This is a genomic window from Streptomyces eurocidicus, from assembly GCF_002891295.1.
Lineage (GTDB): Bacteria > Actinomycetota > Actinomycetes > Streptomycetales > Streptomycetaceae > Streptomyces > Streptomyces eurocidicus.
Map to the genome: position 1 here is coordinate 403,701 of NZ_LGUI01000004.1, position 56,482 is coordinate 460,182.

General features: G+C 72.7%; 51 protein-coding genes and 2 pseudogenes (1 of these 53 running past the window's edge). 13 read left to right on the forward strand and 40 right to left on the reverse strand.

Features of this window, described 5'->3' with window-relative positions:
* Positions 1–79: 79 nt before the first annotated feature.
* Positions 80–2,794, reverse strand: coding sequence for an aconitate hydratase AcnA (acnA, locus tag AF335_RS15855; RefSeq protein WP_102919031.1), 2,715 nt, complete (start codon positions 2,792–2,794; stop codon positions 80–82).
* A 494-nt stretch (positions 2,795–3,288) separates the two neighbouring features.
* On the opposite strand from acnA, the gene AF335_RS15860 reads away from it, so the two are divergent.
* A complete protein-coding gene (locus tag AF335_RS15860) occupies positions 3,289–3,840 on the forward strand; it encodes a Uma2 family endonuclease (protein ID WP_102919032.1) in 552 nt (183 codons plus the stop codon).
* A gap of 34 nt (positions 3,841–3,874) precedes the next feature.
* On the opposite strand, the gene AF335_RS15865 is transcribed toward AF335_RS15860, so the two are convergent.
* Entirely contained in the window at positions 3,875–4,237 is a 363-nt protein-coding gene (locus AF335_RS15865) for a GntR family transcriptional regulator (protein WP_102919033.1), read from the reverse strand.
* A 4-nt stretch (positions 4,238–4,241) separates the two neighbouring features.
* Complete coding sequence (locus AF335_RS15870; protein WP_102919034.1) at positions 4,242–5,261, reverse strand: DUF1648 domain-containing protein; 1,020 nt, start codon at positions 5,259–5,261, stop codon at positions 4,242–4,244.
* Positions 5,262–5,339: 78 nt separating this feature from the next.
* On the opposite strand from AF335_RS15870, the gene AF335_RS15875 reads away from it, so the two are divergent.
* Entirely contained in the window at positions 5,340–6,869 is a 1,530-nt protein-coding gene (locus AF335_RS15875) for a helix-turn-helix domain-containing protein (protein ID WP_102919035.1), read from the forward strand.
* Positions 6,870–7,025: 156 nt separating this feature from the next.
* Here the strand turns inward: AF335_RS15875 and AF335_RS15880 are convergent, their stop codons facing one another.
* From AF335_RS15880 to AF335_RS35620, 5 genes and pseudogenes are all read right to left on the reverse strand, one after another.
* Complete coding sequence (locus AF335_RS15880) at positions 7,026–7,505, reverse strand: ester cyclase (RefSeq protein WP_244927035.1); 480 nt, start codon at positions 7,503–7,505, stop codon at positions 7,026–7,028.
* An 82-nt stretch (positions 7,506–7,587) separates the two neighbouring features.
* Complete coding sequence (locus AF335_RS15885; RefSeq protein ID WP_184743303.1) at positions 7,588–8,703, reverse strand: 3-oxoacyl-ACP synthase III family protein; 1,116 nt, start codon at positions 8,701–8,703, stop codon at positions 7,588–7,590.
* Between the two features lie 2 nt (positions 8,704–8,705).
* Positions 8,706–9,257 carry a beta-ketoacyl-[acyl-carrier-protein] synthase family protein gene (locus AF335_RS35610; protein WP_228772861.1) on the reverse strand — a complete coding sequence of 184 codons (552 nt, stop codon included), beginning with the start codon at positions 9,255–9,257 and terminating at the stop codon, positions 8,706–8,708.
* Positions 9,220–10,011, reverse strand: a complete 792-nt coding sequence (locus AF335_RS35615) for a beta-ketoacyl synthase N-terminal-like domain-containing protein (protein WP_244927036.1) — start codon at positions 10,009–10,011, stop codon at positions 9,220–9,222. The genes AF335_RS35610 and AF335_RS35615 overlap by 38 nt, the downstream gene beginning before the upstream one ends.
* A gap of 61 nt (positions 10,012–10,072) precedes the next feature.
* A pseudogene (locus tag AF335_RS35620) lies at positions 10,073–11,152 on the reverse strand (beta-ketoacyl-[acyl-carrier-protein] synthase family protein); the annotation flags it as partial.
* Between the two features lie 64 nt (positions 11,153–11,216).
* Between AF335_RS35620 and AF335_RS15895 the strand changes: the two are divergent.
* Entirely contained in the window at positions 11,217–11,525 is a 309-nt protein-coding gene (locus AF335_RS15895; protein WP_184743300.1) for a hypothetical protein, read from the forward strand.
* A gap of 196 nt (positions 11,526–11,721) precedes the next feature.
* Here the strand turns inward: AF335_RS15895 and AF335_RS15900 are convergent, their stop codons facing one another.
* The 12 genes from AF335_RS15900 to AF335_RS15955 form a co-directional block, all read right to left on the reverse strand.
* On the reverse strand, positions 11,722–12,195 hold the full coding sequence (locus tag AF335_RS15900) for a DUF1772 domain-containing protein (protein WP_087925750.1): 474 nt from the start codon (positions 12,193–12,195) through the stop codon (positions 11,722–11,724).
* 154 nt (positions 12,196–12,349) lie between these two features.
* On the reverse strand, positions 12,350–12,793 hold the full coding sequence (locus AF335_RS15905; protein ID WP_170127708.1) for an enediyne antibiotic chromoprotein: 444 nt from the start codon (positions 12,791–12,793) through the stop codon (positions 12,350–12,352).
* A 171-nt stretch (positions 12,794–12,964) separates the two neighbouring features.
* Positions 12,965–13,720: a DsbA family oxidoreductase gene (locus AF335_RS15910; protein WP_102919038.1), complete on the reverse strand. Its 756-nt coding sequence runs from the start codon at positions 13,718–13,720 to the stop codon at positions 12,965–12,967.
* Positions 13,717–17,505 (reverse strand): multicopper oxidase domain-containing protein, encoded by a 3,789-nt coding sequence (locus AF335_RS15915; RefSeq protein WP_102919039.1) that lies wholly within the window; start codon positions 17,503–17,505, stop codon positions 13,717–13,719. The genes AF335_RS15910 and AF335_RS15915 overlap by 4 nt, the downstream gene beginning before the upstream one ends.
* 87 nt (positions 17,506–17,592) lie before the next feature.
* Positions 17,593–18,666 carry an L-histidine N(alpha)-methyltransferase gene (locus AF335_RS15920; protein WP_102919040.1) on the reverse strand — a complete coding sequence of 358 codons (1,074 nt, stop codon included), beginning with the start codon at positions 18,664–18,666 and terminating at the stop codon, positions 17,593–17,595.
* Positions 18,663–18,953 carry a Rieske (2Fe-2S) protein gene (locus tag AF335_RS15925; protein ID WP_102919041.1) on the reverse strand — a complete coding sequence of 97 codons (291 nt, stop codon included), beginning with the start codon at positions 18,951–18,953 and terminating at the stop codon, positions 18,663–18,665. The genes AF335_RS15920 and AF335_RS15925 overlap by 4 nt, the downstream gene beginning before the upstream one ends.
* The gene (locus AF335_RS15930; RefSeq protein WP_244927037.1) at positions 18,950–19,783 is read right to left on the reverse strand and encodes an iron-containing redox enzyme family protein; all 834 of its coding nucleotides are present in this window, start codon (positions 19,781–19,783) and stop codon (positions 18,950–18,952) included. The genes AF335_RS15925 and AF335_RS15930 overlap by 4 nt, the downstream gene beginning before the upstream one ends.
* Positions 19,780–20,589, reverse strand: coding sequence for a dihydrodipicolinate synthase family protein (locus AF335_RS15935; RefSeq protein ID WP_102919043.1), 810 nt, complete (start codon positions 20,587–20,589; stop codon positions 19,780–19,782). Before AF335_RS15935 ends, AF335_RS15930 begins: the two co-directional genes overlap by 4 nt.
* A gap of 29 nt (positions 20,590–20,618) precedes the next feature.
* On the reverse strand, positions 20,619–21,152 hold the full coding sequence (locus AF335_RS15940) for a DUF6190 family protein (protein ID WP_102919044.1): 534 nt from the start codon (positions 21,150–21,152) through the stop codon (positions 20,619–20,621).
* Positions 21,145–22,341, reverse strand: a complete 1,197-nt coding sequence (locus AF335_RS15945; protein ID WP_102919045.1) for a pyridoxal phosphate-dependent aminotransferase — start codon at positions 22,339–22,341, stop codon at positions 21,145–21,147. The genes AF335_RS15940 and AF335_RS15945 overlap by 8 nt, the downstream gene beginning before the upstream one ends.
* 1,198 nt (positions 22,342–23,539) lie before the next feature.
* Positions 23,540–24,115 (reverse strand): YceI family protein, encoded by a 576-nt coding sequence (locus AF335_RS15950; RefSeq protein ID WP_102919046.1) that lies wholly within the window; start codon positions 24,113–24,115, stop codon positions 23,540–23,542.
* Positions 24,116–24,154: 39 nt separating this feature from the next.
* Entirely contained in the window at positions 24,155–24,484 is a 330-nt protein-coding gene (locus AF335_RS15955; RefSeq protein ID WP_102919047.1) for a rhodanese-like domain-containing protein, read from the reverse strand.
* A gap of 91 nt (positions 24,485–24,575) precedes the next feature.
* On the opposite strand from AF335_RS15955, the gene AF335_RS15960 reads away from it, so the two are divergent.
* The 3 genes from AF335_RS15960 (at position 24,576) to AF335_RS34650 (ending at position 25,778) form a co-directional block, all read left to right on the forward strand.
* Positions 24,576–25,034, forward strand: a complete 459-nt coding sequence (locus AF335_RS15960) for a MarR family winged helix-turn-helix transcriptional regulator (RefSeq protein ID WP_244927039.1) — start codon at positions 24,576–24,578, stop codon at positions 25,032–25,034.
* Between the two features lie 82 nt (positions 25,035–25,116).
* Positions 25,117–25,548, forward strand: coding sequence for a hypothetical protein (locus AF335_RS15965; protein WP_146045536.1), 432 nt, complete (start codon positions 25,117–25,119; stop codon positions 25,546–25,548).
* A 59-nt stretch (positions 25,549–25,607) separates the two neighbouring features.
* The gene (locus AF335_RS34650; protein WP_170127709.1) at positions 25,608–25,778 is read left to right on the forward strand and encodes an Rmf/CrpP fold protein; all 171 of its coding nucleotides are present in this window, start codon (positions 25,608–25,610) and stop codon (positions 25,776–25,778) included.
* A 151-nt stretch (positions 25,779–25,929) separates the two neighbouring features.
* On the opposite strand, the gene AF335_RS15970 is transcribed toward AF335_RS34650, so the two are convergent.
* Both AF335_RS15970 and AF335_RS15975 read right to left on the reverse strand, forming a co-directional pair.
* Positions 25,930–26,328: a RidA family protein gene (locus AF335_RS15970; RefSeq protein WP_102919050.1), complete on the reverse strand. Its 399-nt coding sequence runs from the start codon at positions 26,326–26,328 to the stop codon at positions 25,930–25,932.
* The gene (locus tag AF335_RS15975; protein ID WP_102919051.1) at positions 26,325–27,449 is read right to left on the reverse strand and encodes an acyl-CoA dehydrogenase family protein; all 1,125 of its coding nucleotides are present in this window, start codon (positions 27,447–27,449) and stop codon (positions 26,325–26,327) included. Before AF335_RS15975 ends, AF335_RS15970 begins: the two co-directional genes overlap by 4 nt.
* A gap of 780 nt (positions 27,450–28,229) precedes the next feature.
* Between AF335_RS15975 and AF335_RS15980 the strand changes: the two genes are divergently transcribed.
* Both AF335_RS15980 and AF335_RS15985 read left to right on the forward strand, forming a co-directional pair.
* Positions 28,230–29,870, forward strand: coding sequence for an AMP-binding protein (locus AF335_RS15980; RefSeq protein WP_102919052.1), 1,641 nt, complete (start codon positions 28,230–28,232; stop codon positions 29,868–29,870).
* Positions 29,863–30,714: a PaaX family transcriptional regulator gene (locus AF335_RS15985; RefSeq protein ID WP_102919053.1), complete on the forward strand. Its 852-nt coding sequence runs from the start codon at positions 29,863–29,865 to the stop codon at positions 30,712–30,714. The genes AF335_RS15980 and AF335_RS15985 overlap by 8 nt, the downstream gene beginning before the upstream one ends.
* Positions 30,715–30,747: 33 nt before the next feature.
* Here the strand turns inward: AF335_RS15985 and AF335_RS15990 are convergent, their stop codons facing one another.
* From AF335_RS15990 to AF335_RS16025, 8 genes are all read right to left on the reverse strand, one after another.
* A complete protein-coding gene (locus AF335_RS15990) occupies positions 30,748–33,132 on the reverse strand; it encodes a bifunctional salicylyl-CoA 5-hydroxylase/oxidoreductase (protein ID WP_102919256.1) in 2,385 nt (794 codons plus the stop codon).
* Positions 33,133–33,164: 32 nt separating this feature from the next.
* Positions 33,165–33,998, reverse strand: a complete 834-nt coding sequence (locus tag AF335_RS15995; RefSeq protein WP_102919054.1) for an enoyl-CoA hydratase family protein — start codon at positions 33,996–33,998, stop codon at positions 33,165–33,167.
* 227 nt (positions 33,999–34,225) lie between these two features.
* Positions 34,226–35,230 carry an ornithine carbamoyltransferase gene (gene argF / locus AF335_RS16000; RefSeq protein WP_102919055.1) on the reverse strand — a complete coding sequence of 335 codons (1,005 nt, stop codon included), beginning with the start codon at positions 35,228–35,230 and terminating at the stop codon, positions 34,226–34,228.
* A gap of 60 nt (positions 35,231–35,290) precedes the next feature.
* On the reverse strand, positions 35,291–36,583 hold the full coding sequence (locus AF335_RS16005; protein ID WP_228772864.1) for an arginine deiminase: 1,293 nt from the start codon (positions 36,581–36,583) through the stop codon (positions 35,291–35,293).
* Positions 36,584–36,712: 129 nt separating this feature from the next.
* On the reverse strand, positions 36,713–39,445 hold the full coding sequence (locus tag AF335_RS16010) for a polynucleotide kinase-phosphatase (RefSeq protein ID WP_102919056.1): 2,733 nt from the start codon (positions 39,443–39,445) through the stop codon (positions 36,713–36,715).
* Complete coding sequence (locus AF335_RS16015; RefSeq protein ID WP_102919057.1) at positions 39,442–40,929, reverse strand: 3' terminal RNA ribose 2'-O-methyltransferase Hen1; 1,488 nt, start codon at positions 40,927–40,929, stop codon at positions 39,442–39,444. Before AF335_RS16015 ends, AF335_RS16010 begins: the two co-directional genes overlap by 4 nt.
* A gap of 104 nt (positions 40,930–41,033) precedes the next feature.
* Positions 41,034–41,942 carry a homocysteine S-methyltransferase gene (mmuM, locus tag AF335_RS16020; RefSeq protein WP_102919058.1) on the reverse strand — a complete coding sequence of 303 codons (909 nt, stop codon included), beginning with the start codon at positions 41,940–41,942 and terminating at the stop codon, positions 41,034–41,036.
* Between the two features lie 55 nt (positions 41,943–41,997).
* Entirely contained in the window at positions 41,998–42,921 is a 924-nt protein-coding gene (locus AF335_RS16025) for an LLM class F420-dependent oxidoreductase (protein ID WP_102919059.1), read from the reverse strand.
* 247 nt (positions 42,922–43,168) lie between these two features.
* Between AF335_RS16025 and AF335_RS16030 the strand changes: the two genes are divergently transcribed.
* Positions 43,169–43,363, forward strand: coding sequence for a hypothetical protein (locus AF335_RS16030; RefSeq protein WP_102919060.1), 195 nt, complete (start codon positions 43,169–43,171; stop codon positions 43,361–43,363).
* Positions 43,364–43,374: 11 nt separating this feature from the next.
* Here the strand turns inward: AF335_RS16030 and AF335_RS16035 are convergent, their stop codons facing one another.
* From AF335_RS16035 to AF335_RS16055, 5 genes are all read right to left on the reverse strand, one after another.
* Positions 43,375–43,833, reverse strand: coding sequence for a DUF6099 family protein (locus tag AF335_RS16035; protein WP_102919061.1), 459 nt, complete (start codon positions 43,831–43,833; stop codon positions 43,375–43,377).
* Positions 43,834–44,028: 195 nt separating this feature from the next.
* Positions 44,029–44,412, reverse strand: coding sequence for a nucleotide pyrophosphohydrolase (locus AF335_RS16040; protein WP_102919062.1), 384 nt, complete (start codon positions 44,410–44,412; stop codon positions 44,029–44,031).
* A 45-nt stretch (positions 44,413–44,457) separates the two neighbouring features.
* Positions 44,458–45,648, reverse strand: a complete 1,191-nt coding sequence (locus AF335_RS16045) for an ATP-binding protein (RefSeq protein WP_244927041.1) — start codon at positions 45,646–45,648, stop codon at positions 44,458–44,460.
* Positions 45,649–45,672: 24 nt separating this feature from the next.
* Positions 45,673–46,077 (reverse strand): cell division protein SepF, encoded by a 405-nt coding sequence (locus AF335_RS16050; RefSeq protein WP_102919063.1) that lies wholly within the window; start codon positions 46,075–46,077, stop codon positions 45,673–45,675.
* Between the two features lie 128 nt (positions 46,078–46,205).
* Positions 46,206–46,814 carry a TetR/AcrR family transcriptional regulator gene (locus tag AF335_RS16055; RefSeq protein WP_102919064.1) on the reverse strand — a complete coding sequence of 203 codons (609 nt, stop codon included), beginning with the start codon at positions 46,812–46,814 and terminating at the stop codon, positions 46,206–46,208.
* 122 nt (positions 46,815–46,936) lie between these two features.
* Here AF335_RS16055 and AF335_RS16060 point away from each other — a divergent pair, with 122 nt between their 5' ends.
* Complete coding sequence (locus AF335_RS16060; RefSeq protein ID WP_102919065.1) at positions 46,937–47,122, forward strand: DUF6243 family protein; 186 nt, start codon at positions 46,937–46,939, stop codon at positions 47,120–47,122.
* 74 nt (positions 47,123–47,196) lie between these two features.
* Here the strand turns inward: AF335_RS16060 and erm are convergent, their stop codons facing one another.
* The gene (erm, locus tag AF335_RS16065) at positions 47,197–48,150 is read right to left on the reverse strand and encodes a 23S ribosomal RNA methyltransferase Erm (RefSeq protein WP_170127710.1); all 954 of its coding nucleotides are present in this window, start codon (positions 48,148–48,150) and stop codon (positions 47,197–47,199) included.
* Positions 48,151–48,668: 518 nt separating this feature from the next.
* Between erm and car(A) the strand changes: the two genes are divergently transcribed.
* From car(A) to AF335_RS16080, 3 genes are all read left to right on the forward strand, one after another.
* Complete coding sequence (car(A), locus tag AF335_RS16070; protein WP_102919067.1) at positions 48,669–50,324, forward strand: ABC-F type ribosomal protection protein Car(A); 1,656 nt, start codon at positions 48,669–48,671, stop codon at positions 50,322–50,324.
* 177 nt (positions 50,325–50,501) lie between these two features.
* A complete protein-coding gene (locus AF335_RS16075) occupies positions 50,502–51,698 on the forward strand; it encodes an acyltransferase family protein (protein WP_102919068.1) in 1,197 nt (398 codons plus the stop codon).
* Positions 51,699–51,740: 42 nt separating this feature from the next.
* Positions 51,741–52,406 (forward strand): O-methyltransferase, encoded by a 666-nt coding sequence (locus tag AF335_RS16080; RefSeq protein ID WP_102919069.1) that lies wholly within the window; start codon positions 51,741–51,743, stop codon positions 52,404–52,406.
* 66 nt (positions 52,407–52,472) lie between these two features.
* On the opposite strand, the gene AF335_RS16085 is transcribed toward AF335_RS16080, so the two are convergent.
* The 4 genes and pseudogenes from AF335_RS16085 to AF335_RS16100 form a co-directional block, all read right to left on the reverse strand.
* Positions 52,473–53,747: an activator-dependent family glycosyltransferase gene (locus tag AF335_RS16085; RefSeq protein ID WP_102919070.1), complete on the reverse strand. Its 1,275-nt coding sequence runs from the start codon at positions 53,745–53,747 to the stop codon at positions 52,473–52,475.
* Positions 53,748–53,962: 215 nt separating this feature from the next.
* Positions 53,963–55,192: a cytochrome P450 family protein gene (locus tag AF335_RS16090; protein WP_102919071.1), complete on the reverse strand. Its 1,230-nt coding sequence runs from the start codon at positions 55,190–55,192 to the stop codon at positions 53,963–53,965.
* Positions 55,193–55,360: 168 nt separating this feature from the next.
* Entirely contained in the window at positions 55,361–56,074 is a 714-nt protein-coding gene (locus tag AF335_RS16095; protein ID WP_102919072.1) for a class I SAM-dependent DNA methyltransferase, read from the reverse strand.
* Positions 56,074–56,482: pseudogene (locus AF335_RS16100) on the reverse strand (type I polyketide synthase); its annotated part runs 5,132 nt beyond the window's last position; the annotation flags it as partial. The pseudogene AF335_RS16100 and the gene AF335_RS16095, both read right to left, overlap by 1 nt.

A 56,482-nucleotide genomic window follows, 5' to 3' on the forward strand; every position in this document is an offset into this window, starting at 1 on the left:
GTCCCCGAACGCGGCAGGGCCGCACCCCGTACGAGACGGGGTGCGGCCCTGAACCGCTCGGCTGTGGCGCCGGAACCGCTTACTTGCGGATCAGCGAGCGCAGCACGTACTGCATGATGCCGCCGTTGCGGTAGTAGTCCGCCTCACCGGGGGTGTCGATGCGGACGACCGCGTCGAACTCGACGCCGGTGTCGGTGGTGACCTTGACCGTGCGGGGCGTACGGCCCTCGTTGAGCTCGGTCACACCGGTGAAGGTGAAGGTCTCCTCGCCGGTCAGGCCCAGGGACTCCGCCGAGGCGCCCTCGGGGAACTGGAGCGGCAGGACGCCCATGCCGATGAGGTTGGAGCGGTGGATGCGCTCGTAGGACTCGGCGATGACGGCCTTGACGCCGAGCAGCGCGGTGCCCTTGGCGGCCCAGTCGCGGGACGAGCCGGAGCCGTACTCCTTGCCGGCCAGGACGACCAGCGGGATGCCCTGGTCGATGTAGTTGCGCGAGGCGTCGTAGATGAACGACACCGGGGCGCCGTCGACGGTGAAGTCGCGGGTGAAGCCGCCCTCCGTGCCCGGCGCGATCTGGTTGCGCAGGCGGATGTTGGCGAACGTACCGCGGATCATGACCTCGTGGTTGCCGCGGCGGGAGCCGTAGCTGTTGAAGTCACGACGCTCGACACCGTGCTCGGTGAGGTACTTGCCGGCCGGGGTGTCGGCCTTGATGGCGCCGGCCGGGGAGATGTGGTCGGTGGTGACCGAGTCGCCCAGCTTCGCCAGGACGCGGGCGCCGGCGATGTCGGAGACCGGGGTGGTCTCCATCGTCATGCCCTCGAAGTAAGGGGGCTTACGGACGTAGGTGGACTCGGTGTCCCACTCGAAGGTGTTGCCGGTCGGGATCGGCAGCGCCTGCCACTGGGCGTCGCCCGCGAAGACGTCCTCGTAGGACTTGTTGAACATGTCCTCGCCGATGGCGTTGGCCACGACGTCGTTGACCTCGGCCTCGGAGGGCCAGATGTCCTTGAGGAAGACCGGGTTGCCGTCGGTGTCGGTGCCCAGGGCGTCCTTGGTGATGTCCACCTTCATGGAGCCCGCGATGGCGTACGCGACGACCAGCGGCGGGGAGGCCAGGTAGTTCATCTTGACGTCGGGGTTGATGCGACCCTCGAAGTTGCGGTTGCCCGAGAGGACGGACGTGACCGCGAGGTCGTGCTCGTTGACGGCCTTGGAGACCTCCTCCGGCAGCGGGCCGGAGTTACCGATGCAGGTGGTGCAGCCGTAGCCGACGAGGTTGAAGCCGACCTTGTCGAGGTAGGGGGTCAGGCCCGCCTTGTCGAAGTAGTCGGTGACGACCTTGGAGCCCGGGGCGAGGGTGGTCTTGACCCACGGCTTGCGGGTCAGGCCCTTCTCGACCGCCTTCTTGGCCACGAGCGCCGCGGCGACCATGACGTAGGGGTTCGAGGTGTTGGTGCAGGAGGTGATCGCGGCGACGGTGACGGCGCCGTGGTCGATCTCGTAGGTGCTGCCGTCGGGGGCCGTGACCGTGGTCGGGCGGGACGGAACGCCGTTGGTGGAGGCCGGGGAGTCGGAGGCCGGGAAGGACTCCTTGCCCGCCTCGTCGTCGTCCTCGACGTAGTTACGGACGTCCAGCGCGAACTGCTGGGCGGCGTTGGCCAGGACGATGCGGTCCTGCGGGCGCTTCGGGCCGGCGATGGAGGGGACGACCGTGGAGAGGTCGAGCTCCAGCTTCTCGGAGAAGTCCGGCTCGGCGGCCGGGTCCAGCCAGAGGCCCTGCTCCTTGGCGTACGCCTCGACGAGCGCGACCTGCTGCTCGGAGCGGCCGGTGAGCTTCAGGTACTTCAGGGTCTCGCCGTCGATCGGGAACATCGCGGCGGTGGAGCCGAACTCCGGCGACATGTTGCCGATGGTGGCGCGGTTGGCGAGGCTGGTGGCGGCCACGCCCTCGCCGTAGAACTCGACGAACTTGCCGACGACGCCGTGCTTGCGCAGCATCTCGGTGATCGTGAGGACGAGGTCGGTGGCGGTGGTGCCGGCCGGGAGCTCACCGGTCAGCTTGAAGCCGACGACGCGCGGGATGAGCATGGAGACCGGCTGGCCGAGCATCGCGGCCTCGGCCTCGATGCCGCCGACGCCCCAGCCGAGCACGCCGAGGCCGTTGACCATGGTGGTGTGCGAGTCGGTGCCGACGAGGGTGTCGGGGTACGCCTGGCCGTTGCGGACCATGACCGTACGGGCCAGGTGCTCGATGTTCACCTGGTGGACGATGCCGGTGCCCGGGGGGACGACCTTGAACTCGTCGAAGGCGGTCTGGCCCCAGCGCAGGAACTGGTAGCGCTCCTTGTTGCGGCCGTACTCCAGCTCGACGTTCTGGCCGAAGGCGTCCTTGGTGCCGAACTTGTCGGCGATGACGGAGTGGTCGATGACCAGCTCGGCCGGGGCCAGCGGGTTGATCTTCGCCGGGTCGCCGCCGAGCTCCTTGACGGCCTCGCGCATGGTGGCGAGATCCACGACGCAGGGGACGCCGGTGAAGTCCTGCATGATCACGCGGGCCGGCGTGAACTGGATCTCCTGGCTGGGCTGGGCCTGCGAGTCCCAGCCACCGATGGCACGGATGTGGTCGGCGGTGATGTTCGCGCCGTCCTCCGTGCGGAGCAGGTTCTCCAGCAGCACCTTCAGGCTGTAGGGAAGGCGCGCGGCGCCCTCGACCTTGTCCAGCCGGAAGATCTCGTACGACTCGTCGCCCACCTGCAGCGTGCTACGGGCGTCGAAGCTGTTCGCCGACACGACAGTCTCCTTCATGCATGAATTCGCGTACTACGGCAATCCTGCCGTCACGTGATCGCGCTCATCCGCTAAGGTGTGCCTTAGTTAGGCAAGCCTTACTGGCGCGACAGCGGTACGCCTCTCGTCAGATATCTCGATGTCGAGATAACTCTAGTACATCGACGTGGAACGGTCATGCCCGGATGCGCCACGGCCGCGATCATCCGATCGCGGCGTTTGATGGCGAATACGGACGTTTCAACCGCGAAACAGGTCCGATGGGCCGGACGGCCCGCCGGACCCGCACCCGTGCCGGGGGGAAGTTCGACCGGGTGGGTGCACCCGGACGCGTACTGCGGGTGGGCGTGGGGCTGTGGGCGCCGGGGGTTCGAGGAACACCGGGATCGTTCCCCTGTTCGAGTGAACGGCCTGCGGGCAGGCCCCTGGCGGGTGGTGATTGCTATAGACACAAGGCAGTCGTCATGCTGCTGTCACGATGTCCGCGGGAGGACCGAATGAGCGCACAGCCCCACATGTACGCGGCCGACGACCCCGAAACCGCGCTGAAGTATGCGATCCAGCACATCAAGGGCGACCGAGTGCAGATCGTGGAGGGGGTCATTGAACCGATGTCACCGACCTGGGGTCATGAAAAGGCGGTTACCAAAGTCCGTCGGCAGATCGAGCCGACAGCGGACAAGTTGGGCTGTGTGATCGGATCGGGGAACGTCGATCTTCCAGGCACCCCGAACTGGTACGTCCCCGACCTGGCCGTCGTCCCGGACCAGTTCGAGAACGCCGAAGCGGTGACCCCCGACCAAACCCTGCTCGTCATGGAAGTCACCTCCGACTCCAACGGCGATACGGACCGGATCGTCAAGCGCCGCCGCTACGCCGAGTACGGCGCTCCGCTCTACTTCCTCGTGGACCGCCAGGAACGTAGCTGCACCCTCTTCTCCAAGCCGGGCGAGCTCGGCTATACGAATTCGGACGGACCCCACCCTTTCGGAACTCCCATCCACCTCCCCGACCCCTTCGGCCTCGACCTGGACACCTCGGAGTTCTGACCCGGCCCACCACCGGCCCGCCCCCCCCGGTGCCTCAGCGGTCCGCCAGCCCCGTCCGTACGAGCGCGACGACCTGTTCCTCCGAGAGGCCGAGGGCGCGGGATTCGGTGACCAGGCGGCGGACGCCTTCCATGAGGCGGGCGCGGCCGGGGGCCGTGTCGCCCGCCGTGACCACCGCGCCGCGGCCCCGGCGCAGTTCGATGAGGCCCTCCTCGCGCAGGCGCTGGTAGCCGCGGAGCACCGTGTGGACGTTGACGGCCAGGGAGTCGGCGAGGGCGCGGGCGGCGGGGAGGCGTTCGCCGGGGCCGATGGAGCCGTCGGCGATGGCGCCGCGCACGGCGGCCGCGATCTGGTCGCCGAGCGGCAGCGGGGAGGCGGGGTCGAGGCGGAGCAGCACGGGGTCAGCCTCCCTGGCCGGTGGGGGCGTTCTCGCGGTCGCGGGCTATCAGCGCGTTGAGCAGTGCGGCGGCGGTGGCCGAGTCGTCGACCGTGACGGTGAATTCGCTGCCGGTGGTCAGGTGGGCGACGAGCGCCTCCCCGGAGCGCAGGACGAGCCCGCTGCTGCCGGGGTGCACACGGTAGCCCCAGCCGCCGAAGTCCGCGAGCGCGCGGACGTCCCGGCTGCTCGCCCGCTCGACGCGGGCGAGGGGTATCCGGATCCGGGGCAGGCCACCCCAGGGCAGGCCGGCGGAGAGGCCGTGCCGGTCGACGGTGACGCGCAGCCGGCAGCAGAGCAGGAACATGACGCCGGGGATGAGGAACGAGAGGGACCAGCCCCATCCGGCGGCCACGGCGACGACGGCGCCGAGCGCCAGGAGCGCCGCTCCGGTGACGGCGAGGGCCCGGGAGCCGGTGGTGCGCGTCCACGCCGCGCTCTCGCGGGGGCCGAGTTCCAGGCCGGGGGCGAGGGGGCCGGGTCCGGTGCTCCTCGGGGGCGCCGGGGCGTCCTTGCCCGCGAGCAGCAGGCCGAGGCCGGCGGACACGGCGGCGGCCGCGAGGGCCTCGGCGAGTGTCATGAGGGACAGCCGGACGTCCTCGGCCGCGTCGGCGCGGGCGTTGCCGACGACGAGCGCGAGGAAGGGGACGACGACGAACCCGGCCAGACCGTAGGCCAGCGTGACCAGGGGGCGCATCGGAAGGGACTTGGCTCCGGCGCGTTCGGCGCCGAACGCGCCGACGCACGCGGCGAGCACGACGCCCGGTATCAGCAGGAGCGCGACCGCCACGTACGGAAGCGCGGCCAGGCTCGTGAACCCGTCGGCGCGCCCCGCGGTGCCGAAGTGTGTGGCCACCGGGTCCGGCAGCCGGCTGCGCAGGGAACCGAACACGGCGAGGAAGACCGCGGAAAAGACCAGGTAGGGCGCCAGAACCACGACGACGCGGCGCCGGACGGACGAGGGTTGTGCGGACACGTTCACCATGACCTCCAAGTTGTTCGCATAGTAATAGAACAACTCCCCACGAGGAAGGAATCTCATATCTGAGATACCGTCTGACTCATGACAGACGCTTACCTCGCCCGTATCGGCAAGCTCATCCGCGATGCGCGACAGCACCGCGGTTGGACTCAGTCGCAGCTGGCGGACGCCCTCGGCACCAGCCAGAGCGCCGTCAATCGCATCGAGCGCGGAAATCAGAACATCAGCCTTGATATGATCGCCCGCATCGGTGAGGCGCTGGACAGCGAGATCGTCTCCCTGGGGTACGCCGGGCCCATGCATCTGCGTGTGGTCGGCGGCCGCCGCCTCTCCGGCTCGATCGACGTCAAGACCAGCAAGAACGCTTGCGTGGCGCTGCTTTGCGCGACCCTCCTCAACGCCGGCCGGACGACCCTGCGCCGGGTCGCGCGGATCGAGGAGGTCTACCGGATCCTCGAAGTCCTCGGCAGCATCGGCGTCAAGGCCCGCTGGATCAACGACGGCAACGACCTGGAGATCGTGCCGCCCGCCGAGCTGGACCTCGCCGCGATGGACACCGAGGCCGCCCGCCGCACCCGAAGTGTGATCATGTTCCTGGGTCCGCTGCTGCACCGGATGGACCACTTCAAGATCCCGTACGCGGGTGGCTGCGACCTCGGCACCCGGACCGTACAGCCGCACATGACGGCCCTTCGCCACTTCGGCCTGGAGGTCACCGCCACCGACGGCACGTACCACGCCCAGGTCGACCGTTCGGTCGCGCCCACCCGGGCGATCGTGCTGACCGAGCGCGGGGACACCGTCACCGAGAACGCCCTCCTCGCGGCGGCCCGGCACGACGGCGTCACGGTCATCCGCAACGCCAGCTCCAACTACATGGTCCAGGACCTCTGCTTCTTCCTGGAGGAGCTGGGCGTCAAGGTCGAGGGCATCGGCACCACGACCCTGACCGTGCACGGCGTCGCCACCATCGACCGCGACGTGGACTACGCGCCGTCCGAGGACCCGGTCGAGGCCATGAGCCTGCTCGCCGCCGCCGTGGTCACCGAGTCCGAGCTGACGATCCGCCGGGTCCCGATCGAGTTCATGGAGATCGAGCTCGCCGTCCTGGAGGAGATGGGCCTCGACCACGAGCGCAGCCCCGAGTACCCCGCGGACAACGGCCGCACCCGGCTGCTGGACCTGACCGTCCGCCCCTCCAAGCTGCGGGCGCCGATCGACAAGATCCACCCGATGCCGTTCCCGGGCCTCAACATCGACAACGTCCCCTTCTTCGCGGCCATCGCCGCCTCGGCGCAGGGCCAGACCCTCATCCACGACTGGGTCTACGACAACCGCGCCATCTACCTCACCGACCTCAACCGCCTCGGCGCCGACGTCAAGCTCCTCGACCCCCACCGGGTCCTGGTCGAGGGCCCGACCCGCTGGCGCTCGGCCGAGATGATGTGCCCCCCGGCCCTGCGGCCGGCCGTGGTCGTCCTGCTGGCGATGATGGCGGCGGAGGGCACGTCGGTGCTGCGCAACGTCTATGTGATCAACCGGGGTTACGAGGACCTGGCGGAGCGGCTGAACTCGATCGGCGCGCAGATCGAGATCTTCCGCGACATCTGACCGGCGGAATGCCGCCGCGTCCCGTCCGGCCCGCGGAGAAGCGGACCGGGAGGGGGCGCGGCGGCAACCGTGGGACTTCTCTGCCAGTTCGTGCCTCAGGCAAGACCCCGGCCCGGTGGGCCGCTGTCCAGGGCCCGGGGCGCCCTGGCGCACGGCTCACCCGGACAGCGGCGGCTTCGCCGTCCCGTTCCGGCGGGTGCCATTCCGGGCGCCAGGAGCAAGGCCCTTCATGCCCAGTACGGCCAGCATGTTCGAATCGACGCCGATGCCCCAGCGTTCGGCGATCAAGCCTCCTGTCAACCGCCAGACGACCACCCCCGTGAACTCGATGGCGCGGCCGGTCGGCGGCAAACCGAGAAACTCGCCGAGGTGAGTGCCCCGCCAGGTGTTGTGGATGACGACATGGTCCGCGTGAGCACTCATGTCCTCGATCGTGACGTGCAGATCGGGGAATCCGGCCCGCAGTCCGGCGATGGTGTATTTGACTCCCGGGATGCCCTTCGGGGCTCCGGGCAGCGGCTGGTGATCGACCACATCGGCACGGTAGATCTCGTCGACCACGGAGAAGTCGCCCCGGTTGACGAACTCGTCGAACACTCTGCGGATGACGGCCTTGTTGCGCTCGTCGTCGCTCACGACCGCCACCTGATCGGCGGGCGCGGTAGCGCGCGGTTCGTCGCGCCGGGCCGGAGGGAGGTTCCCGGGTCCGAGGGATGGTTCAGACATGTCCGGGCCCCTGCCAGGTGAGGGTGAGTCCCGCATAGAGATAGCGGCTGGCCTCGATGGCGAGCAGCAGGACCTTATGTCCCGGACGCACCCGGCCTGCCGCGATCCCGGCGTCGAGGGCGAGTGGCACCGCAGCGGAACCCGTGGCTCCGACATCGGCCAGATTCTCGACAATGATCTTCTGCAGCGCGCTGTGATCGGCCGCGCCGATCCCTGCGGATTCGAATTCCCGGCTGAAATATTCGGCGTTTCCCTCGGGCAGGACACAGGCATCGACGTCGTCCACCGACAGGCCGGAACGCCGCAGCACGTCCCTCAGCCCGGTGGCGAACACCTGGGGGCCGAACTCCGCGGTGCCCGGGACATCGAGCCGGATCTCCATCAGCCGGTCACGTCTCCGCTGTTCGGCCAGGGGTGCGTCCGTACCGCCACCGACGACCTGCATGCCTGGTCGCCGGCCGCCGCCGAGGCACTGGGTCGCGAAGGTGTGCCCCAGTGGATCCTCGGCAGCCGACCCCTCCTCGCCCGCACGCAGTACGACCGCTCCCGCACCGTCCCCGAAGGTGTACACGGTGAGCCGGTCGCGCATCCGGACGCGGAAGGGATCACGGCCGAGGTATACGGGGGCCAGCAGCGGTGAGATCGACTCGGCACCGACGACGAGCGCGGTTCGGTAGGTCCCGTCGGCCAGCATGCGGCGCGCGTAGTCGAGTGCCTGCACCGCCCCCACGCAGCCGGCGCGCACCTCGACGACGGCGCACCGGTCGAGACCGAGCCGTTCCTGAACAAAAGTGCCTGCCGCGGGCAGGGCGTGGTCGGGGCTGGCCGTGGACATCACCAGGAGGTCGATGTCGCCGGGCTCCAGGCCCGCACGCTCGAGGGCGAGGCGTGCAGCCGCTGTCGCCATGCCCGTGGTGCTGGAGTGGTGTTCACCGGTTTCCGGGTCGATGATCCAGTGCCGGTGCCGCACCCCGATCCCGGTCAGCACGTCCTCCGGCAGCGGACCGCACAGCCGTTCCAGTGTCGTGTTGTCGATGGGGTCGCCCGGCAGCTGGGCGCCGGTGGAGAGAAAGGAGATCCGGCGGAGGGCGGTGACGTGCTGAGGCATGGTCAGTTCTCCGTTGCGGGTCGGAACACAAGGCTGATGTGGGTGCCACCGAGAGAGGAGCTGTTGACGAGCACGGGGCCCGCGGCCCCGGTGCGCCGCCAGCCGGTGATGGCCAGAGCCGCCGCGAGTTGGGCCCCGGCGCCCACGGGCTCGCCGAGAACGCGCTTGGGGGCATGCACCGGGCGGGGGGAGTCACCCGTGAGCCGGCCGATCGCCCGCGCCTCCGGACGGTCCACGGCGGCCAGCCCCGCCGCATTGGCCCACACGGATTCCAGGTCGCCGGCCGCGAGGTGACTGTCCGCGAGAGCGTGGCGCATCGCGCGCTCGACACCGGCGCCGTGTACGTCCCAGCGCCCCACCCCGAGCGCGTCGGACGCGGTGCCGTGGCCCACGAATTCCGCGAGGACCCGGGCCCCCCGGGCGCGGGCGGCGGAAGCGCGCTCCAGGAGCAGCGCGACGCCGCCGTCGGCCAGGGTGTAGCCACGCCCCGCGGAGCCGCGGAAGAGCGGGAGCGCGTCATAGAAATCGAGCACCGTGGCCGAGAGGTCGTCCATCGCCGGGCAGAGCACCGCGTCGGCGCGGCCCGCACGCACGCAGCAGGTCGTACGCCACGGAGAGGGCGGAGGCGCCTGCCGCGTGCCCCGCCGTGACCGTGGACGTGGGCCCCTTGGCGCCGAGCACCATGGCGACCTGTCCCGCGGCGGCGTTGAAGACGGTGTTGGGGAAGACGGCAGGGCTGGCCGCCGCGGACCCACTGGCGAGTACGGGCAGGTAGAACTCCTCCGTACTGCGCATCGGCCCCAGCCCCGTGCCGAGCACCACGCCCACCCTGTCGTGGGCATCGAGACCCGCGTGCACCAGCGCTTCGTGACAAGCGGCGACGGCGAGGAGGCCCAGTCTGTCCATACGCCGGCGTTCCCGGGGCGGGATCCAGCGGCCGGGGTCGAATTCGACAGGGGCGGCCCGCAGTCCACGGTACGGGCCGCCGGGGCTCACGCCCGCTCGGTACTTCTCCCACAGTGCATCAGGATCCTGGCCTCCTGCCGTGACCACGCCGATGCCGGTCACGACGACGCTCTCGTCCCGGGCTTCGGGCGGGGCAGGCACCGAGGTGCCCGGCCGGGCGAAAGCGACGGTGGCATTGGCGCCGGCGAAGGCGAAGTTGTTGGACAGGGCGACGTCCATGGGCTGTCGTCGTGCCCGCAACGGCACACTGTCCAGACCGCACTTGGGGTCGACACCGGTGAACCCGGCCGTGGGCGGGAGCGTCTGGTCCCGCAGGGCCAGGACGGTGACGACGGCCTCCACGGCACCGGCGATGCCCGACGGTCGACTTCGTACTGCTCAGCGGGGTCTTCTCAGCGGCCTCACCGAGGGCGGCGCGTACGGCGTTGCTCTCGGCCTCGTCGTTCTTCCGGGTCCCTGTTCCATGGCCGTTGATGTATCCGATGTCGTCGGCGGATACGCCGGACGATCTCATGGCGCCCCGGATGGCCCGGCTCGCGCCCTCGCCCTCCGGGTGCGGCGCTGTGGCGTGGTACCCGTCGGCGGAGAGTCCATAGCCGATCAGCTTCGCCAGCACCGGTGCTCCGCAACGCTGTGCGACGGATTCCTCCGCCAGCACCAGCATGCCGCTCCCCTCGCCCAGCGACAGGCCGTCCCGGTCTCTGGAATACGGGGCGGCCGGGCGGGCGGACAGCGACTGGAGGCTGGTGAACCCGGCGAAGGCGGTCTCGGTGAACGCGTCGCTGCCGCCCACCAGCATCGCGTCGGCACGTCCCCCGCGTATCACCTCCAGCGCATGCGCCAGGGCGTGCGCACCGGACGCGCATGCGGTGTTGACGGACAGGACAGGACCCTGGATGTCGAACGCCGCGCTCAGCGCCTCCGCCAAGGCGTGCGGGGACACCAGCAAGGGCTGGAAGGGGTTACCGTCCGTTTCCCCGGATCCACGGGCCCGGCTCAGCGCCAGCTCGCCGCTGCGGGTACCGCCGTTGCAGCTGCCGAACGCGATCCCCCAGCGTTCCCGGGGTATCCCGGTCAGCCCGCTCGCGGCGAGCGCCTCCTGGGCGGCGGTGAGCGCGAAGTCGAGGGCGGGTTCCCTCGCCCCGCCGAGCCCTGCCGGATAGTCGTAAGCGGGGACCGGGAACTCCGGAACCTCTCCTCCTATCCTCGGTGCGGAGCCGTCCTCGGCGAAGGCTTCGACGGGGCGAATGGCCACCGTGCCGTCCAGACTGCCTTTCCACAGCGCCTCGGCGCCGATGCCGTGTGCCGTCACCGCTCCCACGGCCGTGATGACCACGTGCCGGATCTTTCGGGACGTGCCGTCCATTGCGCCCTCTCCTTTCACGCCTGGCCGTTCCGGGACCGGCTGTTCTGAGATGGGTGATGCCGGAGGGTCTCCTCCGGCCCTCACGTGAGGTGGAGACGGAGACGACGGCGGGTTCATCGGGCACTACAGCGACCACGACGCCTCACTCGCCCCGGAAGGCGAGTCGCTGTTCCAAGGCGAGATGCCGATGCGCCGAGGCGAGTCGAAGGCGGACTGCCTGGCCAGGCTCGAGGGCCTCTACGACCTGGCCGCGCCGGACTGGCGCGGCCGTGTGACCTGGCGGCGCGACTACGTCTCGCGTGGCCGCACAGGCGCCCTCGACCTCCCCGGCACGACGTGGCGGGACCGGCCGGCGATCGATCGGGGTGGGGACGTCTTCCTCGCCGGGGACAGCGTCGCGGCTCCGGGGATCCTCGCCGAGGTGTCACTGAACAGCGGCCGGACAGCGGCGGATCTCGCTGTCGAGCGGCTCACCACGCTCCACGCGTGACACCGGGCGGAGCGTGAGTGCTGCCGCGATCGGCCTCGTCCGCATCGGCGCCTGGAACACCCACCGACCTCGTGCCCGGGCTCCCGCATCTCACCCGGCAGCACTTCGCCCCACCGGACGACCGGTGAGGCGAAGTGTTCAGGCTCTCGAATTCGCCGGCGGCACCGCGGACGCCGCGGGGCCTGGGACGCCGATCTCAGCGGACCGCGACGGCCACCGCCAGCGCCGCGAGCAAGTAGCCCTGCAAGGCGACGCGAAGGTTGATGACCCGGTCCCAGCCCCGTTGCAGTGCACGGGCGTCCTCAAGCTGCCGGCCCTCGAGGACGGCCGCGACGAACGCGCGGTTGATCGGCGCGCTGATCTTCGCGTAGATGACGAGCCAGACGAATGCCGCCACCGCCGCGGTACCCGCAAGGATCGCCGAGGCATACGAGCCGGCCAGTGCGGTGGCCACGATGCCGAGGACGATCGCGATGACACTGACGACTCCCGTGACGGGCATGCGGCGATCCCCGTAGAGGTGGACATATCCCATCGCACGGGCCAGCGTGACGTCATCGGCCCGCGCCATGGCGGAGCGCTGGACAATGGCACAAAAGGCATCGGTGCCGTAGACGATCGCATTCGACATGATGGCGATCAACAAGAATACTAAACCGGCGGTTTCCATTGCTCTTCCTCATCTTCGGATGACGGGCATCGCGAAATCATGTCATCCTTTCCCGGGATTCCTGGATGCGAACCCCTTTCACCGGAACGCCGTTGCGGGCCGCGGAATAAGCGGCCCGCAACGGCGGGAACCAACCCTTGCGGGACGGGATCGGTCAGGCGAAGGAGAGGGGAGCCGCGCCCACGCCGTGGCCGAGGTCGCCCGTCAGCACGGCAGCGATACCGACCTGGTTCACGGAGGCGTCAACGACGCCGGTCTCTTTACCGGTTGCCATGTCGTAGCCCACGAAGTTCTTCTTGACGGTGAACGAGAGGGTGAACGACCCGTCCTGACTTACCGTCACCTGTGTCTGCGTCGCCTGGTCGCACGCGACCCGCTTGGCGAAGTCGAGGTCGCACTCGGCGATGCCCAACTGGCTCCCGGGGGTATAGCCGGCGCCGGACACAGTGATCGTCTGGCCGTCCGTGAGCCCGGAGGCCGGAGTTGCGGTGATGGCAGCCGCGGCCGCCGTCGCCGGGTTCGCGACGAGCAGTGTCGCACCGATGGCTGCGGCGACGAGGGCTCCCGCGCGCATCGACTTCCGTGACATGTGCGTCATACCTGCCTTCTTCCTTCCCATTGCCGTATGAGCGTCACCGGAAGCCTAGGAACGGGAGCTGGGCAAGATCCTTGAAAATATCTTGAACGGTGAACGGCAGAGTTCGGCCGGTCGGTCCCCGAACACCGACAACGGCGGGCCCGTCCGGGCCCGCCGTCCCTTACCGCACCGTCACCCGCCGGCCGTCGCCGACTCCGCCAGTTTCGCCGCGTGGGTGAGGAGTTCCTCGTAGACCTCCGGGCGGTCCTCGTCGATGAACGGGTAGCCGGTGCCGAAGTCGCCGCCGATCCAGTGGGCCTTTATGCCGGGGTTGGCGCTGTCGGTGCCGTCGCGGAGGAAGACGTGCGGGCTGCAGACGACGCGGTCGTCGCGGGCCGCCTCGTACTGCGCCATGACGGCCGCGCGGGCCGAGCCGGTGTCCAGGGCGGCGGCCAGGAGGTCCACGTCGACCGCGCCGGTGCCGTGCGCCACGTCGAGGATGACGTGGCGCAGCGAGATGCACCGGCCCTCCGCCCAGAACGCGCGGCGCAGGGCCCGGTCGAGCTGTTCGCTCGCGTTCCAGCCCTGGGCCTTGGCCGCCTCGACCGCCTCCAGGGGCGGCAGTGTGGTGACGGGGTACGTCCAGTCCGGGCCCTGCCACAGCCGCCAGCCGGCGTCGGGTTCGACGGCGCCGAGCACCGAGATCTCGGAGTCGACACCCGGGCGGGCGTTGACCTCGCGATTGAAGAGCTCCAGCGGGAAGGCCCGTAAGTCGAACCAGATCCGGCCCTCCAGGCCGAGGCGGCGCCGGGTCTCGTGCAGCCGGTGGACGGCGACGTGGGCGAAGGAGCAGTTCAGGTCGGTGAAGACGACGATCGTGTCGTCGCTGTCCGGCAGGCGCGGGTCGTCGGGGGCCGTGCCGGTGGTGCCGTGGTGCGCGGTGCTCATGGTGTCTCCGATACTCGGATCAGACCCCACCAGCCCTCACTGACGCCCCAGTGCAGGTTGCCGGTGCGGTAGGCGTAGTCGCCGGGGTACTGGGCCCGGAAACGGATGGTGCGCGTGCTGCCCGTGGCCAGGGCGCCGATGGTCGACACGTACGTCCCCCGCCCGGTCTCGGACGCGTCCCACACCTGCCCGTGCACCGTAAAGCACTGGTTGCGCATGCGGGAAGCCCCGATCGCCAGGTGGAGGGCCACTTGGTCACCCGGGCGGCAGCGCAGCAGCGGCGTGGGCGGCTCCGGGTCGGAGAGGGCCGGGGCGAGCGGGTGCAGCGCCGCGGTGCGGTAGTTGTACGCCTTCTGGCCCGCGTCGTCGGGGCTGTCGGAGAACAGGTCGGTGACCGGCTGGGTGAGGTCGCCGTCGTGGTAGAGGCGCAGTCCGTCCTGGGCGACGAGGACGAGTTCGCGGACCGGTTCGGCGTGCGGCCTGCGGACGACGGCCTGTTCCCCGGACCAGCGCTCGCGCCCGGTGGCCGGGTCGTAGGGGGTGGCGTCGGCCGCCTCGACGACCAGGGCGCCGACCAGGCCGCGCCGCATATGGCTGACGACGTCCGCCTGGTCGCGCAGCAGGACCACGCCGGGCTCGTCGGCGTACCAGCGGTAGGTGCGGGCCCCGCCGGGTTTGACCGTGCCGTCCTCGTTGCGGCCCACGTGGGCGCCGTCGTGGTGGCGCACGTCGTAGCGCAGCAGGGTGGGGTGGAGGGAGACGCGGCCGGAGACGGTACGGGCCCCGGGGTCCTCCTCGTTCATCACGGCGGGGTCGAGGGGGCTGGCCGGCGGCGGCCCGTCCAGCTCGTTGATCAGGGTGACCTCGACCCACTCCCCCGCGCGGCAGCGCAGCACCAGGGGGCCGGCGTCGTCCGGGGCGCCGTCGACGGTGTAGACGAGACCGTAGGGATCGGTGCGCCGGTCGCTGTAGGAGATCACACGGGAGCGCGCCCGTACGGTGTACCGGCGCGAGGCCCGGCGGGACGGCAGCGGGTCCTGGCCGAGGAGGGCGCCGGGCAGGGCGGGCAGGTCGCGCTGCGGCCGGTCGTGCAGGCGGAGCAGCCCCCAGCAGCCCAGCCACAGGTCGTTGGTCGCGCCGAAGGCCCACAGGTGGTCGCCGGGTCCGGTCCGGCGGTCGAGCCGCAGTTCGGCGACGTTGGAGATGCCGAAGGTCTGCTGGTCGCGCCAGGCCGTGTCGGGGCGGCCGGCCCACTGGCGCCAGCGGGTGCCGCTCACCGTGAAGCTGTGCTGGAGGTCGTGCGAGCCCTGGAGCACGTGCAGGCGCACGTCCTCGCCGGGGTACGCGCGCAGCAGCGGGGTGCCGGGGTCGCCGTGGACGTCGCTCGCGAACCAGTCGGCGGGGTCGCCGCCGCGCTCCGACAGCGGCTCGCAGCGGTAGTTGACGCCCATGACGCCCTGGTCGTCCGGGGCGCCGGGGTGCGGCGGCGGGTTGATGGGCCCGCCGTCGTGACCTCCGTCGTGGCCCCCGTCGTGGCCCCCGTCGTGACTGTCCGCCATGGCGCCGTCCGCGACGGCCCCCGCCGTGGCGTGCCGCACCATCGGCACGAAGTCGCCGACGGCGAGCACGGCCTCGCGGTAGGCGGTGCCGTCGGCGCGCTCGACGACGGCCCGCGTGCCCCGGCGCAGCGGGGTACCGCGGTCGTCGGGCGAGAACCAGGTGGCGTCCTCGGGCTCGGCGATGAGGGCGCCGAAGAGGCCGTGCCGCTGCCGGTAGTTGGCGAGCAGGTGGTCGTGGAAGAGGACGGTGCCGAACTCGTGGTCGACATACCAGCGGTAGGTCCAGGAGTTGTACCGGCCGAAGGCGTCCTCGCCCTGGTCGGCCGTGGTGGTGGCGGAGATGTAGTTCCAGCCGATGGCCGAGCCGTCGGAGACGAGCGGGTCGTACTTGACGAGGTGCGTGTGCAGGCCGCACTCGGGCTGGAAGGGCAGCTCGTAGTCGAACGCGGACGCCTCCTGCTTGCCGGACGGGAGGGCGTTGGTGAGGGTCATCTCCAGCACCTCGCCCTTGCGGGCGCGGATGACGAGGGGTTCCAGCGTGCGCTCGCCCCGGGCGAGCTGCCGCTGGAAGGCTTCGAGGCCGCCGGCCTCCTCGATCTCCTCGGCGAGGGCGTAGAACATGCCGCGGTGGTCGTGCCAGGTGGTGCCGTGCGGCTTCTTGGGGTCGCCGTGGTAGTACAGCGTGCCCGTGGCGGCGACGAGGTGGAAGCGGCGCACCGGGGCTCCGGGCGGGCCCACCTTGGTGAACGCCTCGCCCGGCTGCGGGTCCGGGCAGAAGGCGCCGGCCTCCAGCGCGGTGGGTTCGCGGCCCATGCCGGCCGGCTGGTGCGGGGTACGGGGCGGGCGCGGGTTCTTCTGCGGGAACGTGGCGGTCTGGGCCAGGAACGCCGGGAAGCCCGGCCGTTCGGGGGTGGGCGCCGGGGGCGCCGCACGGTGCGGCAGCGGTGCGAGCGCGGTGACGGAGGTGCCGTCGGGGTAGCGGCCCGAGCCGTCCTGGAGGGTGTCGAAGATGCGGAACATGCCCCACATGCCCATGTGGAAGTGGACGTACATGTGGCAGTGCCAGATGGAGTCGCCCACCGCGTTCTGCGCCGAGCCCAGGCCGCCGATGAGGTCGAGGGTCATGCCCTCCTGCGGGCTGATGCTGACGGAGTCCACGATCGGGGAGTTCTCGTCGGCCGGGTCGAGCCGCCACTGGTGGAGGTGGGTGTGGAAGACATGGGTGTCCCGCATGCCGCCGTGCACGAGCCGGATCACGGCGGGGTCGCCCGAATAGCCGCGGAAGACGGGGGTGGCCGGGTCGCCGAACATCCAGGAGCTGTGGTGCAGTTCCTCGCCGGTCTGGGCGTCGCGGACGGGGTCGAGCACTCCGTCGGCGAGCATCTTGTGGTACAGGTACATCCGCCATGCCATCGGCTCGATGCGCAGGTTGACCGGCAGCATGGCGTTGTTGGGCGGGGTGAGGTCGTCGAGCGTGTCGGACCCGGCGGCGGCCATGTGTCCGCCGTGGCCGTGGTCCCCGTCCCCGCCGTGCCCTCCGTGCTCCGGGGGCGCGACGGGGTTGTCGTTGCTCGGGTACTCCATCATGAAGACGACGTACTCGCGGAAGCTGCGGTCCGGCAGGTGGACGTCGGCCTCCAGGCCCGTCGCCAGGGGGGCGCCGGTCACCGGGTCGGTCCAGGTGGCCTCGGGGGCCTCGACGACGACGGCGCCGACCAGGCCGTGGCTCTGCGAGCCCTCGCCGCGCGGGTCCGCCATGTCACCGAAGTGGAAGACGCCCTCGTGCTCGCAGAGCCACTCGTACTCCCGGGTCCGGCCGGGCGGCACGCTGCTGTCCGGGTTGGCGCCGACGGCCGCGCCGTCCGTCGTACGGGCGTCGTAGCGCACTCCCTGGAGCGTGATGCCGACGGGCCGGGACAGTTCGTTGGCGAGCCGGACCCGCAGCCGCTCGCCGCGGCGCACGCGCAGCACCAGGGGCCGGGCCTTGGGGTGCGGGGCCGGTACGCGCTCGGGTTCGCGCGTGTAGTCCGGGAACGGCACGGGCCACGACGAGGCGACCGCGCGCAGCTCCTCGGCGTCGGCGGCCAGGACGTACAGGGCGCCGTTGCGGTCGTGGTCGCCGAATCCGTTGTAGGCGATGGGGACGTTGAGGGCGACGACGTCATAGGTACGGACGCGTGGTCTGCCGGCCTCGGGGCCGGCTGGGGTGGTGCTCTCGGTGTTCATCTTTCCCCCGTTGAACTCGTGCTGACTCGTGCTGGGTTTTTCTGGCTTTCCGGCTGTTCCGAGCGGTTTCTCAGCGGATCCTTACGGTCACGGCGCGGTGCTCCGCACGGCCGTGCTCTGGGCGAAGCGGGCCACGGTCGTGCCCGCCGAGAGGACCGCGCCCTCCCAGCGGTAGACCTGGCCGAAGGAGCGTCCGGCGCCGTCCCCGGCGGTGGGCCGGGAGCGGCTGAACGACACGGCGATCCGGTCGCCGCGGCGCAGCGGCACCGGCCGGGCGATCGGCAGGTAGCAGTGCTTCCAGCTGTCGGACGTGGTGCGGGAGCCGATGTCGTCGCCGGAGATGTCCAGGGCGACGGTGTCGGACAGGGTGGCGACGAAGTAGCCCTTGAAGCCGGTGAGCACTCCGTCCCGGCGGGCGGTGTAGACGAGCGGCACCCGGTAGTCGGTCCGCTCCGCGCCGCCCGGCGCGGTGAGGTCGTAGGTCCTGACGACCCGGGGCGCGGCCAGGTGGCAGCGGATCGGGACGATCACGTCGTAGTAGAGGTCGAAGGGGCTGTCGGCGCCCCGGCGGCGCAGCAGTCCGGCGAAGGCCGCCGGTCCGCCCGCGTCCTGCGGGCCCGGGCCGGTGAGCTGGGCCTGGGCCCGCTCGGCGGCGACGGGGACGAGGTAGCTCTCGACCTGCCGGGGCAGCATGGTGCCGCCGGGCCGCAGGAAGCGGCGGCGCGCGTCGTCGAGGATCGCGGCGGCGTTCTCGTTGTCGGCGAGGTTCCCCATGATCTCGGAGAGGACGACGTCGACCCGCTCGGGCAGGTCGAGGTCGAAGGAGAGCCCGCACAGCGGGTGGAACCGGTCTCCGTGCCCGGCGGCCTTCAGCCGGTCGACGGCGTCCGCCAGCACGCTCTCGTTGAGGTCGATGCCGTAGACCCGCGCGGCGCCGGCCTCCAGTGCCCAGCGGGCGAGGATGCCGGTGCCGGTGCCCAGGTCGAGCACGGTGGCGCCGGGTCGTACGGCTTCGGCGATCGCCGCGCGGTAGGCGTTCATGCGCAGGTCGTCGCCGAGCATGAGGGAGTGGAAGTCGTCGCCCCACTCCAGGAGTTGTTCGGAGGCCGGGAGCCACACCTGTTCGGGCTCGTACTCCGGCGCGCCGGTGGTGGTCGTCATCGCTCGGTCGGTCCCTTCCGCGGGTCGTCCTCGGCGTTCGCCGGCCCGTCGCTGTACACCGTGAGTGCTTCCGTGGTCGGCCCCGCGATCGGGCAGCCGGTGGTGAGGTCGAAGGAGGAGCGGTGGAGGGGGCAGACGATGCGCAGGGTGCGCGCGTTGACGTGGCCGTGGACCAGGCGGCCCTTGCGGTGCGGGCAGGCGGCGTCGATCACGAACTCCCGTCCGGCGACGCGGACGCGCAGCCGTTCGCCGTCCGCGAGCTCCCGGAGCACGGCCTCCTCGCTCACGCCGCCTCCCGGGCCCGCTCGACGGCCGTGTCGAAGGCCGTGCCGATCAGGTCGGACAGCAGCAGGGCGCCGGTCCAGAGCCGGGCCGGGTCCAGCCCGCGCGCCTCCTCGTACTCGCGGATCGCGATCTGCATCTCCTTCATGTGGAAGGTGTCGATGTGCAGGTGTTCGGTGTAGTAGCGGCCGTGGGCGATGCCCAGTCGTTCGCAGGCCCTGGCCTGGGTCCGGAAGGCGTGCGGGATGCTCGCCTCCAGATAGGCCAGGGCGCCCAGGAAGTACTCCACGTGCGGGGCGCGCTGGGTGAGCCAGTAGAAGGAGTTGAGGAAGGCGTAGGTCTCGTCGGAGGTGGTGTCGAGGAAGCTCTCCGGCTCCTGCGGGAGGCCGAGTTCCGCCAGCAGGTCCAGATAGAGCCGCGAGTGCGCCTGCCGGAGGTTGCCGCAGCCGAACTCGTCGATGAGGACCCGCATCACCGCCATCTGCGCCTTGAGCGGCAGCCGCGGAATGGCGGGGAAGAAGTTCTGCGCCTCGGTCAGGCCGTCCAGCGCGAACTCGCGCACCACGTGGCGGAACTGCTCGCGGGTGGCCTCCTCCGCCAGATAGCGGGCCGTCGCCGTCTCCTCGCGCTCGTCGGCGAGGAGGCCGTCGAGCGCCTCGACCCACCGGGCGCGCGAGGGGACGGCGGGCGTCCGGGCGTCGAGTTCGTCGACGCGGGCGACGATCCAGTCCTTCTCCAGTTCCTCGACGGCCGCCGCGACACGGGCGTTCTGCACCGACCTGTTGTGGACGAACAGCGTCTTCTGCGCGCTGTCCGCGGGCGTGGGCGTGGTCACGGGGCTCCTCCCGTCCCGGTGGTCCGTTCGGTGGTCAGCACGCCCCGGCGGCACAGTTCGCTCTTGAGCGCGCGGTACCAGTCGGGGCGGTCCAGGCCGTGCCGCGCGCAGGCGGCGGCGAGCGCGGCGGTGTGGTCCGACACCGGCCCGGTGTGCAGGGCCGCGCACAGCGCGGGTTCGACGTTGGCCAGGGCCGTCACCTGGCCGTCGACGCCCTCGGTCGCGGGCAGCAGGTGTTCCAGGCCCTGGAGCACGGGCACCCCGGGGCGCGCCGCGACGAGCTCGCGGGTGGCGGCGGGGTCGCCGGCGGAGTCCTTGACGGCGACGACCGAGGGCAGGGCGCAGATCCTCAGCAGGGTGTCCGGGCGCAGGTCGTTCCCCGAGACCTCGCGCTCGTGGTAGACGACGACGGGCAGCCCGCCCTCCCGGCCGAGCGTCTCGTAGTGCCGGTACATCTCCTCCTGGGTGACGTCCGGCCCGTACGGGGTCGGGGCGACGACCGCGGCGGCGCCCAGGCCGGCGGCGGTCCGGGCCCGGGCCACCGCCTGCTCGGTCGTGGGGCGCTGGATCCCGGCCAGCACCGGCAGGCCGGCCGCGTGACCGGCGGTGGCGGCGACCATGCCGTGCCACTGCCGGTCGGTCAGGGCCCACCCCTCGCCGGTGCTCAGGGCGGGCAGGAGGGCGTCGACGTACGGCCGTACGCTCGCGACCAGCCGGCCGACGTCCTCCTCGGCCACGTCGCCGTCGTCCGTCAGCGGGGTCACCAGCGCCACGGTGACCCCTGGGTACCCGCTCCCGTGCCTCATGGGTCCCCCGGCTCCCTTCCGTCGCCCGTTCACAGGGCCTCGGCGGGCAGCCGCAGGACCAGCGAGGCCCGGTAGAGCCGTTCGAGGGGCTCCGGGAACAGCGGCTCGGTGCGGGGCGGCGCGGGCACGCGTACGGGCAGCCCTTCGCGGCCGGTCAGCCGGGGGCTGACCGAGTAGAGGACGCCACCGCTGCCGTGCACCATGCCCAGCAACAGCCGCTCGTGCGTGGGCAGGTCGGCCCAGTCGGCCGTGTCCATCCCGTGCCGCAGGTCGGCCGGCTCGTAGGCCCGGCGTTCGATCCGCATGTCGGTGTGGAGGTTGTCCATGAACGGGTAGTAGGCGTCCTGGACCTCGCGGGGGAAGCGCCAGACCAGGTCGTCGCAGCGGCCGACCTGCTCCCAGCTCATCCGTACCCGGCCGCCGAGGCGTTCGGCGAAGAACGCCTTGCAGGCGACGCGCACCCGGTCGTCCGCGCTGTTCATGCCCATGAACAGCGCGGCGTCGGCGTGGGCGGCACCGGTTCCGGCGTCCGCGCCGAAGGGCGCGGTGCGGGTGTCACGCATGACGGTCGAGGACCTCCCGCGTGCGGACCATGGCCTCGGCGAACAGCCGCGGCTCGCGGGCCAGGGCCAGGCGTACGTACGCCTCCCCCTTGCCCGGCTGGCTCCAGAAGAAGTACCGGCCGGGCAGCACATAGACGCCCTCGATCGCGAGGAGCCGCTGGAGTTCACTGGCCCTGAGCTCGGGGTGGTCGATGCGGAACCAGGCCACGCTGACCTTCACGGCCGGTTCCTCGTACCGCAGGATCGATCCGTCCAGCGCCTTCCGGGCGACGTCGCGGTTCTCGTCCAGCACCTGGCGCACCGAGCCCAGTTCGTCGCGCCTGGAGTCCTCGACGTACTGCGTCAGCATGTTGAGCACGAACGGCGAGACGTTGAGCAGCACGCTGGTGTGGAGGTTGTAGACCTCCTTGCGGATGTCGTCGCTCGCGGTGATGAGGGCGCACTTGGCGTCCTGCACCGGCCAGGTCTTCCCGGTGTCCTCGATCGCGAGGTACCGCACCCCGGAGTTCTCCAGGAGCTCGTACACGTCGAAGCGGGCGACCTCCGGGTCGAAAAGGGTGAAGGCCGCGAAACAGAAGTCGATGAGCAGGAGTTTGTCGTGGTCCTTGCAGAAACGCACGACTTCCTCGAACCCCTTGCGACCGTGCTTCAGAAGGCTGAATCCGGTCGGGTTGTTCGGGTCGACCAGGAACAACGCATCGGTGCGGACCTGGCGCCTGAGCCGCTCGTAAAGGGAATCCGGATCATGCAGTACCGCTTCATCGATGGGATACAGCGGGACGTCCATATTCCGCAGCACGTCATAAAGGTTGTCGAAGCATGGCTCGATGAGCGTGACGTCCATACGCTGCTTTTTCAGGTACATGCCGGCGACCATGGTCGATATCGACGCGGCGTAGGAGAGCAGGGTCTTGTTCTTGGCGAGCGCGGTGGGCTGCCGGTGGAGGCGGAAGAACGCCTCGGTGAAACGCTGCTCGTAGGTGGCCTGGAGGCCGTTCTCCGCCTCGTACCACAGCTCGGGGAGGCGCTCGACGATGCCGCGCTGGGCGGCGGACTGCCGCTGGTGGGTGTGGGCGTCGGCGAGGTTGAAGCGCGTGCGCAGGGCCTGGATCTCGTGTTGCGTCAGGTCCGGGAGCAGGCCGGAACCCTGGGCGGTGCCAGGGCCGGCCGTGGTGCCGTGCGGTGTCATTGCTTCCTCCGGTCACACACGTCGTTGTGGTGAGTGTCTGGGAACCCGGTGGCGCGCGGCGGCCGTGAAAAATGGCCGGAACGGCGCGGCCGTCGGCGGGAGTGGCTCGGGGCGCGCTCGCGCCTGCGGGATGCGCGCACCCCGCTGGGCGGGGAGGGGCGCGGGAGTCACGGGCACGGCCGGGCGTGCCGCCGGGCGCTCACACCAGGTGGGCGGGCGGCGGAGCCGCGTGCTCCGCGGGTGGTTCCGGCGCACCGGAACGCGGGCCGGCGACGATTCGGCCGGCGAATGCCGTGTCGGAATTAGACGCCCATGACCTGGGCGTGACGATCAGCTGGGTCTCGCGGCGGCGGTACGGTCCGGCATATGCCCATGCCAATATTGCGGCGGCATACCGGCGACAACGGTTCTCCCCGCGTCGTTCGCCGCCTTGCTGTGCACACGAATGTTCCGTGCAGACAAGGTGCTTCCTCCCCCGTAAACAGGACCGAGGTCCGTTGACCGGGACTATGGCACACCCATCAGCGCGAAACAAGGCTGAAATTTGGGGCCGAAATGCCGTCGATGGCCCGTGAGTTGGGTGGCCGGGGAAAGCGGAATACGTCGCCCGGTACGGCGGACTCGGCCGGACTTGCGCCGACCGAGCTGACCCGGCTCGCATGAGGAGGACGGCGGGGCGGCCCGCGGGGGCCCGTATGAGATGGAACACGCGAGGGCCGGATGACATGACGAAGTCACCTGCGGGGAGACCCCGGACATGACGAAGTCACCTGCGGGTGACCGCGGATACGACGACGCGGCGGGGCCTGGACCGGGCGGACATGACGAGGTCACCGCGCCGAGGCCGGGCGGACATGACGGCGCCACCCGGCGGAGAACCGCGTGGGAATGACGAGGCCACCGCGCCGAGGCCGAGCGGGCATGAGGATGCCGCCGGACGGAGAGCCGCGCGGACATCATGACGTCACCCGACGGAGAACCGCGAGGGCGCCATGACGCCACCCGGCAGGAGACCGCGCGGACATGACGAAGGTGTGCACGGCGGTGACCCCCGCCGTGCACACCTCGGCCCGCCCGTCCAGGATCGCCCCCCACTCAGCCGATCCCGTACGGGCGCGGACGCGGCCCGCCCTTCGGTCCGGCCCCGACCCCGCGTCGGACGACCGGCCTCCGGGCGCGCCCCGGGCCCTCCGCCGCCTCAGACCTGCCTGATCGTTTCGAGGTCCAGGCTCAGCTCGATCTCCTTGGACACCAGGATGCCGCCGGCTTCAAGGGCCATGTTCCAGGTCAGCCCCCAGTCCTCGCGGTTGACCTTGCCGCTGGCCGAGAACACCGCGCGGTCGTTGTCCCACGGGTCGCGGGCGTAGCCGAGGTAGTCCACCTTCAGCGTGACGGGCCGCGTCACGTCCTTGATCGTCAGGTCGCCCGTCATCGTCCCGGCGGTGCCCTGCCAGGCCACCGAGGTGGAGGTGAAGGTGGCCTTCGGATACTTCTCCACGTCGAAGAAGTCGGCCGACCGCAGGTGGTCGTCACGCGTCTGGTCGCCGCTGTCGACGCTCTTCATCTCGATGACGGCGGTGACCTTGCTGTCCTCGGGCCGCTCCCCCACCTCGACCGTGGCGTCCACGGACGTGAAGCGCCCGCGGACCTTGGTGAGCATGAAGTGCCGTCCGACGAAGCCGACTTCGGTGTGACCCGCGTCGACCTTCCAGACCCCCGCGGCCGGGAGCGGGACGCCGCCGACCTCTCGCGTGGGTGCCGTGTTTTCGCTCATGAGTTCACTTCCCCCTCATCGCTACCGGATGCGACGGACTCAGGCGCCGGACTCGGTCGGCAGGCCCGCGCCGATCCAGTCCTGCTTGCCCTCGGTGTACTTGTAGACGTTCTTGTAGCCGAGCTCGGTGAGGCGCTCGGCGGCGATGCCCGAGTTCGCGCAGGTGTCGCTGGAGCAGTAGACGATGACGTCCGCCTGCTTGTCGGGCAGCAGGCCGGGCGCCAGCTGGTCCACCGCGTCGTGCGGCAGGTTCAGCGCGCCGGGCAGGTGCGCCTCCTCGTAGTACTCGGCGGGCAGCGCCTCGACGACGGCGACCTTGCCCCCCTTGATCTTCTCTTCCACCTCGGTACGCGTGATGTTGCGGGCCATGCCGGGACTCCTCACGGGTGCGCTTCATTGCGTGCATACGCACATTAACAGGTGCGTGCGCGCGCACACAAGCGCGGTTACACTTGCCCTTGTGAACGACAGGGGAAGCGGACTCAAGGCATGGCGGGCGCTGCTGCTCGCCCACAGCGCGGCCGTGCGCGCCATCGAAAGCGACGTGCAGCGGGGCGCCCGCATCCCTCTGACGTGGTACGACGTCCTGCTCGAGCTGAAAGGCGCCGGCCCGGACGGCCTGCGGATGAACGAGCTGGCCGAGCGCGTCGTCCTCAGCCGCACCCGCGTCAGCCGGCTGGTCGACGAGATGGCGCGCTCGGGCCTGGTCCGCAAGGAACAGGACACCACGGACAAGCGCGTGGTGTGGGCCCTCGTCACCGACGACGGCCGCGCCGCGCTGCGCGAGACGGCCCCCGTCTATCTGGAGGGCATCGAGCGGCACTTCTCGACGCACCTCACGGACGAGGAGGCGGAGGTCATCGCCGCCGCCCTGCTGAAGGTCTCCCGGGGCGGCCGGGACGAGCTCGGCTTCCGCTGACCCGCGGCGGGCCCCCTCCCCCGGCCCCTCGGACGGCCAGTTCCGGCTCGCGGGGCCGGTCGGGCCGGACGAAGCTGGCTGCATGAGCGAACCCCTCCCTCATCCGGACCACGCGGCGCACCCCCACGGGCGGAGGCGCCGGAGATGGCCGTGGGTGCTGCTCGGCGCCGTACTGCTCTTCGCCGGCGGGTGCGCGGCCCTCGTCGTGGTGATCTCCGACGAGAACGACAAGACCGTCAAGGTCGTCTACCAGGTCACCGGGGACGCCCGGAAGGTCAACATCGCCTATTCGACCTGGCGCGACGGCAGTCTGGTGACCGAGTCGGCGTCCTCGCAGGGCCTGCCCTGGCGCAAGGAGCTGTCGACGAAGGGCTTCGTGAAGGGCGGCCTGCTGGCCGTCACGGTCGGCCCCGGGGGCGGCTCGGCGGCCTGCGAGGTCACTGTGGGCGACGACGCGCCGAGGACCGCGAAGGCCGCCGGCGCGGGCGCGACGGCCACCTGTACCGGATTCTGAACCGGCGGCCGGTCCCCGCCGCGTACGCTGCCGGGACGGGCATGGAGGAGGGGACCGCGATGGCGACGCGAGCCGATCTGGTGGTGGCGCTCAAGGAAGGGCGGCTGGCCTTCGAGCTGGGCGAACGTCTGGAGGACTGCCCCTACGGAGCGGGGAACCCCCTGCGGGCGGCCTGGCTGCGGGGGTTCGCCGCCGCGCGGGAGGAGTCACGGGCCGGGGGCGGGGGCTGAGGACAAGGGCCGGGGGCGGGGGCTGAGCACGAGCGCCGGAGACGGCGGCAGAGCACGAGCAGTCGAGCACCGGAGACCACGGAGCGCGAGCACCGGAGACCACGGCCGAGGCCGGACACCGGAGACGAAAGCCGGGCACGGGCGCCGGCGGTCAGGGCAGGACGGCGAGGCCGTCCAGTTCGACGAGGCACTCCTCGTCCCAGAGGCGGACGACGCCGATGACCGCCATGGCCGGGTAGTCGCGCCCGGCCAGCCGGCGCCAGCGGAGGCCGAGTTCGCGGGCGTGGGCGCGGTAGGCGTCGACGTCCGTGGTGTAGACGGTCACGCGCGCCAGGTCGCCGGGTTCGCCGCCGGCCGCGCGCAGGGCCGCCAGGAGGTTGGCGAGGGCCCGCTCGAACTGCTCGGGGAGGCCCGCGCGCAGCGGTTCGCCGTCGGCGTCCAGGGCCGTCTGCCCGGCCAGGAGGACGAGCCGGGAGCCGGTGGCGACGACGGCGTGGCTGAAACCGGTGGGCGGGGAGAGCTCGGCGGGGTTGAGGCGTTCCAGGCTCATCGGTACAGCTCCTTCGCGATGATCGTGCGCTGGACCTCCGTGGCGCCCTCGTAGACGCGCGGGGCGCGCACCTCGCGGTAGAGGTGCTCCAGCAGGTGGCCGCGCTGGAGGGCGCGGGCGCCGTGGATCTGTACGGCGGCGTCCACGACGTACTGCGCGGTCTCGGTGGCGAGGAGCTTGGCCATCGCGGCGCGCCCCGCGATGCCGGGCTCCCCCGCGTCGTACGCCGACGCCGCCGCGTAGACCAGGAGGGCGGCGGCCTCGGTCCGGGTGGCCATCTCGGCGAGCTGGTGGGAGACGGCCTGGAGGTCCTTGAGGGGGCCGCCGAAGGCCCGGCGGCGGCCCGCGTGGGCGACGGCGGCGGCGAGGGCGGAGCGCGCCATGCCGACGGCGAAGGCGCCGACGCTCGGCCGGAACAGGTCGAGGGTGCGCATGGCGACGCGGAAGCCGCCGCCCACCTCGCCGAGCACGTCCGCAGGGCCGACCGGCACGGCGTCGAAGGTCAGACTGCCGATGGGGTGCGGGCTGAGCATGTCGAGGTGGTCGCCGGAGAGACCCGCGCGGTCGCCCGGCACCAGGAACGCCGTGACGCCGCGGGCTCCGGGGGCCTCGCCCGTGCGGGCGAAGACGGTGCAGAGGTCGGCCTCGGGGGCGTTGGATATCCAGGTCTTCCCGCCCGAGAGCCGCCAGCCGTCGCCGTCGGGCTCCGCGCGCAGCCGCAGGGCCGCGGCGTCGGACCCCGCCTCGGGCTCGCTGAGCGCGAAGGCCGCGACCGCGCGGCCCGCGACGACCTCGGGCAGCCAGCGGGAGCGCTGCGCGGGAGTGCCGGACTGCGCCACGGGGTAGGCACCCAGCCCCTGGAGCGCCAGGGCGGTCTCGGCCTCGGTGCACTCGCGGGCGAGGGATTCGCGCAACAGGCAGAGTTCCATGGCCCGCACGGGCGCGTCGGCGGGGAACAGCCTGGCCAGCAGGCCCAGTTCGCCCAGTGCCTCGACGAGCGGGCGGTTGACCCGGCCGGGCTCGCCCCGCTCGGCCAGCGGGCGGAGCCGCTCGGCGGCGAGGCCGCGCAGTTCGGCGCACCAGGCGCGCTGTTCGGCGTCGAGCGCGAAGGGGGTGGTCAACGGTGGCCTCCTGGTGGTGGGTCCGTGCGGGGTTCGACCCGTGCGCGGTCCGGGGCGACGGCGCCCGGCCACCTCGCCGTACGGCCCGGGCCGTGGAGAGCGTGGACGGCGGCGTCGGCGGCGGCGCGGCGTCGGTGGCGTGCGACTGGATGCGGGCCGCTCGCCAAGAGCGCGCGGGGGCAGCCGGACCGGCCGCAGAGACGGACGGCGTGGCCCCGGAGACGGACGGCTCGGGCGCGGGAGACGGACGGCCCGGCCTCGGAGACGGACAGCCCGACCGCGGAGACAGACGACTCGGCCGTGGAGACGGACGGCCCGGGCACGGAGACAGACAGCCCGGGCACGGAGACAGACAGCCCGACCGCGGAGACAGACAGCCCGACCGCAGCCTCGGCGAGGGCGGCGCGCCGGCCGGTGACGACGAGAAGGGCGCGCGCTCACGGGCACGATCCGACTCGGTGGCGGAAAAGGGCGGCGACGTAAGCCCGTTGGCGCCCGGCCGCTCCCGGCCGCCCGGACCGCCGACCCGTTTCCGGCCCGTTCCGGCGGCCGATCCACCGCCCTGCCCGTTCCGGTCACCCCGTACGGGCGGTACGGAGGGCCGCCCGCCGCTACGTTACGTCCGTCCCGTCTTCCGTCCACCCTTCCCTCCGCGTCGATCGCTTATCGCGCTCTGTTGACTGCCGTCACCAAGTCGCTACGCTGACAGCGGACCCGTATGGCTGGCAAGACCCCCGTTCACCTCCATTTCTTTCCTCGGCGCGAGGGGGCGCACCCGCGATGGAGCTCAAGCCGTCGGCCCACGTCGACACCTTTGCGCGCGACCACCTCCCACCCGCCGGACAGTGGCCGGACCTCCGCTTCGACCTCGCGGGGGCGGACGGCCCGCGCTACCCCGACCGGCTCAACTGCGGCGCCGAACTGCTGGACGCGACCGTGACCCGGCTCGGCGGCGGGCGGCCCGCCGTCCACGACGGGGCGGGCGGCCTCTGGTCGTACGGTGAGCTCCAGCGGCACGTCGACCGGATGGCCCGCACCCTCGCCGAGGACCTCGGGGTGGTCCCCGGCAACCGCGTCCTGCTGCGCGGGCCCACCACGCCCTGGCTCGCCGCCTGCTGGCTCGCGGTGATGAAGGCGGGCGCCGTGGCCGTGACCGTACTGGCCGCGCAGCGCCCGCAGGAGCTCGCCACGGTCTGCGAACTCGCCCGCGTCCGGCACGCCTTGTGCGACGCGCGGTCGCTCGACGACCTCGTCAACGCGTCCGTGCCCTCCTTACGGATAACCCCGTACGGAGGAAATTCACCGGCCGACCTTCTGCGGCTCGCGGCGGACAAACCCCCATCGTATGCGGCGGTGGACACCTCCGCCGACGACGTCGCCCTGATCGCCTTCACCTCCGGCACCACCGGCCGCCCCAAAGGCTGCGTCCACTTCCACCGCGACGTGCTGGCCGTCGCGGACACCTTCTCCGCGCGCGTGCTGCGCCCCGGCCCCGACGACGTGTTCGCGGGCAGCCCCCCGCTCGGCTTCACCTTCGGCCTCGGCGGCCTGGTGATCTTCCCGTTACGGGTGGGCGCGGCCACCCTCCTGGCCGACTGGTCGGGCCCGGAAGGGCTCCTGGACGACATCGAACGGCACCGCGTCTCCGTGCTGTTCACCGCACCGACCGCCTACCGCGCCATGCTCGCCCGCCTGGGCGCCTACGACATCTCCTCCTTACGGCGCTGCGTCTCCGCCGGCGAGCACCTGCCCGCCGCCCTCTGGCACGCCTGGCAGGAGGCCACCGGCCTGCGCGTCATCAACGGCATCGGCGCCACCGAGATGCTGCACATCTTCATCTCCGCGGCCGGCGACGCCATCCGCCCCGGCACCACCGGCCTGCCCGTGCCCGGCTACGAGGCGCGCGTGCTCGGCCCGGACGGCGGCCCCGCCGCCGACGGGGAGCCCGGTCTGCTGGCCGTACGCGGCCCGACCGGCTGCCGCTACCTCGCCGACCCGCGCCAGCGGGACTACGTGCGCGACGGCTGGAACGTCACCGGCGACACCTACGTCCGGGAGCCGGACGGCTACTTCCGCTACGTGGCCCGCGCCGACGACATGATCGTCTCGGCCGGGTACAACATCGCCGGACCCGAGGTCGAGGAGGCCCTGCTGCGCCACCCCGACGTGCTGGAGGCGGCCGTCGTGGGCCGCCCGGACGAGCGGCGGGGCGAGATCGTCGTCGCCCACGTGGTGCTGCGGGAGGGGGTGCCGCGCACCGGGGAGACCGTCGCGGCCTTACGGGAGTTCACCAAAAAGGAGATCGTTCCGTACAAGTGCCCTCGCGAGATCGAGTTCACGGAGGCCCTCCCCCGCACGCCCACCGGCAAACTCCAGCGCTTCCGGCTCCGTACCGGAGCTTTACAGTTTCCCCGTGACTGACCAGCAACCACTCCACACCCCTCGGTCCCTCATCGTCACTTTCTACGGCGCGTACGGGCGCGGGAGCGCCGACCGTCCGGCCGGCCGCCCGGTGCCGATCGCGGCCCTGATCAGGTTGCTGGGCGCCGTGGGCGTGGACTCGCCCTCGGTGCGGTCGGCGGTGTCCCGGCTCAAACGGCGGGGCCTGCTCGTCGCGGAACCCGCTCCGGACGGCGCGGCGGGCTACGGGCTGTCGGCCGCCGCACGGCAGTTGCTGGACGACGGCGACCGGCGCGTCTACGGCCGTCCCACGCGGGACACCGGATGGCTGCTGGCCGTCTTCTCGGTGCCGGAGGAGGAGCGGCACAAGCGGCACCTGCTGCGCTCCCGGCTGTCGCGGCTGGGCTTCGGCGCGGCGGCGCCCGGGGTGTGGATCGCCCCCGCCCATGTCCACGACGAGACCCGGCACACGCTCGAAAGGCTGGAACTCGCCTCCTACGTCGATCTGTTCAGGGGCTGCCACCTGGGCTTCGAACCGACCGTCGAGGCGGTCGGCCGCTGGTGGGACCTGTCGGCCCTGGCCAGGCAGCACCGCGCCTTCCTGACCGCCCACGAGCCCGTGCTGCACCGCTGGGCGCGGCGGCGGGCGCTGCCGCCGCAGGACGCCTACCGGGACTATCTGCTGGCACTGGACTCCTGGCGGCGGCTGCCCTACGCGGATCCGGGGCTGCCGGCGGGGCTGCTGCCCGGGGACTGGCCGGGCGTGCGGTCGGCGAAGGTGTTCGCGGGCCTGCACGCGCGGTTGCGGGACGCGGGGGCGAGGTTCGTGGAGGGGATCGTCGCCCCGCCGCGTACCTCCCTGTAGCCGGCCGCCGCCCGGCGGGTGCGGGCGGTCCGTTCAGGCCCGCCTCCCCGTCGGCGGCTTGCGGCTGCCCGCGCGGTAGGGGGCGGGCCACGGCGCGCCAGGACCCGTATAGCCCTGGTCGGCGGCGGCGTGCAGGGTCCAGTGGGGGTCGTAGAGGTGCGGGCGGGCGAGGGCGCAGAGGTCGGCGCGGCCCGCCAGGATCAGCGAGTTGACGTCGTCCCAGGAGGAGATGGCGCCGACGGCGATGACCGGGACGCCCGCCTCGTGCCGGACGCGGTCGGCGAACGGCGTCTGGTACGAGCGGCCGTAGGCGGGCCGTTCGTGGGGGACGACCTGGCCGGTGGAGACGTCGAGGGCGTCGGCGCCGTGGGCGGCGAAGGCGCGAGCGACGGCGACCGCGTCCTCGCCGGTGGTGCCGCCGTCCGCCCAGTCCGTGGCGGAGATCCGGACGGTCATGGGCCGGTCGGCGGGCCAGACGGCCCGTACGGCGTCGAAGACCTCCAGGGGGTAGCGCAGCCGGCCCGCGAGGTCGCCGCCGTAGGCGTCGGTGCGGTGGTTGGTGAGCGGGGAGAGGAAGGAGGAGAGCAGGTATCCGTGTGCGCAGTGGAGTTCGAGGAGGTCGAAGCCGGCGCGGGCGGCGGCCTCGGCGGAGCGGACGAACTCCTCGCGGATCCGGGCCATGGCGCCGGTGGTGAGGGCCCGCGGGGTCTGGCCGACGCCGGGCCGGTAGGGCAGTGGCGAGGGGGCGACGAGGGGCCAGTTGCCGCTGGGGAGCGGGTCGTCGATGCCCTCCCACTGGCGCCGGGTGGAGCCCTTGCGGCCGGAGTGGCCGAGCTGGACGCCGAGCGCGGTGCCGGGCGCCTGGGTGTGGACGAAGTCGGTGATACGCCGCCAGGCCGTCTCGTGCTCCGGTGCGTAGAGGCCCGCGCAGCCGGGGGTGATCCGGCCCCGGGCGCTGACGCAGACCATCTCGGTCATGACGAGCCCGGCGCCGCCGAGGGCACGGGCGCCGAGGTGGACGAGGTGGAAGTCGCCGGGGGTGCCGTCGACGGCGGAGTACATGTCCATCGGGGAGACCACGACGCGGTTGCGCAGGGTCAGGCCGCGCAGCCGGAAGGGCGTGAACATGGGCGGGGTGCCGGGCGGTACGCCGGCTTCCGCCTCGACGGAGGCGACGAAGCCGGGGTCGCGCAGCCGGAGGTTGTCATGGGTGACGCGGCGGCTGCGGGTGAGGAGGTCGAAGGCGAAGCGGCGCGGCGGACCGCCCGTGTGGAAGGAGAGGTCCTCGAACCACTCCAGGCTGGCGCGGGCGGCCCGCTGGGTGGACTCGACCACCGGGCGCCGCTCGGCCTCGTACGCGGCGAGGGCCCCGGGGACGTCGGGCCGCTCCCTGAGGTGGCCGGCGAGCGCCAGGGCGTCCTCGACGGCGAGCTTGGTGCCGGAGCCTATGGAGAAGTGGGCGGTGTGCGCGGCGTCGCCGAGCAGGACGGTGTTGCCGTGGGACCAGTGGGCGTTGACGACGGTGCGGAAGGCGGTCCAGGTGGAGCGGTTGGCGCGCAGGGGGCGCCCGCCGAGGGCCTCGGCGAAGTACTTGCCGCAGGCCGCCACCGAGGCGGCCTCGTCACAGGCGTCGAGACCCGCGCGGCGCCACACCTCCTCGCGCATCTCGACGACGACCGTGCTGGCGCCGTCGGACGGGTCGTCCGACGGGCGGGAGTAGGGGTAGCCGTGCAGCTGCATCAGGCCGTGCTCGGTCTCGGTGATGTCGAAGCGGAAGGCGTCGAACGCGAAGTCGGCGGAGAGCCAGATATAGCGGCAGCGGTGTGTGGTGAAGGTGGGGCGGAAGTGCTCCCGGTGGGCGTCGCGGGTGCGGCTGTGGACGCCGTCCGCGGCGATGACGAGGTCGTACGAGCGGGCCAGCTCGGCGGCGGGCGGGGCCTCCGCGCGGAAGCGGAGGTCGACGCCCAGCTCCCGGCAGCGCTCGTGGAGGAGCCCGAGGAGCCGGCGGCGGCCGAGGGCGGCGAAGCCGTGGCCGCCGGAGCGCAGGGTGGTGCCGCGGTGGACGACGTCGATCTCGTCCCAGCGGACGAACTCGCGGCACAGCGCGGCGTAGACGTCGGGGTCGGCGCTCTCGATCCCGCCGAGGGTCTCGTCGGAGAGGACGACGCCGAAGCCGAAGGTGTCGTCGGGGGCGTTGCGCTCCCAGAGGGTGATCTCACGGGCGGGGGCGTGACGTTTCAGCAGGGCGGCGGCGTAGAGGCCGCCGGGGCCGCCGCCGATGACCGCGACGCGCCGGGCCAGGGGGGACTTCGCGGGGGCGATGACGGGGACCTGCCCGGGATCGTGCACGGGGGGCGCCACCGGGGGGCGCGTGGTGGCCTTCACAGGGTCGTGCACGGCGGGCGCCGCGGAAGTCATCACGGGGGTCACCGCGGGTTCCTTCACCGGAGTCACCGCCCCCGCCACTCGGGCGGCCGCTTCCCGGTGAAGGCGGCGTGGAACTCGGCGTAGTCGGCGCTGTTCATCAGCAGCGCCTGGGTGGCCGCGTCGAGTTCGACGGCGGCGGCGAGGGGCATGTCGAGCTCGGCGGTCAGCAGGGCCTTGGTCTGGGCGTGGGCGAGTGCGGGGCCGTCGGCGAGGCGGCGGGCGAGGGCCGCGGCCTCGGTGTGGGCCGCGCCCTCGGCGGTGAGCCGGCTGATCAGGCCGATGCGCTCGGCCTCGGGGGCGGCCACGGGTTCGCCGAGCATCAGCAGCCGGGTGGCGTGGCCGAGACCGACGACGCGGGGCAGGAGGTAGGCGGCGCCCATGTCGCCGCCGGAGAGGCCGACCTTGGTGAAGAGGAAGGCGAAGCGCGCGGTGGGGTCGGCGACCCGGAAGTCGGCGGCGAGCGCGAGGACGGCGCCGGCCCCGGCGGCGACCCCGTGCACGGCGGCGATCACGGGGAAGGGGCACTCGCGTAAGGAGCGGACGACCTGTCCGGTCATCCGGTTGAAGTCGAGGAGCCGGCCGGTGTCCATGGCCAGGGTGGCGCCGATGATGTCGTCGACGTCACCGCCGGAGCAGAAGCCCCGGCCCTCGCCACCGAGCACCAGGGCGCGCACGGAGCCGTCGCGGGCCAGTTCGGGCAGCAGGTCGCGCAGGTCGGCGTAGGCGCCGAAGGTGAGGGCGTTGAGCTTGCCGGGGCGCGCGAAGGTGACGGTCGCGACGCCGGCGTCGAGGGTCAGGCGCAGGTGCCGCCAGTCCTCGGTGGGGGTCCGGTTCGCCGATCCGGTGAAAGGACTCATGGGGCGGCGGCCTCCTTCAGCCGGGGCTGTCGGGCGAGTGCCTGTGCCGTGAAGTTATCACCGGTACGTGACTGTCGTCACGAGTGCGCGATAGCGCCTGGCGGCGCGGGCGGGTGGGCCGGCGGGGGATTTTCCCCTACCCGCCCCTTCCCGAACCGGGGCTCCGCCCCGGACCCCGGTCCTCAATCGCCGGACGGGCTTGTTCTTCGAGCCCGTCCGGTATCGCCTCAGTCCCGCGCCAGCGTCGCCACCAGCACGGCCTTGATCGTGTGCATCCGGTTCTCCGCCTGGTCGAAGACGACCGAGTGCGGGGACTCGAAGACCTCGTCCGTGACCTCCAGGGACGTCAGGCCGTGCCGCTCGTGGATCTCCCGGGCGACCGTGGTCCCGAGGTCGTGGAAGGCGGGCAGGCAGTGCAGGAACTTCACCGCGGGGTTGCCGGTGGCGCGCAGGACGTCCATGGTCACGGCGTACGGCGCGAGCAGCGCGATCCGCGCGTCCCAGACCTCCTTGGGCTCCCCCATCGACACCCAGACGTCCGTGGCGACGAAGTCCGCGCCCCGGACGCCCTCGGCGACGTCCGCGGTGAGGGTGATCCGGGCGCCGCTCACGGCGGCGAGCCGGCGGGCCACGGCCACGATCTCCGGGTCGGGCCAGAGCTCCTCGGGGGCCACGATCCGCACGTCCATGCCGAGGAGGGCACCGGTGACGAGGTAGGAGTTGCCCATGTTGTAGCGGGCGTCGCCGAGGTAGGCGTAGGCGACGTGCTCCAGGGACTTGGCCGTGTGCTCGGACATGGTGAGGACGTCGGCGAGCATCTGCGTGGGGTGCCACTCGTCGGTGAGGCCGTTGAAGACGGGGACCCCGGCGTGGGCGGCCAGCTGCTCCAGGATGTGCTGGCCGTGGCCCCGGTACTCGATGGCGTCGAACATCCGGCCGAGGACCCGCGCGGTGTCCTTGACCGACTCCTTGTGGCCGATCTGGGAGCCCGCCGGGTCGAGGTAGGTGGTCCGGGCGCCCTGGTCCGCCGCGGCGACCTCGAAGGCGCAGCGGGTGCGGGTCGAGGTCTTCTCGAAGACCAGCGCGATATGCCGGCCGCGCAGCAGAGGCTCCTCGACGCCCGTCCGCTTGGCCGCCTTGAGCTCGGCGGCGAGCTCCACGAGACCGTGGAACTCCTCGGCGGTGAAGTCCGTCTCCTTGAGGAAGTGGCGGCCCTTGAGGTCTGTCGCCATGGGGTGGGCTCCTAGCTCGCGACTGCGGGAAAATGGAACTGTATACGACGCACCGCATCGCTATGCAGCCGGGTGGGTGGAACCGCCTCCCGGGACGCCACCGGCACCGGCCGCCCGCGCGACCGTCGCGCCCACGGGGTCCCGCTCCAGGGGACAGCTCATGCAGCGCGGCCCGCCCCTGCCGCGCCCCAGCTCGCTGCCCGGGATCGTGATGACCTCGATCCCATTTTTACGCAGATGGGTGTTGGTCGTCGCGTTCCGCTCGTAGGCGACGACCACACCCGGCTCGATGGCCAGCACATTGCAGCCGTCGTCCCACTGCTCCCGCTCCGCCGCGTGCACGTCCTGCGTCGCGGTGAGCACCCGGATCGAGTCGAGCCCCAGGGCCGCCGCGATGGCCCGGTGCATATGCTCCGGGGGGTGGTCGGAGACCTTCAGCTCGCGCTCCCCGGCGCCCGGCGCGATCGTGTACGAGCGGAGCATGCCGAGCCCCGCGTACTGCGTGAAGGTGTCGCCGTCCACCATGGTCATCACCGTGTCCAGGTGCATGAACGCCCGCCGCTTGGGCATGTCCAGGGCCACGATGGTGCGGGCGGAACCGGCGGCGAAGAGCCGGTGGGCGAGCATCTCCACGGCCTGCGGCGTGGTCCGCTCGCTCATCCCGATCAGCACCGCGCCCTCGCCGATCACCAGGACGTCGCCGCCCTCGATCGTCGACGGATAGGCCGCCTGCCCCTCGGACCAGACATGGAAGCCGCCCGGGGAGAACATCGGGTGGTGTCGGTAGACGGCCTCGTAGTGCACCGTCTCGTGCCAGCGGGCCGGCCAGCGCATGGCGTTCACGCACACCCCGTCGTAGATCCAGGCGGAGGTGTCCCGGGTGAAGAGGTGGTTGGGCAGCGGGTTGATCAGGAAGTCGTCCAGCTCCATGGCGTGGAAGCGGACGGAGACCGGCTCCGGGTAGCGCTCCAGGAACTCCCGCTTGGTCATCCCGCCGACCAGCCAGGAGCCCAGCTCGGCGGCCGGCAGCCCGTCGAAGGCGGCCCGCAGGTGGCCGGTGGCGAGCGGCCCGTACTCCTTCTCGTCGAAGACCCGGTCCAGGACGAGCGAGCGCGCCCCCGGCCACTCCAGGCTCTCGTCCAGCAGGTCCTGGAAGAAGTGGACCTCGACCCCGCGCTCGCGCAGCACGTCCGCGAAGCCGTCGTGCTCGGCACGGGCCCGCCGCACCCACAGCACGTCGTCGAAGAGCAGGGCATCCTTGTTGGACGGGGTGAGCCGCTTCAGCTCCAGACCGGGCCGGTGCAGTATGACGCGGCGCAGCCGCCCGGCCTCGGAATCGACATGGAATCCCATCTCCCCATCCTGACCCCGGCGGGCCGTGATCACGCAGATCCGGCGCGGGACACGGCCGTGGCGGGCGACGGTTGCGCGCGTGCGGCGGAGGGGGCCCGGCGGCGACCGCCGCCGGGCCCCCTCCCCGGCCTACAGCCGGGGGTCCACCGGCTCGGACTCCAGCGCCAGGACCGCGAAGACCGCCTCGTGGACCCGCCACAGCGGCTCCCCCGCCGCCAGCCGGTCCAGCGCCTCCAGGCCGAGCGCGTACTCCCGCAGGGCGAGGGAGCGCTTGTGGCCGAGGGCGCGCTCGCGCAGCCGGGCGAGGTTGTCGGGGCGGGTGTACTCGGGGCCGTAGACGATCCGCAGGTACTCCCGGCCGCGGCACTTCACGCCGGGCTGGACGAGCCGGCCGTCGGCGCGCTCGGCGAGCCCCTGGAGGGGCTTGACGACCATGCCCTCGCCGCCCGCGCCGGTGAGCTCCAGCCACCAGCGCGTTCCGGCGGCGACGGACTCCTCGTCCCCGGTGTCGACGACGAGGCGGCGGGTGGGGGCGAGCAGCCGGTTCCGGTACACGGATCCGGCGCCGTCGGCCGCGGACCGCTCCGCCGCGATCATCCGGTCGATCAGCGCCAGCTGCTCGTCGTGCGGCAGCCCGGCCAGGCTGCGGCCCCGGGCGGCCAGGATCTGGAACGGCGCCATACGGATGCCGTCGAGGCCGTCCGTGCCCGGAGTGCCGCGCGTGCCAGGCCGCTCGCGGCCGGTCTCCTCGGCCTCGCCCGGCCAACCGCGCCCGGCGTCGCCCACCGGCCAGCAGTAGCGGCCGTACGCCTCCGTGAACGCCCGCGCGTCCTCGGCCCGCTCGCGCTGCCGGCCGAGCGGCCCGGAGACGTCCACGCCACGGGCCGCGGCGGCCTCCAGGGCGGCCAGCGCCGCGGGCAGGGCCGCGCCGGCCGCGGCGCCGACGGCCGCGTACTGATGGCGCAGCAGCCCGGCGGCCTTCAGCGACCAGGGCATCAGCTCGGCGTCCAGCAGCAGCCAGTCGGTGTCCAGCTCCTCCCACAGGCCGGCCCCGCAGACCGCCTCGCGCAGCCGGCCGAGGACCCGCCCGGCCGTCGCGGGGTCGTCGAAGAACGGCCGGCCGGTGCGGGTGTACACGGCGCCGGTCGCGCCGTCGGCCGCGCCGAAGCGCTCGCGCGCCACATCCGCGTCACGGCAGACGAGCGCCACCGCGCGGGACCCCATGTGCTTCTCCTCGCACACCACCTCGCGCACGCCGTCGGCCCGGTAGGCGGCGAACGCCTCGGCCGGGTGCTCCAGATAGCCGTCCTCCTTCGAGGTCGCGCACGGTGCCATGGTCGGCGGGAGGTAGGGCAGCAGCCGGGGGTCGACGGCGAAGCGGCTCATCACCTCCAGGGCGGCCGCGGCGTTCTCCTCCTTCACGGCCACCCGGCCCATGCGCCGGGTCTCGACGACCCGGCGGCCGGTGACGTCCGTCAGGTCCAGCGGGCGGCCGTCGGCCCCGCCGGGCGCCTCGCTCGCCAGCGGCTTCACCGGTTCGTACCAGACCCGCTCGGCGGGTACGTCCACGAGCTCGCGCTCGGGCCAGCGCAGGGCCGTCATCCGGCCGCCGAAGACGGCGCCGGTGTCGAGGCAGATGGTGTTGTTCAGCCAGGTGGCCGACGGGGTCGGGGTGTGGCCGTAGACGACGGCGGCGCGGCCCCGGTAGTCCTCGGCCCAGGGGTAGCGCACGGGCAGGCCGAACTCGTCGGTCTCGCCCGTCGTGTCGCCGTACAGGGCGTGCGAGCGGACCCGGCCGGAGGTGCGGCCGTGGTACTTCTCCGGCAGGCCGGCGTGGCAGACGACGAGCCCGCCGCCGTCCAGTACGTAGTGGCTGACCAGCGACTCGATGAACTCCCGCACCCGCTCGCGGAACTCCGGGTCGGCGGCGTCCTCCCGCTCCAGCTGCTCGATCGTCTCGGCGAGGCCGTGGGAGGGCCGGACCGTGCGGCCCTTGAGGTGGCGGCCGAGCTTGTTCTCGTGGTTGCCCGGGACGCACAGGGCGTGCCCGGCGGCGACCATGCCCATGACCAGGCGCAGCACGCCGGGGCTGTCGGGGCCGCGGTCGACGAGGTCGCCGACGAAGACGGCGGTGCGCCCGCCGGGGTGCGCGGCGTCCACCGGCCGGCCGGCGGCGTCGCGGACGAGGGCGTAGCCCAGCTTCGTCAGCAGGGTCTCCAGCTCGGAGCGGCAGCCGTGGATGTCGCCGACGATGTCGAACGGGCCGGTGAGGTGGCGCAGGTCGTTGAACCGGCGCTCCAGGACGATCTCGGCGGACTCCGCCTCGGCGACGCCGCGCAGCACGTGCACCTTACGGAAGCCCTCGCGCTCCAGGTGGCGCAGGGAGCGGCGGAGTTCCCGCTGGTGGCGCTGGACGACATGGCGGGGCAGGGTGGCGCGCTCGGGGCGGGCGGCGTTGCGGGCGGCGCAGACGGCCTCGGGCATGTCGAGGACGACGGCCACGGGCAGCACGTCGTGCTCGCGCGCCAGCCGGACGAGCTGCTTGCGGCTCTCGGGCTGGACGTTGGTGGCGTCGACGACCGTCAGCCGGCCGGCGGCGAGCCGCTTTCCGGCGATGTGGTGCAGGACGTCGAAGGCGTCGGCGCTGACGCTCTGGTCGTTCTCGTCGTCACCGACCAGGCCGCGGCAGAAGTCCGAGGACAGGACCTGGGTGGGCTTGAAGTGGCGGGCGGCGAAGGTGGACTTGCCGGATCCGGTGGCGCCGACGAGGACGACGAGGGAGAGATCGGGGACGGCGAGGACGCGAGGCTTCTCCGGGCCGTCGCCGGGGGCGGCCGTCGGGGTGGCGGGGCTGGTGGTCATACGGCGGTCGCCTCCTTCGGGAGGGTCGTGGTGGTGGTGCGGGCGGGCTCGGGGGCGGCGTCCCGCTGCCGGAAGACGGCCATCTGGGTGGGCGGCCCCACCTCGGGGTCGTCGTCCCCCACGGGGGTGAACTCCACTCCGTATCCGTGCCGTTCGGCGACGGCGCCGGCCCAGGAGCGGAACTCCTCGCGGGTCCACTCGAAGCGGTGGTCGGGGTGGCGTACGTGCCCGGCGGGGAGGGTCTCCCAGCGCACGTTGTACTCGGCGTTGGGCGTCGTGACGACGACCGTGGCCGGGCGGGCCGCGCCGAACACCGCGTACTCCAGGGCGGGCAGCCGGGGCGGGTCCAGGTGCTCGACGACCTCGCTGAGCACGGCGGCGTCGTACCCGGCCAGCCGCCGGTCGGTGTAGGCGAGGGAGCCCTGGAGGAGCCGCACCCGGGCGGACTGGCGCTCGGTCATCTGCTCCAGGCGCAGCCGCCGGGCCGCCTCCCTCAGGGCGCGGACCGACACGTCGACGCCGACGACCTCGGTGCAGCGGGGGTCCTTGAGCAGCTCGCCGACCAGCTGGCCCTGCCCGCAGCCGAGGTCGAGGACGCGGGCGGCGCCGGCGACGCGCAGCGCCTCGACGACGGCCTCGCGCCGCCGCACGGCCAGCGGGACCGGCTTCTCGGCGGTGTCCTTCTCCTCGTCGACCGCGTTGTCGAGGGTCTCCGGCTCGGCGTCGTCGGCCTCGGCGAGCCGGGCGAGGGCGTCGCGGGTGAGGGTGCGGCGGCGGGCGAGGTAGCGGTCGGCGATCAGCACCTGTTCGGGGTGGCGTTCCAGCCAGCCCTCGCCGGCGCGCAGGAGCTTCTCCACCTCGTCGGGCGAGACCCAGTAGTGCTTGGAGTCGTCGAGGACCGGGAGGAGGACATAGAGGTGGCGCAGGGCCGCCGAGAGTGTCAGCTCGCCCTCCAGCACCAGGTGGACGTAGCGCGAGTCGCCCCACTCGGGGAACCGCTCGTCCAGGGCCACCGGGTCCGCGGTCACGGTCCAGCCCAGCGGGGCGAAGAGCCGCTCCACCAGGCCGGCACCGCCCCGCGCGGGCAGGGCGGGCACCTCGACGCGCAGCGGCCGGGGCACGCCGGGCAGCTCGGGCCGGGCGGCGCACTGGCCCTTGACGGCGCTGTTGAAGACGCCGCCGAGCGCGACGGCGAGCAGCGAGGACGCCGCGTAAGGGCGGTCGTTGACGTACTGCGCGAGCGCGGAGTCGGGGGTCGCGCCGCGGCCCCTGGCGCCCTTGGCCCGCCGTACCAGCGCCACGGGGTCGATCTCCAGGAGCAGCGCCGCCGTGCAGCGGTCGGCGGTCGCCTCGGGGTAGAGGACGTGCGCTGTGCCGTGCGCGGTGGAGAACCGCTGCGCGCGGTCGGGGTGCTTGTGCAGCAGGAAACCGAGGTCGGTGGCGGGGGATCCGGCGGTGCCGGTGGTACTTATCGTCAGGAACACCCGCCTGATTATCGTGTCTCGTTCGCCCCGTTTCCCAGTTCTTTTTCCGCTCCGCACGGCGAGGGCACGGCCCACTACCCCACCGGGGCCCCCGGGGCCCCGCCTCATGGGCGGAGGACGCGGGCCAGTTCCGCGATGCGGTCGGGGCCCACCCGGCAGCAGCCGCCGACGAGACGCGCACCGGCGGACCGCCAGCCGGCGACGCGGGCGGGGTCGAACGTGGGCCGGCCGCGCCAGGCCCGCGCCCGGGCGTCCCACTCCTCGCCGCTGTTGGAGTAGACGACCACGGGCTTCCCCGTGGCCGCCGCGGCGAGGGCGACGGCCCGGTCGGCGTCGGCCGGCTCGCAGCAGTTGACGCCGACGGCTATCACCTGGTCGTTCCCGGCGGCGAGGGCGAAGGCGTCGCGCAGCGGCTGCCCGGCCCTGGTGTGCTCGCCCGCGACGCTGTAGGAGAGCCAGACCGGCACCCCGCAGGGCGCCGCGGCCCGGAGCAGGGCCTCGGCCTCGTCCATGTCCGGGACGGTCTCCAGGGCGAGGACGTCCGGGGCGGCCGCCGCGAGCGTCTCGACGCGCGGCCGGTGGAACCGCTCCAGCTCGGCCACGCTCAGGCCGTACCGGCCGCGGTACTCGCTGCCGTCGGCGAGCATCGCGCCGTAGGGCCCGACCGAGGCCGCGACCCAGGGCCGGGGGCCCTCCTCGCCCCCGGCCGCACGGGCCAGCGCCACACTGCTCCGCAGCAGGGCCGCCGCCTTCTCCCGCCCGATGCCCCGCCGGGCGAAGCCCTCGAACGTGGCCTGATAACTGGCGGTGATGAGCACCTGCGCGCCCGCCCGCGCATAGGCGGCGTGCGCCGCCCGGATCTGCCCGGGGTCGTCGGCGAGCAGCCGGGCCGACCACAGCGCGTCGGACAGATCGCAGCCCTGCGCCACGAGCTGGTTGGACAGACCGCCGTCCAGGACGAGCGGTCCGCGCGCCAGCGCGTCGGCGAGCGGCGGGGCGGGAGCGGGCGTCATGGGTACTCCTCGGGTTCGGTGGTCCTCGTCGGCTGCCGGCGGTCCCCGCCCGGCGTCAGCCGAGCTGGGAACCGACCTCCGAGGAAATCAGCTCCAGGTGATCGAGGTCGTCCAGGTCCAGGATCTGGAAGTAGATCCTGGACGAGCCCATCTCCGCATAGCGGCCGATCTTGTCGACCACCTCGGCGGGCGAGCCGGCCAGGCCGTTGGCCTTGAGCTCCGCCACGTCACGGCCGATGACGGCCGCCCGCCGCGCCACCTCGGCGTCGTCCTTGCCGACACAGGCGACCAGGGCATTGGAGTACACCAGGTCGTCCTTCTTGCGGCCGAACTCCTCGGCCGCGGCCCGCACCCGGCCGAACTGCCGCTCGCTGTCCTCGACCGAGGCGAAGGGGATGTTGAACTCGTCCGCGTACTGCGCGGCGAGCCGGGGCGTGCGCTTCGCGCCGTGGCCGCCGATCAGCACCGGCACCTTGCCCTGGGCGGGCTTGGGCAGCGCCGGGGAGTCGGACAGCTGGTAGTACGTGCCGTCGAAGTCGAAGGTCTTGCCGGCCTCCGTCGCCCACAGCCCCGTGACGATCGCGAGCTGCTCCTCCAGGCGGCCGAACTTCTCCTTCGGGAAGGGGATGCCGTACGCCTTGTGCTCCTCCTCGAACCAGCCCGCGCCCAGGCCCAGCTCGACCCGGCCACCGGACATCTGGTCGACCTGTGCGACCTGGATGGCCAGCACCCCGGGCAGCCGGAAGGTGCCCGCGGTCATCAGCGTGCCGAGCCGGACGCGCCGGGTCTCCCGGGCGAGACCCGCCAGCGTGATCCAGGCGTCGGTCGGGCCGGGCAGGCCGTCGGCGGAGCCCATGGCGAGATAGTGGTCGGAGCGGAAGAAGGCGTCGAAGCCGAGGTCCTCGGTGGCCTTGGCCACGGTGAGCAAGGTGTCATAGCTCGCCCCTTGCTGGGGCTCGGTGAAGATACGCAGATCCATACCTCCATCCTGCCTTGCCGAACAGGCGTCAACCGCCCACCCGCAGCCCCGCCCCACCCTCCCCGGTCGGGTGAATTCGGCCCGCCCGGGACGGGTGGCGAAGGGCTCGCCAGTGTCCGGGGCGGCCGGTGGTCGTTGGCTCGGGCGGAGCCGGACCGCCCGGCCCCCGCACCGGTGTCCGCTGCCGGAGGCGACGACCGTGACGCCGCCCACCCGCATCGGGAGGGCCAGGGCCGAGGAGGCCGCGATGACCCAGGAAGCCGTGCCCGAAGAAACGGTGCCCGCACAGGCCGCTCCCGCGCAGCAGGGCGCGCCCAAGGGCCTGCTGCAGCAGATGGAGGAGCTGATGGCGGCGCTGAACGCCGATCTGTCGCAGCTCGACGCCGATCTCCAGTCGCCCGGCGAGCGCTCCCCGCACGGCGGCGGAGGCGGTGCCGGCTGAGCGTCGGCCCCTCACGCGGCGCCTCCCTCGCGCTCGCGCAGGGCGAGCCGTCTCTGTAACCAGCGCACGCGGTCGCTCGTCTCGTCGGCGGCGTCGATCGCTTCTATGCACTGCCAGTACAAGGCGTCCTCGTCCGACGAGCAGGCCACGCCCACCAGGGCTATGCCGACCTCCCCGAGCAGGCCGCACAGGCCCGCCAGCGCGACCCAGGGATCGCGCACCTCGCTGAGGTGCCCCGCCCTTATCGCCCCGGCGCGCAGCGTCTGACGCAGCGCGCCGGAGGCGCGGGCGCCGGCCTCGCTCAGACCGCCCGCCGCGGCCCGCGCCTCGAACGGCCCGTGGACCGCGAGATGGCTTCCGATGGCACCCGCCAGGGCCTGGGTCTGCCATGCCTCCCCGACGATCTCCTGCACCGCCCTGGCCTGCGCCAAAGCCGTCCGGGTGGCTCCGATGAGCCGCGTTGCGTCCATGTCCGGTCCCCCACTTTCCGACACTGCCGCCCTACCGACCGCTTCTCACTACTCAGCGTGACGGCTAACCGCCGGAAACGCCAGGGGAATTCAGAAATCTGTGGATACCAGATGCGGTGTGGAGAACTCAATCACTCCGGAGAGTGACGAACCGCCAGATCTGGACCCACTCACTCCGGTACCGGTCCATCCGGCTCAGTTCGATTCGCCGCCACCGCCCCGACCCGACCGGTCGGCCCGGGGGAACCGCCGCTCATTGCGGTCGATCTTCGCCGCCAGCGCGGCCGCCGCGTCCACCCCGAGCGCCTGGCAGAACTGGAGCAGATACGCCAGGACGTCCGCGACCTCGTCCTCCACCCGGCCCGCCGTGTCCGGGTCCGACATCACCCGCTCCGACTGCTCCGGCGTCAGCCACTGGAAGATCTCCACGAGTTCGGCGGCCTCGACGCTCAGCGCCGTCGCGAGGTTCTTCGGGGTGTGGAACGGCTGCCAGTCCCGCGCCGCCGCGAACTCCGCCAGCCGGAGCTGCAGGGCCTTCAGCTCGCCGGGCCCTCCGGAAGCGGGAACCGAAGCGGACACCTCGGAAGCCTCATACTCTTGCCATTTTTCGCTCACCCCCCAGGTCTACCACCGACACCCCCTGCTCCCCGGCCACCGGAATCCCGCCCCGGCCCTCCCCCTCGGACTCCCCGCGCCACCCCGCACCGACCCCACCAACCGCACATGCCCCCGCTCGCACATCCGTCCCGCCACCGCCAGCAGCTCGCGCGTCTGCCCCGGGTCCAGGCACCGGTCGAGGCCGTCCGCCAGCACGGTGAGCGCCTGCCGCGCGGGCAGCACCTCCGCGACCGGGTCCATGTCCAGCACCCCCGGTCCCGTCATGAGCACCAGGCACAGGGCCAGATAGCGCAGCTCACCGTCGCCCAGCCGCTCCAGCGGCGTCCCGGCGCCCCGCGCCCGGCCCAGGACCGCCCGGACGAGACCGCCCTCCAGGTGCTGCGCCGACAGCTCTTCCACCGGGCCCCGGCAGCCCGCCGCCACCGCCGCGACCAGGGCCGCGTGCCGGGTGGCGCACTCGTGGCGGGTGCGGGCGAGGACCGCGGCGACGTTGTCGCAACGCCCGCGCAGCAGTCCGTCGCGCACCGGGACCGGGGCCCGCATCAGCTCCGGGCGCGGGTCGCAGGCGAAGACGGAGCGCAGCGCCACCACGACCTGTTCGGCGGCGTCGAGGACCAGCCGCTGACCCGCCGTCTTGCCCGAGACGCGCAGCGGCAGCAGCGCCGTACCGAGCCGGTCGTCCGGCAGGGGCGCACGGGTGACGGGCACGGCCCCGGCCGTGTGCCAGGCGGCCTCGACCCGGCGCAGCCCGGGGTCGCGCAAGGCCGTGGAGAGCAGGGTGCGCCCCCCGCCGGTCAGCCGTTCGCCGACCATGCGGAGCTCGGGTTCGGCCTGGACGGCGATGTCGAGCAGCACCGGCCCCGCGGGTCCCTCGACGGTGCAGCCGATGCGGAACCCCCGCCGGCCCTGGGCGTCCGGCCGGGCCCGGTGCGGCACACAGGCGGGGGCGCCGCCGGCCACGGAGGCGAGGGCCTCCTCCAGGGTGTCGCCGCCCGCGAGCCGGGCGAGCGCCTCGTACGCCTGGAGGGCGCTGGACTTGCCGCTGCCGCTCGGCCCCCGGAAGAGCGTCAGCGGCCCGAGGGGGAAGACGGCGTTGCGGTGCGTCCGGAAGGCGGAGAGGCGCAGTTCGGTCACCGCGGGCCGCGGGGGCGGCAGAGCAGCGGCCGGCAGCGGCGGTCGGGCACGGCTTACGTCCATGCCCGGACCGTATGTGCCGGCCGGTCAGCCAAACCGTTTTAGCTGATCACTCTTCCTACGATCGGGGTACCCCGAGGCCACCTCCGTGCCTTCGGGGGCGAGCAGAAAGACATTGGTGTCGACCCGGTGCATGCCGCTGCCCAGGCCGAAGACGACGCCGCTGGAGAAGTCCAGGATCCGCTTGGCGACGTCGGTGTCGGCGCTGGTGAGGTCGAGCAGCACCGGGACGCGGGCGATCAGGTGCTCGGCGACCTCACGGGCGTCCGCGAACACCTGGACGCGCAGCACGACGAGCTGACGCCGGTTCGGCTCCGGCTCCGCCTCGGGCAGGGCCCGGTGGTTGGGCCAGGACGGCCAGGCGTGGCCGCGCAGCGGCACGACCTCGGCCAGGCCCTCCCACTGCTCATCGGTGGCCTCGGACCTGTTCACCGGATCACCCCTCCGGGGAACGTAGTGGCTATGTACATCCCACAATCCTAGGGACAAACACCCCGCTGGGCCGAATGACACACCGTCCGGCCGCCGGTCGCTCCTTCCCGGGGCGCCCCGTCCGGCGGTCAGGAGGGCCGCGGCGCCAGTCCGCGCAGGACGAGGTCGACGAGCGTGTCGGTGTACGCGTGGGTGAGCGGGGCGTCGCCCATCAGCCAGCGGAAGGCGAGGGGGCCGGTGAGGAGTTCCAGGGCGACGCGGAGGTCGATGCCCGCCTCGACCTGGCCGCTCCGCTGCGCCGCGCCCAGGCGCCGGACGTACAGCCGGAGTTGGGGCTCCAGGATGCCGCTGACCAGTTGCGCGCCGAGGGCGGCGTCCGCGATGCCGGCGGCCGCGAGGGCGCGGGCGGGCAGGTCGTACCGGGGGTGGCTCATGGTGTCGGCGGTGGCGCGGAGGACGGCCTTGAGGTCGGCGGCGAGGTCCCCGGTGTCGGGGATGTCCCGGACGGCCCCGCTCGCGTCCTGGCAGAGGTGGAGAACGGCGTCCCGGAGGACGGCGGCCTTCGACGGCCACCAGCGGTAGACGGTCTGCTTGCCGACCCCGGCGCGGGCGGCGATGGCCTCGACCGTCAGCTTGGAGTACCCGACCTCGCTGACGAGTTCGAGGGTGGCTCCCATGATCGCGTGGTGGGACCGGCGGCGGTAGCGCGTGGCGGATGGTGCGCAGTTGGAGGACATGCCGCGTAGCCTAGACCTCGGCGAACCGATACGTATCGTCTTGACAAGACGATACGTATCGTCCAGACTCTTGGATATGCCGAGACGGAACGCCTCGGCTTACCGACGGAAGGAGAACCCTGATGGGCAAGGGATCAGGAAACATGCTGGGCGTCGGCGGCACCCGCGCCAACCTCTCCCGCAGCGCGATGCGCGGCGGCAAGAAGGGTGGGGTTCCCAAGAGCGGCACCGACCCGTTGGAACAGAAGCGGGAGCTGCTCCGCAAGCTCAAGGAAGCGCGGTCCACCGATGAATCCCCCGCATCGTGAGGACCCTTCCATGAGAGGGCCGGCCGCGCACGGAGAGCCCGTGCGCGGCCGGTCCGCCCCCCGGCCCGGGGGCGTCAGCGACCGGCCGGCCGACGGCCGGTCCCGGCGGACCGACCGGGCCGCCCGGTCCGGCCGGCGTGATCGGTCCGGTCCTCGCGCTCGACCGGGGCAGCGCGGTGCAGCGCGGCCCAGTCCTGAGCCGTGAGGTCCGTGAGCCGGTCGGCCGGCCGGAGCCCGGCGCCGCGCACGAACCGGGCGTGGCCGCGGCGCAGCACCTTGCGCGCCGCGTCACCGGCGGTCATCTGCCCGGTGTCGAAGAACTCCTGGACGAACCGCTGGTAGGCGGCCCGTTCGCGCCACGGCAGGACCGGCCGGCGGCGGGGCGTGACGAGCAGGGTCAGCGTGTCGGCCCGCGGTACGGGGCTGAAGTCGTGACGGGAGAAGGCGAGCCCCTCGTCGAAGTCGTACCAGGGCTCCCACTGGGCGTTGAAGAGGTTCCCTCCCCAGACCCCGGTGCGTTTGCCCACGTACTCGCGCTGGAGCAGGAATACTCCCCCGCGCATCAGATCAGGCCCCAGGTCGAGGCAGCGCCTCAGAATTCTGGTGCCCGCGACGAAAGGCAGATTGCCTATCAAACGGACGGGCTGTCGCGGCAGGCGTAAGGTCAGAAAGTCCTCGTTGGCCACGGTGACATCCGGAAGCGATTCCGCGGCGAGCCGGCGTGCCCAATGGGTGTCGATCTCGACCGCGAGTAATGGCCGCCCCGCCGAGGCCAGCTCTTTGGTCACCCGGCCGGAGCCCGCTCCTATCTCGACCGTGAGCGTCCCGGCCGGTAAACCGGTCGGTGCGTATGAATCTTCCAGCTGGTCGGAGAACCGGCGGGCGGCGGCTGCGGACCGGAAGAAATTCTGGCCCCACTCCCGTCGCGCGGCATTGCGCGAAGCGGCGGTCCCGGAGGCGGATCTCGGCGGCATCAGCGGTTTCGAGCTCACCCCGGGAACGTACCGTTCCATGATCCGAAGGTCCATCAATTGACAGTGCAAGCAACGGAAATCGGCCATCATCGGACTCGAAGGTTCCGGCAGCCGACCGGACGCCGGACCGGATTTCCGGTCAACGTTCCGATCTTGTCGGGAGAATTTCCGGACAAGCCGGTGAAGTCCCCTGTTCCCGGCGGATTTCCAAGATCTACGGGATCATGGTTCCGGAGATCTTCGAAGCACTGTCGTCATAGTGGGCGCCATAGTAAGTGCCATACAGCGGGGCCGGTACCGGCCGACCTGACACACCACCGGAAGACCCTTGCCGAAGAGTTTTCCGATCACCTAGACTCGGCTCCATGGGATCCCTGTGACAGCCGAAGGTACGGCCGCGTAGAGCTCGACTCCGCCGCCGTATCCCTCCGTGCACTTCTCGAAAACGCCGCAGCGACGTCGCACAGCGCGTCATGTGCCGCTTCGGCCTTCCTTCCGTGCCCTCACGCACCGAAGGACGGCCCAGTGCGCGGATACGACCCCATTCCCGGCTGCGAAAAGGAGGCCCCCGCGTGCGAACCGCGCAACTAGCCCTGCACGACATCACCAAGCGCTACCAGGACCGCGTCGTACTCGACCGCGTCGGTTTCACCGTGAAGCCGGGCGAGAAGGTCGGCGTCATCGGCGACAACGGCTCCGGCAAGTCCACCCTGCTCAAGCTGATCGCCGGCCGCGAGCGGTCGGACAACGGCGCGCTGACGGTGGTGGCCCCGGGCGGCATCGGCTATCTGCCGCAGACGCTGGAGCTGCCGCCCGAGGCCACCGTCCAGGACGCCGTCGACCTGGCCCTGGCCGATCTCCGCGAGATCGAGGCGGGCATGCGACGGGCCGAGGCCGAGCTGGCCGACCGCCCGTACCAAACCGGCCAGGACCGCGAGCTGACCGCGCTCCTGGAGAGCTACGCCGCCCTGGTCGAGCGCTACCAGGCCCGGGGCGGCTACGAGGCGGACTCCCGGGTGGACATCGCCCTGCACGGCCTCGGCCTGCCCGGCCTGGCCCGCGACCGGAAGCTGGGCACCCTGTCCGGCGGCGAGCGGTCGCGGCTCGCCCTGGCCGGGACGCTGGCCTCGGCGCCCGAGCTGCTGCTGCTCGACGAGCCGACCAACGACCTGGACGACCAGGCCGTCGGCTGGCTGGAGAAGCATCTGCGCGGGCACCGCGGCACGGTCATCGCCGTCACCCACGACCGGATGTTCCTCGACCGGCTCACCACCACGGTCCTGGAGGTCGACGCCGGCACGGTCACCCGCTACGGCAACGGCTACGACGGCTATCTCACCGCCAAGGCCACGGAGCGCCAGCGGCGGCTGCGGGAGTACGAGGAGTGGCGCGCCGAGCTGGACCGCAACCGCGAGCTGGTGACCTCCAACGTCACCCGGCTCGACGCCATCCCCCGCAAGATGCCGTTCGCGGTCTTCGGGCACGGCGCGTTCCGGACCCGCGGGCGCGGGCACGGGGCGATGGTGCGGATCCGCAACGCCAAGGAGCGGATCGAGCGGCTGACCGACAACCCCGTCGCGCCGCCGGCCGATCCGCTGTCCTTCACGGCGCGGATCGCCACCGCGGCGGAGGAGGCGGAGCAGCTGGTCGCCGAGCTGTCGGACGTCCGCGTCGGGGACCGTCTCGGCGTCGACTCGCTGACCATCCGGCCGGGCGAGCGGCTGCTGATCACCGGCCCCAACGGCGCGGGGAAGACCACGCTCCTGCGGGTGCTGGCCGGGGAGCTGGACCCGGACGGCGGCTCGGTCAAGGTGTCCGGGCGGGTCGGTCACCTCCGGCAGGAGCAGCCCCCGTGGCCGGCCCGGCTGACGGTGGCGCAGGCGTTCGCCCAGGGGCGGGTCGGCTCCCCCGACGAGCACGTGGAGGCACTGCTGTCCCTCGGTCTGTTCAGCCCGGACGACCTGCGGCAGCGGGTGGGCGAGCTCTCCTACGGGCAGCGGCGCCGGATCGAGCTCGCGCGCCTGGTGACCGAGCCGGTGGACCTGCTCCTGCTGGACGAGCCCACCAACCACCTCTCCCCGGCGCTAGTCGAGGAGCTGGAGCAGGCGCTGACGGACTACCAGGGCGCCGTGGTCGTCGTGACGCACGACCGTCTGATGCGGTCCCGGTTCGACGGCGCGCAGCTGACGCTCGACGAGGGGCGCATCGCCGAATTCAGCGCGGCCTGACGCCACCGGGCCCCGCGCGGGCGTGAGCCGGAGGGGCGGATCCACACCGGATCCGCCCCTCCGACTGTGTCATCTTCTCGTGTCGGCGTGCCGGGGCCTGCCTCAGGATGGGCCCCCCTGATCTCCGGCGATCCAGGACGCCACGTCCTGCCCTGATCCCAAGGAACGAGAAACCCGATGCTCCCTCGCGCCGCCCGCCTGCCCTCGCTGACCGGACTGCGCTGGTTCGCGGCATTGGCGGTGTTCGCCTGTCACCTCTTCCAGCAGGGCATCTTCGCCGATCAGAAGCTCGGTGCGGAGCTGGCGAAGTTCACTCCACTCGGCTCGATCGCCGTGTCGTTCTTCTTCGTGCTCAGCGGTTTCGTACTGACCTGGTCGGTGCGGCGGGAGGACTCCGCCCCGGTCTTCTGGCGGCGCCGGTTCGCCAAGATCTACCCGCTGCACCTCGTGACGCTGTGCATCGCGGGCGCCGTCATCCTCGGTCTCTCGGAACCCGTCCTGCCGGGCGGTTCGGTGTGGGACGGGCTGGTGCCCGATCTGCTCCTCCTGCAGTCCTGGCTGCCGGAGCCGTCCGTGATCTCCGGTTTCAACACCCCGAGTTGGTCGCTCTCCTGCGAGCTGGCCTTCTACGCCTCCTTCCCGCTGTGGTTCCGGCTCTTCCGGCGGATGCCCGGGAAGCGGCTGTGGTGGTGGGCCGGCGGGCTGGCCGCGGCGGTCGTCTGCGTGCCGTTCGCGGCCGCGCTCCTCCCGGAGAGCGCCGAGGTCGCCCCGGGCATGCCGCTGAACGAGCTGTGGTTCGTCTACTGGTTCCCGCCGGTCCGCGCGCTGGAGTTCGTCCTCGGCGTCGTGATGGCGCTCATCCTCGGCAAGGGCCTGTGGCGCGGCCCCGGCGTGGGGCTGTCCGCGCTGCTGCTCGCCGGGGGCTTCGCCCTCACCCAGGCCGTGCCCGCGATGTTCACCCTCAACGCGGCGACCGTGATCCCGGCCACCCTGCTGATCACCGCGGCGGCCGACGCCGACGTGCGCGGCCTGCCCACCTGGGGGCTGCGGTCCGCGGCGCTGGTCCGGCTGGGCGAGTGGTCGTTCGCCTTCTACCTGATCCACTTCATCGTCATCCGCTACGGGCACCGGCTGCTCGGCGGCGACCTGGGCTACGCCAAGCAGTGGGACACCCCCGGGGCGATCGGCGTGGCCCTGCTGGGGGTGGCCGTCGCCACCTGTGCCGCCGCGCTGCTGCACACCTTCGTCGAGAAGCCCGCCATGCGCCTGCTGGGCGGGCGCCGCCGTCCCGTCGCCCGGCAGGACGGCACCTCCCCGGCACCCGCCGCCCCGGCCACCGTTCCGGACGCGGCGCCGGACCCGGCACGCGCCTGACCACCGGGCACCGCCCTCGAAGCCTTCGAAAGGACCGTGAGCGTGGCAGACCAGACCACCCTCAGCCCCGCCCTGCTGGAGTACGCCCGGAGCGTCTCCCTGCGCGACGATCCGCTCCTGCGCGAGCTGTACGAGCTGACCGCGCGCCTGCCCGGCGGGCGCGCCATGCAGATCATGCCCGAGGAGGCGCAGTTCCTGGCGCTGCTCGTCCGGCTCACCGGTGCCCGCGAGGTGCTGGAGATCGGGACGTTCACCGGGTACAGCACGCTGTGCATGGCGCGGGCGCTGCCGCCCGGCGGCCGGCTCGTCACCTGTGACATCACCGACAAGTGGCCCGGTGTGGGCGCCCCGTTCTGGGAGCGGGCCGGGGTGGCCGACCGGATCGAGCTGCGCGTCGGCGACGCCGTGGAGACCCTGGCCGGTCTGCGGGCCGACGGGGGCGACGACACCTTCGACCTGGTGTTCGTCGACGCCGACAAGACCGGGTACCCGCACTACTACGAGGAGGCGCTCCGGCTGGTGCGCCCCGGCGGGCTGGTGGCGGTCGACAACACACTGTTCTTCGGCCGGGTGGCCGACCCCGAGTGCCACGACCCCGACACCGAGGCGGTGCGCGCGCTCAACGAACGGCTGCGGGACGACGCGCGCGTGGACGTCTCGCTGCTGACCGTGGCCGACGGGATCACCCTGGCGCGCAGGCGCGAGTGACCGCCGGCACCCGCCGTACGGGGAAGGGGCCCACCGCCGAAGCGGTGGGCCCCTTCCCCGTGGGCGTCAGTGCCGGGACACGGCCCGGTGGGCGCCGGCGAGGCGTTCCAGGGTGGGGACGATCCCGGCCGGCGCGGGGTCGGCGAGCATCTCCTCGCGCAGCCGGCGGGCGCCGTCCCGGATCGCGCGGTCGCCCACGGCCGCGAGCACCGCGTCGGCGAGCTTCTCCGCCGTGAGCTCCGCGGGCGGGAGGCTGAACCCGGCGGAGAGGCGCTGGAGTTGCTGCGCCTTGATCGGCGCGTCCCACAGGGAGGGCACGACGATCTGCGGGACGCCGTGCAGCATGGCCGTGGACCAGGTGCCGGCCCCGCCGTGGTGGATGATCACGGAGCAGCTGGGCAGCAGCGCGTCGAGGGGGACGAAGTCGACGGGCACGACGTTGCCGGGCAGCTCGCCGACGAGTTCGCGCTGGGAGTCGTCCAGGGTGGCGATCACCTCGATGTCCAGCCGCCCCAGCGCCTCCAGGAGCTGCGGGTAGGAGACGGCGTCACGGCCGTAGGTCTCGCGGGCGGAGACGCCGAGGGTGAGGCAGACGCGCGGCCGGGCGGGCGGCTCGGAGAGCCAGGGTTCGATGACGGCGCGGCCGTTGTAGGGGACGTAGCGCATGGGGACCGTGGTCTGGCCGAGGTCCAGGCGGGTGCTGCGGGCGCCGGGGTCGATCACCCAGTGGCCGAGCACGTCCCGTTCGTCGTACGCGCACCCGTACCGCTCCAGGGTCCAGCCCAGCCATTCGGCCAGGGGGTCCTCGCGGAGCTCCGCCGGCTGTTCGGCCAGCGCCCGGAGGAATCGCTTCCGGGAGCGGCCGATGGTGTCGGGGCCCCAGAGGATACGGGCGTGGGCGGCCCCGCAGGCCCGTGCGGCGACGGGTCCCGCGTAGGTCCAGGGCTCCCAGACGACCAGGTCGGGGCGCCAGTCACGGGCGAAGTCGACGACGGCGTCCATGGTCGCCGCGCCGTTGAACGGGGCGAAGCAGAGGGCGGACATCATCGTCTGCTGGCCGAGGAGGTACTCCCAGGTGGTCTCCTCCGGGGTCTCGTGCTCGGTGAACTCGAAGCCCTTCTGGTACGGCACGAGGTCGCCGCCCATCTCGGCGAGCAGTTCGACGGCCGGCTTGTCGTCGCCCACGGGGACGGCGGTCAGACCGGTGGAGGTGATGACGTCGGTGAGCGAGGGCGGGCTGGCCACCCGGACCTCGTGGCCGGCCGCGCGCAGCGCCCAGGCCAGTGGCACCAGGCTGTAGAAGTGGGTGTTGTGGGCGAGGGAGGTCAGCAGGACGCGCACGGTGACTCCGGGCTCTCCTAGGACGGGTGGATGGACTGCGGGCCCGGGCGGGGCGGACGGGCCCGGGTGCGACGGCCCTTCACGGCCGCCGACGGCACCCGTACGGCGTCCGCGGGACACCCGGGGCCGTACGGGGGCCGCGCGGCGGGCGTGGCAGGCGGGCGGGCCGTGTGCCGCGCGGTCGGGCCGTACGGGACGACGGGTGCCGGCGGCTGTCAGGCCCGTACGGGGCAGCGGGCGTAGGCGCGCAGGACGGGCGAGCGGGGCCGGGTCAGGGCGGGTCCGGCGGTGCTCAGGCCGGGCAGGGCCGTGGCCAGGGTCTGGACCGCGGTGGTGACGGCCAGGCGGACGAGCGGGAGGGCGAGGGCGAAGTGCGGGCCGTCCGGGCCGCCGAGCGGCTCCGGGCCGGGGAGGTCGCGCCCGGCGGTGGCGAGGACGACGACGTGGCCGTCGGCGGGTACGCGCCGCCCGGCGAGTTCGACGTCCTCGTGGGCGACCCTGCTCTCCAGGCGGAACGCGGGCTCCTCGCGGAGGGTCCGGTCGGTCTCCTCCGCCGCCGTGGCCGGTCGCCGGGCCGCCGCCCAGGCGCCCGGACGGCCGAGGAGCCGCAGCACCGTGCCGGCGACGGCGGTGGCCGCGGGCTCGGGGGCGCCGAGGGCGAGGAGCAGCGCGATGCGCTCGACGTCGCGGGGCGGGACGCCGTCGCCCAGCAGCCGCCCCAGGGCGTCGCCCGCCGCGCGGGCTCCGGCGGGCCGCCTGCCTCGTGCGGCGACGAGCTCCGCGAGCAGGCCGGCCGTCTCCTCGACGGCGGCGGCGGAATCCCGCGCGACGGCGAGCGTCTGCGGGGTGAACCGGCCGTCGAGCTGGGGCGCGCAGCGGGCGAGCAGGCCCGCCGCTGCCTCCCGGTCGCCCTCCGGGACGCCGAGGACCCGCAGGACGAGCCCGGCGGCGCAGGGGCGGGCGAGCTCGGCGACCAGGTCGAAGCCGGCGCCCGCCGCGGGCAGGTGCCTGCGGAGCAGCCGGCGGGCCGCGCCGGGCGCGTCGCAGGACCCTTCGGCGAGGGCGGTGCGCCCGAGCACCGGTTCCGCCGTGGCGCGCAGCCGGGCGAGCTCGGCGCGCTCGTGGCCGGGGAAGGCGGTGGAGAGCGGTAGCAGGTCCGCGTCCGGGCGGGCGCCCGCCCGGTCCCGGGTCCCGAAGCGCGGGTCGGACAGGACGGCGGCCGCGGTGGCGGGGTCGGCGGTGACCCAGGTGCCGAGCAGGTCGCTGCGGTACCAGGGGCCCCGGTCGCGGACGAGGTCCTCGTACGGGGCGGGGTGGTCGGTGCCGGCGCGCAGGATCAGGGCGTACGGGTCGCCCTGGTTGCCCGCGAACCATTGGCCGGCGCGGCTCAGCTGGAGCCTGCGGCCGAGCTCGCGGGTGGTGTCGTCCGTGGCGGTGGTGGGCATGGCTTCCTCTCGTGGGCCTTGCGGGCTTTGTGTGGGCGGGGGGGGGGGGTGTGCGTGTGCCCTGCGGGCGGCCTTTTCCCCTACCCGCCCCTTCCCGTACCGGGGGCTCCGCCCCCGGGCCCCCTTTCCGCGCTCCGCGCGGTGTCCTCAAGCGCCGGACGGGCTGAATCAGCGGCGGGTGCCGATGAACAAGCCGCGGCCGGACGGGCCGCCCTCCTGGTAGCGCACCCGGCAGCCGACGCGCTCGAACGCCTGCTCGTAGGCGGTGCGTGGGAAGAGGGTGATCGTGTGTTCCTCGGTGAGGTGCCGGATGCCCTCCCCGGGCCGGGCGATCAGGTAGTGCACCTCGATCCGGGTGGCGTCGCCGTCGCGCACCGAGTGGGAGACGCGGCTGATGGTGCGGTCGCGGGCCTCGGTGACGCTGGCGCCGACGTAGCCGGGGGTGAAGGAGCCGGGGAACCACCAGGGTTCGATGACGATGACGCCGCCGGGTTCGAGGTGGGCGGCGAACCGGCCGAGGGTGGCGTCGAGTTCGGCCTGGTCCCGCAGGTGGCCGATGGAGCTGAACATGCAGATGACGGCGTCGAAGCGGGCCCTGAGGGCGAAGGAGCGCATGTCCCCCTCGTGGAGCGGGGTCCCGGGGTTGCGGTCCGCGGCGATGCCGAGCATGTCGCGGGAGAGTTCGAGGCCCTCGACGCGGTCGAAGAGGCCGGCGAGGTGGCGCAGGTGCTGGCCGGTGCCGCAGGCGACGTCGAGCAGGGACGCGGCGCCGGGCCGGTGCTCCCGTACCAGGGCGGCGATCTCCTCGGCCTCGCGCCGGTAGTCCTTGCCCTTGCCCTCGTGGACCAGGTCGTAGACGTCCGCGATGTCGTTGGCGTACATCAGTGTTCTCCTCCGCGGGGCGGGGTGGGCGCGGGCTCGCCGGGTCGTGGCGAGTCCAGCCAGGCGTGGACGGCCGAGGCGGTGCGCGCCGCGTGTTCGGTGAGCATGGTGAAGTGGTTGCCGGGCGCGTCGAGGACGGTCCGGGCGAAGGGGACGCTCGACCGCCAGTCGCCGTGGCCGCCGTCCTCGGGCCAGTCGCGCAGGGGTTCGCCGGCGCGGACGAGCAGGACGGGGGCGCGCAGCGGGGTGAGGCGGGTGCCGAGCAGCAGCCGGTGGTAGCCGGCCATGGCGGTGAGGCGGTGTTCCGCCAGGGGGACGGGGCTCCGTTCGAGCGCCCAGCGCAGGAGGTCGTCCTGCCAGACGCCCATCGCGCCGGGGTCCTCCGGGCGGTAGACGTCCATGAGGACG

Coding starts and splice junctions, on each gene's coding strand:
- AF335_RS15915 (WP_102919039.1), bottom strand. CDS start 17,505: ATGAACACCGAGAGCACCACCCCAGCCGGCCCCGAGGCCGGCAGACCA.
- AF335_RS16075 (WP_102919068.1), top strand. CDS start 50,502: ATGCTCCCTCGCGCCGCCCGCCTGCCCTCGCTGACCGGACTGCGCTGG.
- AF335_RS16055 (WP_102919064.1), bottom strand. CDS start 46,814: ATGTCCTCCAACTGCGCACCATCCGCCACGCGCTACCGCCGCCGGTCC.
- AF335_RS16010 (WP_102919056.1), bottom strand. CDS start 39,445: ATGACCACCAGCCCCGCCACCCCGACGGCCGCCCCCGGCGACGGCCCG.
- mmuM (WP_102919058.1), bottom strand. CDS start 41,942: ATGACGCCCGCTCCCGCCCCGCCGCTCGCCGACGCGCTGGCGCGCGGA.
- AF335_RS15920 (WP_102919040.1), bottom strand. CDS start 18,666: ATGACGACCACCACCGGCGCGCCGGAGTACGAGCCCGAACAGGTGTGG.
- AF335_RS35610 (WP_228772861.1), bottom strand. CDS start 9,257: ATGGACGACCTCTCGGCCACGGTGCTCGATTTCTATGACGCGCTCCCG.
- AF335_RS34650 (WP_170127709.1), top strand. CDS start 25,608: ATGGCGACGCGAGCCGATCTGGTGGTGGCGCTCAAGGAAGGGCGGCTG.
- AF335_RS15970 (WP_102919050.1), bottom strand. CDS start 26,328: ATGAGCCTGGAACGCCTCAACCCCGCCGAGCTCTCCCCGCCCACCGGT.
- AF335_RS16030 (WP_102919060.1), top strand. CDS start 43,169: ATGACCCAGGAAGCCGTGCCCGAAGAAACGGTGCCCGCACAGGCCGCT.
- AF335_RS16095 (WP_102919072.1), bottom strand. CDS start 56,074: ATGTACGCCAACGACATCGCGGACGTCTACGACCTGGTCCACGAGGGC.
- AF335_RS15910 (WP_102919038.1), bottom strand. CDS start 13,720: ATGAGCACCGCGCACCACGGCACCACCGGCACGGCCCCCGACGACCCG.
- AF335_RS16025 (WP_102919059.1), bottom strand. CDS start 42,921: ATGGATCTGCGTATCTTCACCGAGCCCCAGCAAGGGGCGAGCTATGAC.
- AF335_RS16035 (WP_102919061.1), bottom strand. CDS start 43,833: ATGGACGCAACGCGGCTCATCGGAGCCACCCGGACGGCTTTGGCGCAG.
- AF335_RS15935 (WP_102919043.1), bottom strand. CDS start 20,589: ATGAGGCACGGGAGCGGGTACCCAGGGGTCACCGTGGCGCTGGTGACC.
- AF335_RS15980 (WP_102919052.1), top strand. CDS start 28,230: ATGGAGCTCAAGCCGTCGGCCCACGTCGACACCTTTGCGCGCGACCAC.
- AF335_RS15875 (WP_102919035.1), top strand. CDS start 5,340: ATGACAGACGCTTACCTCGCCCGTATCGGCAAGCTCATCCGCGATGCG.
- AF335_RS15860 (WP_102919032.1), top strand. CDS start 3,289: ATGAGCGCACAGCCCCACATGTACGCGGCCGACGACCCCGAAACCGCG.
- AF335_RS15940 (WP_102919044.1), bottom strand. CDS start 21,152: ATGCGTGACACCCGCACCGCGCCCTTCGGCGCGGACGCCGGAACCGGT.
- argF (WP_102919055.1), bottom strand. CDS start 35,230: ATGGCGACAGACCTCAAGGGCCGCCACTTCCTCAAGGAGACGGACTTC.
- erm (WP_170127710.1), bottom strand. CDS start 48,150: ATGGACCTTCGGATCATGGAACGGTACGTTCCCGGGGTGAGCTCGAAA.
- AF335_RS15905 (WP_170127708.1), bottom strand. CDS start 12,793: ATGACGCACATGTCACGGAAGTCGATGCGCGCGGGAGCCCTCGTCGCC.
- AF335_RS15895 (WP_184743300.1), top strand. CDS start 11,217: ATGCCGATGCGCCGAGGCGAGTCGAAGGCGGACTGCCTGGCCAGGCTC.
- AF335_RS15955 (WP_102919047.1), bottom strand. CDS start 24,484: ATGGCCCGCAACATCACGCGTACCGAGGTGGAAGAGAAGATCAAGGGG.
- AF335_RS15900 (WP_087925750.1), bottom strand. CDS start 12,195: ATGGAAACCGCCGGTTTAGTATTCTTGTTGATCGCCATCATGTCGAAT.
- AF335_RS16060 (WP_102919065.1), top strand. CDS start 46,937: ATGGGCAAGGGATCAGGAAACATGCTGGGCGTCGGCGGCACCCGCGCC.
- AF335_RS16090 (WP_102919071.1), bottom strand. CDS start 55,192: ATGCCCACCACCGCCACGGACGACACCACCCGCGAGCTCGGCCGCAGG.
- AF335_RS16005 (WP_228772864.1), bottom strand. CDS start 36,583: ATGGGATTCCATGTCGATTCCGAGGCCGGGCGGCTGCGCCGCGTCATA.
- AF335_RS15965 (WP_146045536.1), top strand. CDS start 25,117: ATGAGCGAACCCCTCCCTCATCCGGACCACGCGGCGCACCCCCACGGG.
- AF335_RS15885 (WP_184743303.1), bottom strand. CDS start 8,703: ATGCCTCAGCACGTCACCGCCCTCCGCCGGATCTCCTTTCTCTCCACC.
- AF335_RS15990 (WP_102919256.1), bottom strand. CDS start 33,132: ATGACTTCCGCGGCGCCCGCCGTGCACGACCCTGTGAAGGCCACCACG.
- AF335_RS15870 (WP_102919034.1), bottom strand. CDS start 5,261: ATGGTGAACGTGTCCGCACAACCCTCGTCCGTCCGGCGCCGCGTCGTC.
- AF335_RS15995 (WP_102919054.1), bottom strand. CDS start 33,998: ATGAGTCCTTTCACCGGATCGGCGAACCGGACCCCCACCGAGGACTGG.
- AF335_RS15950 (WP_102919046.1), bottom strand. CDS start 24,115: ATGAGCGAAAACACGGCACCCACGCGAGAGGTCGGCGGCGTCCCGCTC.
- AF335_RS15945 (WP_102919045.1), bottom strand. CDS start 22,341: ATGACACCGCACGGCACCACGGCCGGCCCTGGCACCGCCCAGGGTTCC.
- AF335_RS16045 (WP_244927041.1), bottom strand. CDS start 45,648: ATGGACGTAAGCCGTGCCCGACCGCCGCTGCCGGCCGCTGCTCTGCCG.